50 protein-coding genes, 1 tRNA gene, 1 other RNA gene and 1 pseudogene (2 of these 53 cut by a window edge) are annotated in these 57,671 nt (G+C 40.7%); 29 read left to right on the plus strand and 24 right to left on the minus strand.

Going from position 1 to position 57,671, the window contains the following annotated elements; all coding sequences use genetic code 11:
* The 6 genes from DXA54_RS14725 to DXA54_RS14750 all read left to right on the plus strand — a co-directional run.
* Nucleotides 1–31 carry the 3' portion of an MATE family efflux transporter gene (locus tag DXA54_RS14725; protein ID WP_004300795.1) on the plus strand. It extends 1,292 nt beyond the left edge of the window, so 31 of the gene's 1,323 nt are visible here — the last part of the coding sequence; its start codon lies beyond the left edge, outside the window; the stop codon is at nt 29–31.
* A 104-nt stretch (nt 32–135) separates the two neighbouring features.
* Nucleotides 136–1,458 (plus strand): signal recognition particle protein, encoded by a 1,323-nt coding sequence (gene ffh / locus DXA54_RS14730; protein ID WP_120079863.1) that lies wholly within the window; start codon nt 136–138, stop codon nt 1,456–1,458.
* Nucleotides 1,459–1,615: 157 nt separating this feature from the next.
* A complete protein-coding gene (folD, locus tag DXA54_RS14735) occupies nt 1,616–2,497 on the plus strand; it encodes a bifunctional methylenetetrahydrofolate dehydrogenase/methenyltetrahydrofolate cyclohydrolase FolD (protein WP_004304330.1) in 882 nt (293 codons plus the stop codon).
* The gene (locus DXA54_RS14740) at nt 2,494–3,642 is read left to right on the plus strand and encodes a CapA family protein (protein WP_120079865.1); all 1,149 of its coding nucleotides are present in this window, start codon (nt 2,494–2,496) and stop codon (nt 3,640–3,642) included. Before folD ends, DXA54_RS14740 begins: the two co-directional genes overlap by 4 nt.
* Before the next feature lie 265 nt (nt 3,643–3,907).
* Nucleotides 3,908–5,131 (plus strand): site-specific integrase, encoded by a 1,224-nt coding sequence (locus tag DXA54_RS14745; protein WP_022459668.1) that lies wholly within the window; start codon nt 3,908–3,910, stop codon nt 5,129–5,131.
* Nucleotides 5,128–5,502: a hypothetical protein gene (locus DXA54_RS14750; protein WP_038606222.1), complete on the plus strand. Its 375-nt coding sequence runs from the start codon at nt 5,128–5,130 to the stop codon at nt 5,500–5,502. Before DXA54_RS14745 ends, DXA54_RS14750 begins: the two co-directional genes overlap by 4 nt.
* Nucleotides 5,503–6,590: 1,088 nt before the next feature.
* Here the strand turns inward: DXA54_RS14750 and DXA54_RS14755 are convergent.
* Nucleotides 6,591–6,785, minus strand: coding sequence for a PDDEXK nuclease domain-containing protein (locus tag DXA54_RS14755; protein ID WP_371682952.1), 195 nt, complete (start codon nt 6,783–6,785; stop codon nt 6,591–6,593).
* 284 nt (nt 6,786–7,069) lie between these two features.
* Here DXA54_RS14755 and DXA54_RS14760 point away from each other — a divergent pair, with 284 nt between their 5' ends.
* The 16 genes from DXA54_RS14760 to DXA54_RS14835 all read left to right on the plus strand — a co-directional run bounded on the left by DXA54_RS14760 (nt 7,070) and on the right by DXA54_RS14835 (nt 21,231).
* Nucleotides 7,070–7,582, plus strand: coding sequence for a hypothetical protein (locus tag DXA54_RS14760; protein WP_371682954.1), 513 nt, complete (start codon nt 7,070–7,072; stop codon nt 7,580–7,582).
* A gap of 562 nt (nt 7,583–8,144) precedes the next feature.
* Nucleotides 8,145–8,220 (plus strand) — tRNA-His (locus DXA54_RS14765).
* Nucleotides 8,221–8,363: 143 nt separating this feature from the next.
* The gene (locus DXA54_RS14770) at nt 8,364–9,659 is read left to right on the plus strand and encodes a phage integrase SAM-like domain-containing protein (RefSeq protein WP_120079869.1); all 1,296 of its coding nucleotides are present in this window, start codon (nt 8,364–8,366) and stop codon (nt 9,657–9,659) included.
* A gap of 100 nt (nt 9,660–9,759) precedes the next feature.
* Complete coding sequence (locus tag DXA54_RS14775; protein ID WP_022199237.1) at nt 9,760–12,027, plus strand: DEAD/DEAH box helicase; 2,268 nt, start codon at nt 9,760–9,762, stop codon at nt 12,025–12,027.
* Nucleotides 12,028–12,271: 244 nt separating this feature from the next.
* Nucleotides 12,272–12,940, plus strand: a complete 669-nt coding sequence (locus DXA54_RS14780) for a hypothetical protein (protein WP_032856307.1) — start codon at nt 12,272–12,274, stop codon at nt 12,938–12,940.
* A gap of 235 nt (nt 12,941–13,175) precedes the next feature.
* Complete coding sequence (locus tag DXA54_RS14785; RefSeq protein WP_049702625.1) at nt 13,176–13,445, plus strand: hypothetical protein; 270 nt, start codon at nt 13,176–13,178, stop codon at nt 13,443–13,445.
* Nucleotides 13,446–13,539: 94 nt separating this feature from the next.
* Nucleotides 13,540–14,427 (plus strand): AAA family ATPase, encoded by an 888-nt coding sequence (locus DXA54_RS14790; protein WP_120079871.1) that lies wholly within the window; start codon nt 13,540–13,542, stop codon nt 14,425–14,427.
* Nucleotides 14,393–15,478 carry a DUF3871 family protein gene (locus tag DXA54_RS14795; RefSeq protein ID WP_120079873.1) on the plus strand — a complete coding sequence of 362 codons (1,086 nt, stop codon included), beginning with the start codon at nt 14,393–14,395 and terminating at the stop codon, nt 15,476–15,478. The genes DXA54_RS14790 and DXA54_RS14795 overlap by 35 nt, the downstream gene beginning before the upstream one ends.
* A gap of 8 nt (nt 15,479–15,486) precedes the next feature.
* A complete protein-coding gene (locus DXA54_RS14800) occupies nt 15,487–15,942 on the plus strand; it encodes a JAB domain-containing protein (protein WP_117512105.1) in 456 nt (151 codons plus the stop codon).
* Nucleotides 15,943–16,883: 941 nt separating this feature from the next.
* Nucleotides 16,884–17,159, plus strand: a complete 276-nt coding sequence (locus DXA54_RS14805) for a hypothetical protein (protein WP_022199241.1) — start codon at nt 16,884–16,886, stop codon at nt 17,157–17,159.
* The gene (locus DXA54_RS14810; protein ID WP_022199242.1) at nt 17,146–18,390 is read left to right on the plus strand and encodes a WG repeat-containing protein; all 1,245 of its coding nucleotides are present in this window, start codon (nt 17,146–17,148) and stop codon (nt 18,388–18,390) included. The genes DXA54_RS14805 and DXA54_RS14810 overlap by 14 nt, the downstream gene beginning before the upstream one ends.
* A gap of 4 nt (nt 18,391–18,394) precedes the next feature.
* Nucleotides 18,395–18,796: an aspartyl protease family protein gene (locus DXA54_RS14815; protein WP_004312356.1), complete on the plus strand. Its 402-nt coding sequence runs from the start codon at nt 18,395–18,397 to the stop codon at nt 18,794–18,796.
* Entirely contained in the window at nt 18,789–19,175 is a 387-nt protein-coding gene (locus DXA54_RS14820; RefSeq protein WP_022199243.1) for a hypothetical protein, read from the plus strand. Before DXA54_RS14815 ends, DXA54_RS14820 begins: the two co-directional genes overlap by 8 nt.
* Nucleotides 19,176–19,363: 188 nt before the next feature.
* The gene (locus DXA54_RS14825; RefSeq protein WP_022199244.1) at nt 19,364–19,969 is read left to right on the plus strand and encodes a hypothetical protein; all 606 of its coding nucleotides are present in this window, start codon (nt 19,364–19,366) and stop codon (nt 19,967–19,969) included.
* Nucleotides 19,970–20,618: 649 nt separating this feature from the next.
* On the plus strand, nt 20,619–20,852 hold the full coding sequence (locus DXA54_RS14830) for a PspC domain-containing protein (RefSeq protein ID WP_004300799.1): 234 nt from the start codon (nt 20,619–20,621) through the stop codon (nt 20,850–20,852).
* A gap of 1 nt (nt 20,853) precedes the next feature.
* Nucleotides 20,854–21,231, plus strand: coding sequence for a VOC family protein (locus DXA54_RS14835; protein ID WP_004311379.1), 378 nt, complete (start codon nt 20,854–20,856; stop codon nt 21,229–21,231).
* On the opposite strand, the gene DXA54_RS14840 is transcribed toward DXA54_RS14835, so the two are convergent.
* A complete protein-coding gene (locus tag DXA54_RS14840) occupies nt 21,223–23,088 on the minus strand; it encodes a DNA polymerase III subunit gamma/tau (RefSeq protein WP_004311380.1) in 1,866 nt (621 codons plus the stop codon). The two genes, DXA54_RS14835 and DXA54_RS14840, sit on opposite strands and share 9 nt — an antisense overlap.
* A gap of 156 nt (nt 23,089–23,244) precedes the next feature.
* Between DXA54_RS14840 and DXA54_RS14845 the strand changes: the two genes are divergently transcribed.
* Complete coding sequence (locus DXA54_RS14845) at nt 23,245–23,541, plus strand: FtsB family cell division protein (protein ID WP_004300802.1); 297 nt, start codon at nt 23,245–23,247, stop codon at nt 23,539–23,541.
* A gap of 3 nt (nt 23,542–23,544) precedes the next feature.
* The gene (locus DXA54_RS14850) at nt 23,545–23,886 is read left to right on the plus strand and encodes a hypothetical protein (protein WP_008774759.1); all 342 of its coding nucleotides are present in this window, start codon (nt 23,545–23,547) and stop codon (nt 23,884–23,886) included.
* Between the two features lie 100 nt (nt 23,887–23,986).
* Here DXA54_RS14850 and DXA54_RS14855 read toward each other — a convergent pair whose 3' ends face one another.
* A complete protein-coding gene (locus DXA54_RS14855) occupies nt 23,987–24,589 on the minus strand; it encodes an OmpH family outer membrane protein (RefSeq protein WP_004300804.1) in 603 nt (200 codons plus the stop codon).
* Between the two features lie 27 nt (nt 24,590–24,616).
* Nucleotides 24,617–24,850, minus strand: a complete 234-nt coding sequence (locus DXA54_RS14860; RefSeq protein ID WP_004300805.1) for a hypothetical protein — start codon at nt 24,848–24,850, stop codon at nt 24,617–24,619.
* A gap of 133 nt (nt 24,851–24,983) precedes the next feature.
* Here DXA54_RS14860 and DXA54_RS14865 point away from each other — a divergent pair, with 133 nt between their 5' ends.
* Together DXA54_RS14865 and DXA54_RS14870 are read left to right on the plus strand one after the other, a co-directional pair.
* Nucleotides 24,984–26,444, plus strand: coding sequence for an aminoacyl-histidine dipeptidase (locus DXA54_RS14865; RefSeq protein ID WP_004300806.1), 1,461 nt, complete (start codon nt 24,984–24,986; stop codon nt 26,442–26,444).
* On the plus strand, nt 26,425–27,624 hold the full coding sequence (locus DXA54_RS14870; protein ID WP_004300807.1) for an endonuclease: 1,200 nt from the start codon (nt 26,425–26,427) through the stop codon (nt 27,622–27,624). Before DXA54_RS14865 ends, DXA54_RS14870 begins: the two co-directional genes overlap by 20 nt.
* Before the next feature lie 275 nt (nt 27,625–27,899).
* On the opposite strand, the gene DXA54_RS14875 is transcribed toward DXA54_RS14870, so the two are convergent.
* Nucleotides 27,900–28,307 (minus strand): lipocalin family protein, encoded by a 408-nt coding sequence (locus tag DXA54_RS14875; protein ID WP_120079875.1) that lies wholly within the window; start codon nt 28,305–28,307, stop codon nt 27,900–27,902.
* Nucleotides 28,308–28,722: 415 nt separating this feature from the next.
* Here DXA54_RS14875 and DXA54_RS14880 point away from each other — a divergent pair, with 415 nt between their 5' ends.
* Both DXA54_RS14880 and DXA54_RS14885 read left to right on the plus strand, forming a co-directional pair.
* Entirely contained in the window at nt 28,723–29,211 is a 489-nt protein-coding gene (locus DXA54_RS14880; protein ID WP_165863248.1) for a Panacea domain-containing protein, read from the plus strand.
* On the plus strand, nt 29,204–29,641 hold the full coding sequence (locus tag DXA54_RS14885; protein ID WP_120079879.1) for a hypothetical protein: 438 nt from the start codon (nt 29,204–29,206) through the stop codon (nt 29,639–29,641). The genes DXA54_RS14880 and DXA54_RS14885 overlap by 8 nt, the downstream gene beginning before the upstream one ends.
* A 28-nt stretch (nt 29,642–29,669) precedes the next feature.
* On the opposite strand, the gene DXA54_RS28220 is transcribed toward DXA54_RS14885, so the two are convergent.
* From DXA54_RS28220 to DXA54_RS14935, 11 genes and pseudogenes are all read right to left on the minus strand, one after another.
* Nucleotides 29,670–29,828, minus strand: a complete 159-nt coding sequence (locus DXA54_RS28220; protein ID WP_165863249.1) for a hypothetical protein — start codon at nt 29,826–29,828, stop codon at nt 29,670–29,672.
* Nucleotides 29,829–29,833: 5 nt separating this feature from the next.
* Nucleotides 29,834–30,748 carry an IS1595 family transposase gene (locus DXA54_RS14890; protein WP_120079881.1) on the minus strand — a complete coding sequence of 305 codons (915 nt, stop codon included), beginning with the start codon at nt 30,746–30,748 and terminating at the stop codon, nt 29,834–29,836.
* A 203-nt stretch (nt 30,749–30,951) separates the two neighbouring features.
* Entirely contained in the window at nt 30,952–31,251 is a 300-nt protein-coding gene (locus tag DXA54_RS28225) for a hypothetical protein (RefSeq protein ID WP_165863250.1), read from the minus strand.
* 218 nt (nt 31,252–31,469) lie between these two features.
* Entirely contained in the window at nt 31,470–32,645 is a 1,176-nt protein-coding gene (locus DXA54_RS14900) for a mechanosensitive ion channel family protein (protein WP_004311434.1), read from the minus strand.
* Nucleotides 32,646–32,786: 141 nt separating this feature from the next.
* On the minus strand, nt 32,787–34,604 hold the full coding sequence (locus DXA54_RS14905; RefSeq protein WP_120079885.1) for an alpha-L-fucosidase: 1,818 nt from the start codon (nt 34,602–34,604) through the stop codon (nt 32,787–32,789).
* Between the two features lie 144 nt (nt 34,605–34,748).
* The gene (locus tag DXA54_RS14910; RefSeq protein ID WP_207903503.1) at nt 34,749–37,835 is read right to left on the minus strand and encodes a glycoside hydrolase family 2 TIM barrel-domain containing protein; all 3,087 of its coding nucleotides are present in this window, start codon (nt 37,833–37,835) and stop codon (nt 34,749–34,751) included.
* 167 nt (nt 37,836–38,002) lie between these two features.
* On the minus strand, nt 38,003–40,327 hold the full coding sequence (locus tag DXA54_RS14915) for a glycoside hydrolase family 20 protein (RefSeq protein ID WP_042994254.1): 2,325 nt from the start codon (nt 40,325–40,327) through the stop codon (nt 38,003–38,005).
* A gap of 18 nt (nt 40,328–40,345) precedes the next feature.
* On the minus strand, nt 40,346–41,929 hold the full coding sequence (locus tag DXA54_RS14920) for a sulfatase (RefSeq protein WP_120079887.1): 1,584 nt from the start codon (nt 41,927–41,929) through the stop codon (nt 40,346–40,348).
* A 202-nt stretch (nt 41,930–42,131) separates the two neighbouring features.
* Complete coding sequence (locus DXA54_RS14925) at nt 42,132–43,976, minus strand: DUF5006 domain-containing protein (RefSeq protein ID WP_004304362.1); 1,845 nt, start codon at nt 43,974–43,976, stop codon at nt 42,132–42,134.
* 45 nt (nt 43,977–44,021) lie between these two features.
* Nucleotides 44,022–45,866, minus strand: coding sequence for a RagB/SusD family nutrient uptake outer membrane protein (locus DXA54_RS14930; RefSeq protein WP_008999845.1), 1,845 nt, complete (start codon nt 45,864–45,866; stop codon nt 44,022–44,024).
* 18 nt (nt 45,867–45,884) lie between these two features.
* Nucleotides 45,885–48,812, minus strand: a pseudogene (locus tag DXA54_RS14935) (SusC/RagA family TonB-linked outer membrane protein); the annotation flags it as partial.
* Between the two features lie 216 nt (nt 48,813–49,028).
* On the opposite strand from DXA54_RS14935, the gene ssrA reads away from it, so the two are divergent.
* Nucleotides 49,029–49,426, plus strand: a transfer-messenger RNA (tmRNA) gene (ssrA, locus tag DXA54_RS14940).
* A 104-nt stretch (nt 49,427–49,530) separates the two neighbouring features.
* On the opposite strand, the gene DXA54_RS14945 is transcribed toward ssrA, so the two are convergent.
* The 8 genes from DXA54_RS14945 to DXA54_RS14985 all read right to left on the minus strand — a co-directional run.
* Complete coding sequence (locus tag DXA54_RS14945; protein WP_118696427.1) at nt 49,531–51,423, minus strand: WG repeat-containing protein; 1,893 nt, start codon at nt 51,421–51,423, stop codon at nt 49,531–49,533.
* Between the two features lie 18 nt (nt 51,424–51,441).
* Complete coding sequence (locus DXA54_RS14950) at nt 51,442–52,056, minus strand: hypothetical protein (RefSeq protein WP_118696428.1); 615 nt, start codon at nt 52,054–52,056, stop codon at nt 51,442–51,444.
* A 37-nt stretch (nt 52,057–52,093) separates the two neighbouring features.
* Entirely contained in the window at nt 52,094–52,273 is a 180-nt protein-coding gene (locus tag DXA54_RS14955; RefSeq protein ID WP_061448087.1) for a hypothetical protein, read from the minus strand.
* A gap of 27 nt (nt 52,274–52,300) precedes the next feature.
* Nucleotides 52,301–53,425, minus strand: coding sequence for a GIY-YIG nuclease family protein (locus DXA54_RS14960; RefSeq protein ID WP_155162712.1), 1,125 nt, complete (start codon nt 53,423–53,425; stop codon nt 52,301–52,303).
* A gap of 338 nt (nt 53,426–53,763) precedes the next feature.
* The gene (gene mobV, locus DXA54_RS14970; RefSeq protein WP_118696430.1) at nt 53,764–55,110 is read right to left on the minus strand and encodes a MobV family relaxase; all 1,347 of its coding nucleotides are present in this window, start codon (nt 55,108–55,110) and stop codon (nt 53,764–53,766) included.
* A 184-nt stretch (nt 55,111–55,294) separates the two neighbouring features.
* Nucleotides 55,295–56,263 (minus strand): toprim domain-containing protein, encoded by a 969-nt coding sequence (locus DXA54_RS14975; RefSeq protein ID WP_120079890.1) that lies wholly within the window; start codon nt 56,261–56,263, stop codon nt 55,295–55,297.
* A 202-nt stretch (nt 56,264–56,465) separates the two neighbouring features.
* Nucleotides 56,466–57,536 (minus strand): AAA family ATPase, encoded by a 1,071-nt coding sequence (locus DXA54_RS14980; RefSeq protein ID WP_061448091.1) that lies wholly within the window; start codon nt 57,534–57,536, stop codon nt 56,466–56,468.
* An 11-nt stretch (nt 57,537–57,547) separates the two neighbouring features.
* Nucleotides 57,548–57,671 carry the final stretch of a DUF3853 family protein gene (locus tag DXA54_RS14985; RefSeq protein WP_081023409.1) on the minus strand. 185 nt of this gene lie beyond the right edge of the window, so 124 of the gene's 309 nt are visible here — the last part of the coding sequence; its start codon lies beyond the right edge, outside the window; the stop codon is at nt 57,548–57,550.

Consider the following 57,671-nt stretch of genomic DNA (forward strand, 5'->3'; position numbering starts at 1 on the left):
AAAAGCAAAATGGCAGAATAAAAAGATATAAATACAAGAGATTTTTGTACATTTGCAAGCTCAAATAAAGAGTAGACGGAAAAGTCCCTCTTTCGGCCAAGTAAATTGTAATTAGTAATTCGTAATTAAATAACTATGTTCGATAATTTAAGTGAAAGACTAGAACGGTCATTCAAGATTCTGAAAGGTGAAGGCAAAATCACCGAAATCAACGTGGCGGAGACGCTGAAAGACGTACGTAAAGCACTTCTCGACGCCGACGTAAACTACAAGGTGGCAAAGAATTTCACGGATACAGTGAAAGAAAAAGCGCTTGGCCAGAACGTTCTTACGGTTGTGAAGCCAAGCCAATTGATGGTGAAAATCGTGCATGATGAACTTACACAATTGATGGGTGGAGAGACAGCCGAGATCAACATCGACGCCCGTCCGGCAGTTATCCTGATGTCAGGTTTGCAGGGTTCGGGCAAGACCACCTTCTCCGGTAAACTGGCACGAATGCTGAAAACCAAGAAGAACCGTAAGCCATTATTGGTGGCTTGTGACGTTTACCGTCCGGCAGCTATCGAACAGTTACGTGTATTGGCAGAACAGATTGAAGTACCGATGTACTGCGAACTGGACAGCAAGAATCCGGTAGAAATCGCACAACACGCCATTCAGGAAGCCAAAGCCAAAGGATACGACCTCGTTATCGTCGATACAGCCGGACGTCTGGCAGTAGACGAGCAGATGATGAACGAGATCGCCGCTATCAAAAAAGCAATCAACCCGGACGAAATTCTGTTCGTGGTAGACTCCATGACCGGTCAGGACGCTGTAAACACAGCTAAAGAATTCAATGAACGTCTGGACTTCAACGGTGTGGTACTGACCAAACTCGATGGTGATACCCGCGGTGGTGCGGCTCTTTCTATCCGTTCGGTAGTGAACAAACCGATTAAATTCGTAGGTACAGGTGAAAAGCTGGAAGCAATCGATCAGTTCCACCCTGCCCGTATGGCCGACCGTATTCTCGGTATGGGTGACATCGTTTCATTGGTAGAACGCGCACAGGAACAATACGATGAAGAAGAAGCCAAACGCTTACAGAAGAAAATTGCCAAAAACCAATTCGACTTCAACGACTTCCTTAGCCAGATTGCACAAATCAAGAAAATGGGTAATCTGAAAGACCTCGCTTCCATGATTCCGGGAGTAGGAAAAGCAATCAAAGATATTGATATTGACGACAATGCTTTCAAGAGCATCGAAGCCATCATTTATTCCATGACTCCGGCAGAACGTTCCAATCCGGAAATACTGAACGGTTCACGCCGTACGCGTATCGCCAAAGGTAGCGGAACGACTATCCAAGAAGTGAATCGCCTATTGAAACAGTTCGACCAGACACGCAAAATGATGAAAATGGTGACTAGCAGCAAAATGGGTAAGATGATGCCTAAGATGAAAAAGTAATCATTCTGTAGATCCAAATCTAATGATAAGTAAAAAGAGGGAGTTTCGGCTCCCTCTTTTTTTTATCCCCCCCATCTCTTGACAAAAATTCCAATCCCTTTGGAGAGTTCAGTTATTTATTTTACTTTTGTCCATCACCAATAAATACTCTGAAAATATGACTCTGATAGACGGAAAAGCAATTTCCGAACAAGTAAAACAAGAGATTGCAGCCGAAGTAGCCGAAATGGTGGCTCATGGCGAAAAACGCCCGCACCTGGCCGCTATTCTTGTAGGACACGATGGTGGTAGCGAGACTTATGTAGCTGCCAAAGTAAAAGCCTGTGAAGTATGTGGATTCAAGTCTTCCCTCATCCGTTATGAAAGTGACGTGACCGAAGAAGAACTGCTTGCCAAAGTACGTGAACTAAACGAAGACAACGACGTGGACGGCTTTATCGTACAACTTCCCTTACCCAAGCATATCTCCGAACAGAAAGTAATCGAAACAATTGATTACCGTAAAGACGTAGACGGTTTCCATCCGATCAACGTAGGCCGTATGTCCATCGGGCTTCCGTGTTATGTATCCGCTACTCCCAACGGCATCCTCGAATTGTTGAAACGTTATAACATAGAAACTTCCGGAAAAAAGTGCGTCGTACTCGGACGCAGCAATATTGTCGGCAAACCGATGGCTGCCCTGATGATGCAGAAAGCCTATCCGGGCGATGCCACAGTAACCGTATGCCACAGCCGTAGCAGAGACCTGGTAAAAGAATGTCAGGAAGCTGATATTATTATCGCTGCTTTGGGACAACCGAACTTTGTAAAAGCCGAAATGGTGAAAGAAGGCGCGGTAGTTATTGACGTAGGTACTACCCGTGTGCCGGATGCAACCAAGAAATCAGGTTTTAAACTGACCGGCGACGTGAAGTTTGACGAAGTTGCACCGAAATGCTCATTCATCACTCCCGTACCGGGCGGTGTTGGACCAATGACGATTGTATCGTTAATGAAAAATACACTCTTAGCTGGTAAGAAAGCTATTTATCAATGAGACATACCCTGTTTCTGATGATTTTGCTTCTCTCTTTGTCCTGCACCTCCCGGTCGCAGGCAAAGAGAGATTCTATCATTGACACCCTGTCGGACAGCCTTTCCGACAGCATCTTCTCCACCGACACCCTACGCCTCCTTTTCGTAGGTGACCTCATGCAACATCAGGGACAAATCAACGCTGCACGAACATCAACCGGCTATGATTACTCCACATGCTTTGCGTATGTCAAAGAAGAAATAAAGAAAGCCGACCTCTCCATCGCCAACCTGGAAGTGACATTAGGAGGCAAACCTTACAAAGGTTATCCTGCTTTCAGCGCGCCGGACGAATTTCTGACCGCAATTCACGATGCAGGTTTCAATGTTTTAGTGACTGCCAACAACCACAGTCTCGATCGTGGTAAATCCGGACTGGAGAGAACCATTCAATTAATAGACTCTTTAAAGGTTCCACACGCAGGCACGTATATCAACGCTGATGAACGCGAAAAGAAATATCCTCTTTTATTAGAAAAGAACGGATTCCGCATCGCCCTGCTCAACTACACGTATGGAACAAACGGCATCCCCGTTACCCCTCCTAATATCGTGAACTATATCGATACAGCCATCATCGCCAAAGATATTGAAGAGAGTAAAGCAATGAAGCCGGATGCTATCATAGCTTGTATGCATTGGGGAATCGAATACCAGTCACTCCCGGACAAAGAGCAAAAATTCCTCGCCGACTGGCTGATTGAAAAAGGAGTAAACCATATCATCGGCTCCCATCCTCACGTAGTTCAGCCCATCGAAGTTCGCACAGACAGCCTGACGAATGACAAACATCTCGTAGTCTATTCGCTGGGAAATTATATTTCCAATATGTCCGCCCGCCGCACTGACGGAGGACTGATGGTAAGAATGGAATTAGTAAAAGACAGCACTGTCCGCCTCAATAATTGTGATTATAGTTTGGTATGGACAGCCCGTCCCATTCAATCAGGAAAAAAAAATCATCAATTGCTCCCAGTCAATTTGCCGATTGATTCAATTCCTTTACAAGCACGTAACTCTCTGAAAATCTTTGTAAATGATGCGCGAACCCTTTTCAGCAAGCACAATCGGGGAATAAAAGAATATACTTTTTCGGAAAAAGAATGACTAAAAAAGCAAAAAATAGCAGATTTGAGCTTTTGTTTTGAGTTTCAAGTGGTTGTGGCAGTCGTTGGCTTTTTGTGGCATTCGTGAGGAAATGCGAAAATGGCGGATTTGAGAAGTAGAAACGCTTTCAAGTCATTACCTCAAAGAAACGCTCTAATAAGCATTTTTAACGGCTTCGGTTTTTACTTCTCAATTCTGCACAGGTTGTGAATTTGCCATGCAACTCTCATGATTTAATTTTGCACAGAACAAAAAGCAAGGAATTATGAGAAGTACATTCAAGACAGTCTTCTATGTAAACGGAAGCAAGGAGAGAAACGGAATTGTCCCTATCATGGGACGTGTGACAATCAACGGAACTATCGCACAGTTCAGTTGCAAGCTGAGCGTGACCAAGGCGATATGGGATGCCAAGGGCAACAGAGCCAAAGGCAGAAGCAAGGAAGCCAATGAGGTGAACTTTGCGCTTGATAACATCAAGGCTCAAATCGCTAAGCATTACCAACGGCTTTCCGACCGTGAGGCGTTCGTTACCGCTGAAATGGTGAGAAACGCATATCAAGGCATAGGTACGGAGTATGAGACATTACTCAGAGCTTTTGACAAGGAGAACGCAGCCTTTGCCCAACGCGTGGGAAAAGACCGAGCTGTCCGAACCTACCGCAAGTATCTGACGGTAAGAAAGTACGTTGCCGAGTTCATCAAATTTCAGTACAAGCGCAGCGATATGTCCATGAATGAGCTTACCGAGGAGTTCATCCGTGATTTTTGTCTGTATTTGAAGAATGTCATTGGACTCACGCAATCTACCATTTGGATATACTCCATACCATTGAAGCATATCGTCACGGCAGCACACTACAACGGCAAGATACAGAGAAATCCGTTTGCCATGTACCACGTTGACCCAGACCACAAGGAGCGTGAGTTCTTGACAGAGGAAGAATTGGACATATTTGCAGGAATAGAGTTGGAAAATCCCAACTTTGCTTTTGCGAGAGACTTGTTTATGTTTGGTTGTTGGACAGGTATCTCTTTCGTTGACATCAAGAATCTTACAGAGGACAATGTTGCCATTATAAGTGGGTCTCCATGGATAGTTTCTCAGCGTCAAAAGACAGGCGTACCATTCAAAATTAAACTGATAGATGCAGCCATACAGATAATTGAACGTTACAAGCCATTGAGAAAAGATATGCACTTGTTTAATATTGGCTCACTTGACATGGTAAACAAGCGTATAAAGAAAGTGGCAAAAATGTGTGGCATCAAGAAGCGAATTTCATTTCATGTAAGCCGGCATTCGTTCGCAGTTTTGGCTTTAAACTACGGTATGCCGATAGAGAGTGTAAGCAAGATACTGGGACATACGGACATCGCCACAACACAAATTTACGCAAAGGTGACAAGTACTAAATTGGAGCATGACATATCAGCTTTTGAAAGTCGAATCAAGGGGCATATGCCGACAATGGGGGGAATGGCATGAAAAGGACTGTAATCACCGTGGACGGAAATGGAATGTTATCCATTCCGTCCAACTTGCAAGACTTGTGGATGAGTGAGGGTGAATTGGTTGATATGCTTCATGTCACCGCCATGAAACTCCATGCTGTGATAAGGTCAATATACAAGGATGGTTTATTGACGGTGTCGGAAGTCCAACAGAAACAGGAAACTTCCAATGGCATTTGGCAAACGTTGTATGGCTTTCCGATGATTGTTGCCCTTTGCTTCCGTATAAACTCATACGGGGCAGCTCGGTTTCGTGCCACCATCTTCAAGAGATTGTACGGGGCAAAAGAGAAAAGTAGTGTCATTATCCTACAACTCAATAGAAGAACAACCGCCTTTAGTTGAATGTCCTCTTGCTTGTTTGTTGGCTTGGCGCTGTCGTACTGTCGTGAATAAGTACTGAAGCATAAGCATGACATTCTTACTTGTAGGGGGATGAGTTCTGTTCATAAAAATGACGGACAAAACACCCCTTATTTTTGTTGAATTGTTGAATATGATGAAAGAAGTATTGAACATCAGGCATTTACGGCTCAACATATTCTCAACAAATCTCTCAACAAAAGAAAGATAATGTTGAAAAGAGAAAACCATGAACACCATTCCTTTCTTTCTTTTTTGCCCAGTAATTTGTTGTGTAGAGCTATTTGTTGAGAGTTTGTTGAGGGTATAAGTGGTTGGTTCTCATAAAGATAACACCTATCTTCAACAATTCAACGTTTTACATGCCCTCACTTGGTACGCTGTAAAATGTGCTTGTGGATTAATTGGCAACCGCTCTATTCTCCGAAATGGTTGCAGCAACGTTCCTTGGAGGCTTTGCGCCTCCAGCCACTTGGGCGAACCTCCGCAGTGTTTTAGCATGGCATTAGATTTATGCAGACTATACCGAGAACACACAGCACACATAACACACTCGGCATAGTTCACAAAGGAAATCAACAACACACAACTGAAACACTTGGCAAGTTTCACACTGAAAATATCACCTTTTCCTTTGCAAACTCCATGTACAAAGTAGCTTGTGTCTGTGACCTTGTTCTTTCAATGTGGCAGCTTTGATGTTTGGCGCAAATTGAGAGAATTAAGGTCTGCAACCTTGGGCATGGAAAGCCGAAAGGCAAATATCTCGTCTTTTGTTCTTAGAGGAGGGAGCGAGGTTATGTTTCGGGAACCCCAAAACTCCTCGCTCCACCATGAGGATGGAGAATTTTTGCTCCCGATGGTCGCAGAAAATGAGTATACCAACTGCAATTACTGCCATTATATGCTAAACTTTGTTATATATCTATATAATTGTGTTAATAATATTCTTTTTCTTTGGCAGTTAAAGAAAAGCATCCTATCTTTATAAGCAAAACAATTAGCTACAAAACCCGAATTGGTGTATTACTATAAAGGGATGCTCCATTCAAGGAACATCCCTAAACTTTTTAGTTTTTCAAAATCTCCTCACCGAACTTTTTAATCTCATTGGTGAGTACTTCCTCTAATTCTTTCTTTGGCACAATCAGTTTATAGTCAGCCACTCCTATTGGCTTGCCCATGTCTTCAAGGGCAAGCTCCACTTCCACACGGTCTTTCTCCGCACAGAGGATGATGCCGATAGAGCGAATACCCGATACCAAGCATCATCGACATCGTCAACAGCATACGTTTAGCCAAAGGCAACGTTTTTGATGAATGGAAATAGTCAGACACCGCAAAACTCTTCGAAGATTATGGATATAAAAATAAGAAGGAGAGTGGAGGGTATTTCTTATGATTTTTAAAAATTAACATAACTTAACTTGCGTAGATGTGATAGTGTGAAGGGTTTATTGTATTTTTGTAAATAAATATTTAAAATTATCATTTTATGAAAAAACTGATTCTATCTTTAATTGTAATTTTAACATCGGTTACTGGTCTGATGGCTCAGTCCATAACAGTAACAGAGCCAGAGTTTGCAGAAGAGACACTTCTTCTGACTTCTGATAGCCAAGGTGTTAAATTGTCTCGTGAGAATGGTACTATTAAAACAAAGGCAGGAGCAAGCCTTTATCTTACAGGTATTGGTAAGGTAAAATCAAGATTGACACTTAAGGGTATTAAGTCAACCAGTAAAGCTGTTGGTGGTTCAACAACTCGTCTTATAATAAAAGCAGCAGATAACAAGACAGATCCTAACTCTTTTATTTCTATTTTTAAGTTTGAAGTTAAAGGTAAAGAGCGTAGATACCAGTTGGCAGAGGCTGGTACTTTGTCAAAGACTGAGAGTAACAACCTTTCAAGTGTTGAATATAAAGCCAAGAAATATGGTGAGAGTTCTTACTATATAGTTTTGGAAGACCTTACTGCAGGTGAGTATGGTATAGTCATTGGCGATCCTAATCATGAAAACACAAAAAACGGAATGAAAGTAACAACATTCACCGTAGAATAAATAATCCGTATAAAGACCTTTGTCTTTTCCCCCATACAAATGCTTCCGTACTTTCGCAGTATGGAAGCATTTTTCTATATATCCCTCCCCACAGGTTGGCGGTTCATTCTCTGTAGGTCTCAGATGTTCTTGTTACTACTCAGCCCCTAAAAATGAATTTCAAGTACTCATTTGACATAATAGCCTATTTTGTAGCATAAATATAGCCAAAATCATCAATATTTTGCGGATTTGACACATCCAAGGGGTGTTGAGTAGTTACGTATATGGCAGCAACTGAAAATAAAATCTAAAAAATGGATATGATTTTCATCAATCCACATAAATGTTGTACCTTTGTCACCGAAAAGAGTTGTTTGACAAGTAATGCAAACTTATGTATAATACAGAAGTTAAAACTATTACCAAGTCATTACCTCTATTGAGGTGAAACACTTGTAAATCGCTCATTTTTAGCTATTCGGCATATTTTAGCAGAATTTTTTCGAAAAAAAATAGCAGAATCTTTTGGAGATTAGAAGATAATATCTATCTTTGCACCGCGTTAGAGAAACGCAAACATGGTGGATGTAGTTCAGTTGGTTAGAGCGTCAGATTGTGGTTCTGAATGTCGCCGGTTCGAGTCCGGTCTTCCACCCAGAGAGAAGTCCTTGTAAGTTAGATACTTATGAGGACTTTTTCTTTGGTAGTGGGGTATCATTCAGGTGCTAAATCTGGTATAAAATAACCTGTTAAAGTCCAATTGTTGGCTAATTGTTGGTGGAAAAACACAATACCTAACATGCTGACATTCAAGGCAGAAATCAGAAAGAATGAGATGAAAGTTGGTGGAACTTTCAATGTGAAGATTAGAGTAACCTATAACAGAGAGGTTAAGAGGTTGGCTACTCATATCTTTGTAAGAACAGAAGACTTGACTAAGGACTTCAAGTTAAAGAATCCAAAGTACATCAAGGAAGCTGACAGATTGGTCAGATACTATGAAGAGTTATGCATGGGGCTTCCATTGGAGGCTTCCAATTTAACCTTAAGTGATGTACTTGATTATATCCAGAAAGAGAAGGAAAAAAATACTCCTATTGACTTTATCCAGTTCTGCAAAGACTGGTTAACAACTACAGAGGTCAAAGGTAAGAGGAATTATCAAACTGCCCTCAATGCCTTCATTGCCTTCTTAGGAAAGGACCAATTAAATACTAACCAAGTTACCAAGTTGTTAATGATGGAGTTCATGGAATACCTTCACAAGAAAAGGGCTAAACAGGTGGCAGAACTTCAAAGAAAGGGTAAGAGAATACCTTCCAACAGAATGGTATCCCTGTATATGGGTAGCATCAGACATCTATTCAACGAAGCTAAGAAGAAGTATAATGATTATGACAGGAATCTCATTAGGATACCTAACTCACCTTTTGAGAACTTGGTGATACCAAAGCAGGAAGCAACTAGGAAGAGAGCATTATCAGCAGAGTTAATTAAGAAGATATGGGAATTACCCTATATCATTAATGCTAATGGCAGGGAAAGGTTATGCCCCTTTAACCTAGCTAAGGATTGCTTTATCCTTTCTTTCTGTCTTATAGGGATGAACTCTGCTGATTTGTATAACTGTAGTGAACTGGAAGATGGTTCAATTACCTATTACAGGACTAAGACTACAGACAGAAGACTTGATAAAGCTAAGATGAAAGTAGATGTTCTTCCTGTCTTACTACCTTTAATGAAGAAATATGAAGATTACACCCAGAAGAAGGTGTTCTGCTTCTATCATCTCTATTCTACTTTCAAGAACTTCAACAGAGCCATCAATCTTGGGTTAAAGCAAATTGGCAAAATACTGAAAGTGGATGATTTGGAATACTATGCTGCAAGGCACTCATGGGCTACATTAGCTGTTAATAAAGTAGGTATAGATAAGTATACAGTTCATGCTGCATTGAATCATATTGATGAGGCTATGAAAGTCACTGACATCTATATTGAAAGAGACTTCAAGGTAGAGAATGAAGCTAACAAGAAGGTGGTTGAGTATGTATTTGGTAGTTATAGTGAGCTGCCTAGTCCAGAAGTGAAGTAAGTTTAACACAAAAGAACCTCTGTAATTGATTGAATTATGGAGGCTCTTTAGTATATTTGTTCACTTACAATCTATATACTAATTACAAACTAAGTGAGACATGAGCATAGAAGATGAACTGGCAAAGGAAATAGCAGGACTTGATAGTAGTTTCATAGATGAGTTATACAATCTCCAGATTCCTGATGAGAAGACCAACCTGTCAGAAGTTATAACATTAGGCACTACTCCTGTATCAGAAGAGCACTCTAAAGAGGTTAAATCTTCCATAGTTGAAAACCAATTAGAAGAGACAGTACCTAATACTTATGGTGACTTACATGATGCACCTGTAGAGTACATTGAGATATTATCCTCTGGAAAAGTAGGAGAAACTAAAACCATACCTCAAGATACAGTAATAACTAGTTTGGATAACTTGCTATTTGGCAGAGCACCAGAAGTAATAAGAGAAGAAGTTGGTGACTCCTTCTGGAATCTGGCTGACTTCATAGATAAGATGCCTCATGGTATTATAGACAAGAAGATACCAGGTATTGGAGCTACTACCCTTGAGATAAACTCAAAGAGAAACTCAATCATAGTCTTTCCTACTAAGGCTCTGGCTTATGGTAAACACTCAAAGCATCCTAATACGTTATATGTAGGTAGTGAGATTAAAGGTGAAAAGGAAAAGGTAACTAATCAGCAGATTGAGGAATACCTAGCAAAAGATGGATACAAGAAACTTTTAGTAGTTGCAGACAGTCTAGGTAGGCTATTAAGTATCATAGGAAAAAACTATAAAGACTACTTCCTTATGATTGATGAGATTGATGTTCTCCAGACTGACAACAACTTTAGACCTCAATTGGAGAATGTGATTGACTACTACCTTATGTTCCCATTAAAGAACAGATGTATGGTAACAGCTACTATGAAGGAGTTCAGCAATCCACACTTAAAGACTGAATGTAGATTTCCTATAACATGGAAATACAATACCCATAGAAATATAGACTTACTACATACAGATAATGTCACACAGGCTGTCATAGAAAAGGTTATCTCCCATCCTACAGAGAAGGTGTTCATTGCCTATAACTCCATACTCCAGATAAGAAACATTATATCATCACTAGATGAAGAAACCAGAAAGGAATGTGCTATCCTATGTAGTGAGGCATCCATAAAGGAAGCAGGAGAATACTTTGCACCTAAATTGGGGGACAATAATACCTTACCTGCTAGGATTAACTTTGCCACCTGTTGCTACTTCACTGGTATAGATATAGAGGATAGTTACCATCTAATCACTGTATCAGATGTAAGAAGAAGCCACTCAATGTTAACCTTAGATAGAATGACACAAATACATGGTAGATGCAGAAAGGTCAATGGGATACTTAGTGAAACTATCATATATAACACCTTAGGATATGTATCAGTAATGGAAAGTATGGAAAAGTACACTGCCACTCTATTAAACAAAGCCCAAAAGGTACTCAAAGTACTTGAATCAGCAGATACCATCTCACAGGGGGATTATACCTTGACTGATCTATTTGCAATAATCAAAGAAGCCATAAGAGAGAAAGCACAGGAAAGAATTGCAGGGAATGAGTTAATTAACTTGACTAGAAAGGATGTACATGGAAAGGATGTACCTGCCTACCTCAATATAGACTACATCATTGAAAGGACAGAGTTATACTCCACATACTTTATGCCTGAAACACTGAAAGAAGTACTAAGGAAACAGGTTAAAATCATTAGCTACAACTCCCTGAACTATGATGTATCTCCAGAGCAAAACATCATAGAGAAAACCAATAAGGATGCACAGAATAAACTAACAGACAGCAATATCCAAGATGCCATAAAATACATCAAAACATTATCAACCACAGGACAGTTGAATGATAATACCTTGTACTCATATACTAGACATTGCAGAAGTAAAACTAAGATATTCTTAGAGAGATTCATCAAGCTATATAGGTATGTTGACCTTGATAGTCTGTTACATCAACTATGGGAAATTAGAACAAGTAACAGTGTAGTCTTCAAGAACCTTAATAATACAGTCATGTACTGGGCACTAGATGAAGAGCATCCTTTCAAAGTTGCTATAAGAAGATGCTTTACCCTTAATAGAAGTTATTCAGCAAATGAGATACAAGATAAGCTGACTCCCATAGTCCAGTATCATCTACACAAGGTACTGAAACCAAGAAAGTATGTAGTCTTATTGAAGGCAGTATATACCACTAGCAGAACATCTGGGAATAAGTATACCATCAGAAATGAGAATCCTAGAGGTTTTAAAGAACATACTGGCAGGATAGCTACCAAGGAGAATAATTTGTTAAGGCTATTCATGTTATAGAAGGTTAATATGCGACCAAATAAATGATAAGGATATTGGTGTTATAGACTTTATTTACTATATTTACAACTGATAATCAAATGGTTATAGAAGTGATACACTTCTAATATGGCATTGGCTATCAACAGAATCAACCTTAGGGTCAAATATCACCCTATACTAATTACTTTAGGATAAGCTCTTATCCTTTATTACTGTAGGTTATTAGTATGGGGTGGATTTTGACCCTATAAAATCAGAATTAATGACAACAGTTAAACAATTCACCATCATCCCCATTGAAGCTTGCAAATACTTCAAGCCCAAAGACCTTTATCTACTGGCAGGTCTGTATATTAATGCACCTTATAAGGAAAGAGAAGAATATCTGGTGACAAATACCACTTATGAACAGCTATCAGGCACTACAGGAGTCAGTCTTGATTATATCAAGGATGCCTTTATTCCCAGATTAAAAGAAACCAACTATGTTAAAATTGAGACCATACAGGAGAGCTATATGGTCAAGAGAAATATTTATCATCTACCTAATCCACCAAAGAATTTCAGGATTATATGGGCAGAGTTATTCAGTGACAGTTCTTTAAGTCCAGAAGAGAAAGGAGTTATGATAGGGTTATATTGCCTTTGTATTAACAATGAGTTCAGGATAGACCTATCAGATAAACTCATTTATAGTCACTTGGATATGGCAAAGAACACATATAAAAAGTATAGAGACTTACTTATTGAGAAAAAGGTTATCTGGTCTTCCTATGATGTTCCAATGAAACTAGTATGGGCTGAACACATGGAAACTCAAGTCCTTCTGTACCCTCACTTGGGTTACAATACTTGGATAGACAAAGTTACATCACATGCACCAGATGATGATGAAATCAAGCAATACCTTGATACTATTAATGATGAATGAATGATACATACCCCAATATCCCCTGTTTTCACACCAGAAGACAGGGGATTATTGTATATGTACATAACTAATATATAGCACTCCCTACTGCTCCTACCATACTGTAATTCAGATAATTTTTATTTTCAATTTCTGTAAACTTGATACCTACAAGTGCACTCTAAGTCACAAAGTCTCCCTCCCCTTACCTTAGGAGTGGGATATCCCCCTCTGCAACAATAATAAAAATACAATTATGGAAAAGTTAAAGTTCTTAGAGACAGTGACAGTGAATGAGTTCAAGGCTCAAAAGGGAGTAAGTAAGATTGAAGTAAAGCAGAATCCTCATACAGGGAAGTGCTTCTTTGTTTATGGCTGTGAAACCGGAGCAGTAAGTGACAAGTTCCTTAATGGGGAGGTTACCAATCCTGTTATCTCTCAAGTATGTTCACCTGATACAGGTGACATGTTTTATATGCTGCATCAGAGAGGTGAAGGTGGAGCTATGACACTGGCAACTCTATGATGGGTGTCAATGTTGACCTCAAGGAGGCAAGTTTATTAGGACTTGCTTCCTTTTTTCTTTATAGACTGTGTATAACAATTAACCCTATTCAGATATGTTGAACTTAAGAGTTTCATCCAAGAAGCAGGCTAAAATTAAGCTTGCTTTACAAGGTTGTGCAGGTAGTGGAAAGACCTATTCTGCATTACTTTTAGCTTATGGTTTATGCAATGACTGGACTAAGATAGCCATCATTGACAGTGAACATGGAAGTGCAGACCTTTATGCTCACTTAGGTGCTTATAATGTATTAAGTCTAAGTGATAATTTTACACCTGAAACATACATGGAAGCCATTGGTATATGTGAAGGTGCAGGCATGGAAGTTATCATCATTGACAGCATCTCACAGTGCTGGGATAACTTGCTTGAATACCATGCAGGTCTACAAGGTAACAGCTTCACTAATTGGCAGAAGGTGACACCTAGAATCAATGCTTTCATGCAGAAAGTATTGCAGTCTGGAAGCCATGTTATATGCACTATGAGATGCAAACAGGACTATGTTCTAAGTGAGAAGAATGGTAAGATGATACCAGAGAAAGTAGGACTTAAAGCAGTCATGAGGGATGGTATTGATTATGAGTTTACCATAGTCTTTGACATCAACATGAAGCACCAGACTATTGCATCTAAAGACAGGACAAACCTGTTCATAGGTAAGCCAGACTTTACCATTACACCTGCTACAGGACAGATCATATTAGATTGGTGTAATGATGGTGTCAATCTGGAGATGATAAGAAGTAAGATTAACAGCAGCAAGACCATTGAAGAACTGACTGCTATTTACCATCAATATCCTGAATGGTATCAACAGTTAACATCAGACTTCATGCAGAAGAAAGCAGCACTTCAGGTACAAAAGAATCAACCAACTATTAACTATACCCCTAATTACATTAGATATGGAAACAATGCAGTTGCAACCAGTCAGAGCTAATCTGATATACCCTAATAGAAATAAGGCGGATAACCCTTATATTCAAACAGTTGAGTCAATAGAAATCATTAGCACAGGCATTGTATCAACAAATCCTGTGAAAGCTGATTCCATAAGCACCAGAGAAGGCAATAAGTTACCTTTTATTGAAGCTAATACAAAGGAAGTCACTATGCAGTACCTCAAGGAAGAATGTATTACACCTGTGTTCTCTAAAGATAATGAGGTTACTATATCACACTCCAGTTTCATTGAAACTGTATGGGATGCAGCTAATAAGGTGTTCTCCAATGAGAGAATAGAAGAACCTGCCATCAGGGTAAGCCATGTAATCAAAGGCAGAATACCGGAAGCTATTCATAAACCAGTGAATCAACTACTGGAATCTGATAAAACCATCTACTTTGAGAGAATGATGTTCTGCTTTGAGATACCTACTATATATGAGGATATTGCAGGTAACAGACTGAATTTAACCATAGGTGGAGTTAGAGCTTATAACCATGAGAACCTCTACAGCAAGAAGGGTGTAGAGAAGTTCAAGGTATTCATTGGCTTCAAGAACTTAGTCTGCTGTAACATGTGTGTATCAACAGATGGTTACAGGTCAGAATTAAAGGTTATGAGTACAACTGAACTATTGAATGCAGTGATGAGGCTGTTCCAAGAGTACAATATAACCCAACACTTGTATTATATGTCAGCCTACAAGGATAGCTATATGAGAGAGTCCCAATTTGCCCAGTTCTTAGGTAGATGCAGATTATATCAGTACCTACCTGTAGACCAGAAGAAGAAGTTACCACAGATGCTGATGACTGATACCCAGATAGGATTAGTTACCAAAGCATATTATAATGATGATAACTTTAGTACCCTTTTGGACAGCAGGGAAATCAGCATGTGGAATGTGTACAACTTACTAACTGGAGCTAATAAAAGTAGCTACATTGATAACTTCTTGGACAGGTCACTTAATGCCACCCAATTGGCAGAAGGACTTAATAAGGCTTTATATGGTGAAAGTGAATATAGTTGGTTCATTAATTAGTGTATCTTATGGACAGTATAATGAATGTAGCAGAGGTTCAATTGAGCTATAAAAGTAATGTCAAATCATCAACTAGATACAAGATAAATAGTTCACAGGATACCTATGAACTATTGATAAAGTGCTTCCCTGATGACACTATAGAATACAAGGAAAGCTTTAAAGTGGTACTGCTTAATCAGTCTAACAAAGTACTGGGTATAGTACCTATTTCAGAAGGTGGAATATCTGCAACTTATGTAGATGTAAGGTTGATATTACAAGCTGCCTTACTGGCTAATGCAACACAGGTAATATTGGCACATAATCACCCTTCTGGAAGCATGAAACCCAGTACTTTGGATGATGTTTTGACTGAAAAGGTCAAGAAGGCAGCAGAACTCATGGAGATTCATATAGCAGACCATATAATCTTAAGTCCAGAGAAGGAGTACTATTCCTATCATGATGAAGGAAAACTATAAATACTTAACCTTCTAAGGTCTACATTACCCTACCTTCTATTAAATCCATCTCCCTCTGCTGTTATTATACCATTATGATGGGAAATTTTGAAAATCTCACTTTCTTACATGTTATATATACAAAGTAAGTGATGCAGAATGGCAAATCAGAGGACAGTTTAATAGAAGTTGACTGCCTCTTCTAATATAGGTTGATGGTATTTGATTACAGGATAGAGGGAAGTGCTGCTATAATAACTTAACCACTTGAGGTTCGGTGAAGTATGTAAACATGAATTGTAGCAATAGTTAGTAAGTTAGACTAAATTAAATGTTGATTGAATTATGTGTGAGATTATCTTGATTCTGGTAGGGTTTGTCCTCACCAGTATGATACTTAAGGATTAAGAGGTTATATGCCTCTTACTATGTGATTTTATTGTTGTTGATAGCCCTAGTTCTGTAATGGACTGGGGCTTTAACTAGTGTATATATGACAGCATTGGATATGATATTACAGTGGCTAATATTGATAGTTACTGGTGCTCTATTTATCAATTTAGCATATAGAAAGTAAATAATTAAGCTTACCTTTGTACAATAAGGATATAGCCTGCACCTATGGTACTAATATGCTTTGAAACCTATTAAATTATGGCAGTCAAATGATGAAGTATTACTGGAAAGTTCTATCTTTGCAACAGTATTAATTAAATGACAACTAATGAAATAGAAGTTTAACAAGACATATTAGAAAAGAAGTGTTTGCTTCTTACTTGTGACAGTCCTAAAATTACCACCTTGAAGACTAACAATCACAGCAGTAAGTAGTGGATACTCATACCATTAGGTGTGGGCTTCCCTTATATTGTGTGATTGTAGGTATGTGGTAATACCTTGGACTCCCAATAAGGTTAGGCTCACACTTTCTTTTTGTAGTATGCTACAAAAGGAAATTTATTATGGAAAGAATTTTGATTACAGAAGAGTTAACAGCCTTTCTTAACTCTATGCCAGTAGTGAATGTTGATAATATTCCAATAACACATTCACTAATTATTCGAGATTTGTCAGAACTATCACTTGCAAACGATGAAAGTAATCCAACTCATAATAGTTACATAGCTATTACTAAAACTGGCTATGGTTATCCTTTTACTTGCAATATCAATCAAATTAATCAAATGCTATCTTTTATTATAGATGACATAAATCAAAGAATAAATGAAAAATTATAGTTCCTATTTATTATTAATATGGTGTACTTTAGTACTATGTTCATGTAGTCAAGTCCCCACAAATTTATATCCTATATATAAAAATGGAAAATATGGATACATTGATAGCTTAGGTAATGAAGTTATAAAGCCACAATACTTATATGCCTCATATTTTAATGAAGGAATAGCATTAATTATTGTTGATACCACTTGTGTTATACTTTCCGATACTCTCACGAGTAAGAAGGCTTCATCATTTATTAATCTACTATCTGAACAAAAGAAGATTAGATACAAATATGGATATATCTCATTAGATAATAAATTAGCTATTGACACAACTCTAATTTATGAATTTGAAAATATTGAGAATGATTGGAATAGTATAAAAGAACTAATATCAAAAGGTAAACAACTAAATTTACAATGGTTAAGCTGTTCTGATGATAGGATTTTATACCAAGACAGCATAACGAAATTATTTGGTTATATGAATTCTAAAGGAGAAACTATTATCACTCCCCAATACAAGGATGGATATCAATTTACTGAAGGATTAGCCGCTGTTCAGGTTTTAAATAAAGGTCTAAGAGATTCACCTAAATGGGGATATATTGATATTAATGGTAATCTTGTTATTGAAAGTAAATACTCTTCTGCATCCACTTTTAGAGAAAGTAAGGCTATTGTTGAATTCAGAGAGATGAAAAGGAGAGATGATGGCAAATTTAGTTTTACTAAGTCTTCCATTATCATCAATAAATCAGGTAAAATTATAGGTACTCCCTTCAACATGACTACAACAATTTATCCCTATAATGATGGAATTGCTTGTACTTATAATCATCTTGGAAAACTAAATTTAGGTTATAATTTCATTGACGAGAATGGCAACTATCTAATAGATGGCACATTAATAGATATAACAAGATTTGGCAATGGTTATGCAGGAGTAAAAATAGATAGTACTAATTGGGTATTTGTTGATAAAAGAATGAATATTATATCAGAAGAATATGAAGAAGTAAAACCATTTAACGAGAACTATGCGGCTATTAAAAAAGACAATCTTTGGGGGTATATAGATACTACCTTTCAGGTAAAGATTCCATGTAAATATGACAATTGCTCTTCCTTCAAAAAAGGATTGGCTTCCTTCGAAATTAAAAGAGAAGCATTAATGATTGAAGGATATATCAATAAGAGAGGAGAAGTCGTTTGGCAGAAAGAATATTCCAACTGGGACTAACATTATGTACTCTATAATAAATGGTTTAAATAAAGTACAACTTCCTATTATCCATGTGAAAATAGAAAATAAATACCTTTGTTTCATCTTGGATACTGGAAGCACCTGTAGCCTGATAGACAGTACTGTAGTAGAATATTTCAAGGATATAGTAGAACCAGTTGGTGACTATTATATCAGTGGAATAGAAGGAACTAAGCATAAGGTAGATATGGTTGCTCTACCTTTCACTTTTGAAGGTCAGGTTTATAAGCCCAAGTTCTGTGTAAGACCCTTACTTGATACCTTTAAAGGCATTGAAGATGAAAGTGGCATACAGGTACATGGCTTGCTTGGAACTGACTTTCTACTGGAGAACAAGTGGGTGATTAATTTCAACAAACTAATAGTAAGCAATTATGAATAAAATAAGAAAAACAATACTCCTTATAATATTAGCAATAGGATTTGTAGTAACAGCAATTATACTATATAACCATCAGGGGTCATCAGATACTCAAAATTATATAGCTAAAATAGTACCTCTTGAAATAAAGTATATAGTAGATCTAAGTTCTGTTGAAAATAAAGGGTATAAACTCTCATATATGGATTATAAAAGTCCTGAACTTACAGCTAGAGTTATTATAGATAATGCCAGAGATTATATAATGCTATTTATGGAAAAGAATAACTATGATGAGGGTGACTTTCATCCAAAAGTATCACTATTTAATGAGTATTCTCCAGTGCTTATAATAACAAGAGACAACAAGGTGTATCTTAAAATGAAGAAAAAAGAATAATTATGAAAGCAATAAGACTTATGTTATGGTTATCCTTACCATTATAGCTACATCTCATCTATAGAGAAGGTGTTCTAAATAAATAGAAGTGTAATGTTGGATAAATCAGACTGATTTACTACATTTGCATCAACCACTTTAACAGATTAAAGTATGGAAAGAACCTATATTAATGAATTCCACAAGCAATGGATAGAGAGCACTCTCAAGTCAATAACCTCTTGGCAGAAGCAACCAATCTCATTAGAAGAGAAAAAGAAGCAACAGGAAATGTTGAACCAGCAGAAGGCTATAAGAGAAGGCAAATTGAAGAGCTAAAACTATTTGCTACTCAACATAACTTATGGATTAACATTAACTCTCTCCCTTTATCTTACCTTAGTAAAGGGGGAGAAAATGAAGTATTCACAGGGCATGAAGATGTTGTATTCAAATTAAACAACTTTGAGTATGCAGGTGAAGACCTTGAGAACTTCTTCATTAGGATAGAAGCTCATAACCTATTCTTTAGCAATGTCACTTATCAGATGATTGGCTTTGCTTATAACAGTCAATATGAGTTTTGTGCTGTGTTAGTTCAACCTTATGTCAGAGCTAAAAGAGAAGCTACAGAGGAAGAAATAGCAGAACACATGCAAGCATTAGGCTTTGAAATGGTCTATGAGGATGAATATCACAATGCAGAATATGAGGTTTTTGATGCAGTACCTAATAATGTGCTGTATGGTATTGATGATAAACTCTACTTCATTGATACACAAATCAGATTTAGACCTATTGAGATAACACTTTAAACTGATTTAGTTATGAAACAAAAGGAAGAAACTTAGCACACTCCAAGTGCTATTAGTAGTATGATACTAGCATAGTAGTAATGCAAGAAGAGTTCAACTACAACATAAAGTTAGAGATTGTTTGGAGAACCAAACATATTCACTATATTTGCATCAATCATTAAAATCAAAAGTAATGAAGAAAGCACCTTAGAGTTTAACAGTGATTAGCAGGTAAACCTGTTACACTGACACCATATAAAATGGTGGAGAAGCTAGCCAAATTAGTAGCAATACTATCATGTTGACTAATAGTTGACTAATGAGCTAGCAAGGAGATATTTAACTTGCTGACAGTTGAGACCACTATAAGGCTACTCGTTAAAGATTGTGGTTCTGAATGTCGCCGGTTCGAGTCCGGTCTTCCACCCAACAAAAACCCTTGTAAGTTAAATACTTATGAGGGTTTTCTGCTTTCAGGAAATAGGCATCTTAGAGAGCAAATCATGCTAAATCCTACCTAATATTCCTTGTTGTTGGTCTATTGTTGACCCCCAATTAAGTAAGTTAAAATGCTAACAAATAATACATAAATCTTTCCGTTTAACCCATAAACCAAATATATTCTCTATATTTGTGTAGCATTTGCATTAAAAGAACATAGTATATCATGGAAAATGAAAAGAAATTAACCCGCTCTTCCAATCGAATGATTGCAGGTGTATGTGCCGGAATAGCCGAATATTTCGGATGGGATGCTACTTTATTGAGAATAGTATATATATTGGCTACATTCTTCACTGCTTTCGCCGGAGTGATTATATATATTATCTTGTGGATTGTCATGCCGGGAAGAAAACCTTCAGACGGATATGAAGACCGCATGAATCAACGCCTACATTGATATGAAAATCAAGAATATCGACCATATCGTCATACCGGTGTCCGATATAGATAAAAGCCTACATTTCTACACAGAAGTCCTGGGAATGGAAGCCGATACAAGCAACCAACGCTTTGCCGTCAAGTTCGGTAATCAGAAAATCAATCTTCACGTAGGAAAAGCACAGTTCCTTCCTACTGCCAAGCATCCTGCTTTCGGAAGTGCGGACATCTGTTTACTTACAGAAGGAAACATAGAGGAAATAAAAGTCGAAGTAGAATCCAAAGGAATAGAAATAGAAGTCGGTATAGTCCAGCGTCAAGGTGCGCAGGGTGCCATCCGGAGTATTTATTTCAGAGATCCGGATGGTAATCTGATAGAAGTAAGTACATTAATATAATTCCAGCCCGAACTCATCTTTCAGTTGCATCAATGCCTGATTCTTTTGAGCCATCATCTGGAATTTCTCGACACGTCCCACAGGACGTACTGTTTCTGTTGCCTCACTTACCCGCACTGTCATCATCACTTTACTGTTCTTCAGTCTGCCGCGAAGATAATCCTGCAATTCGGGAATCAAAGCTGTAAAATCCTTTGCAGCAAACTCATTATCAACCACCACTTCAAAAGTAGTTGAGTTGTTAAGCAACGCCGGACGGAGCATCTGCATACGTTTTGCAAGAGCATCCTGTTCTTTCGGCAACTGGCCGGCATACTCCTGCCAATAATAATTCAAATCCCGGTCATTGAACATAAAATCCTCTTCCGGTTGTTGCACCTTAGGAACATAAGTTGTAGCCGCATTCTGCGATACTTGGTCACGCTGCGGATTCTTGATAGATACCCCCAAGCTGGACATCTTCATCACGGGAATTTTTCGTTCTTCCTTGGCAGTCTGAGCAACTCCCGCTCCTTGTGACGGAGCAGACGAAGCCGCACCAGGAGAAGCCGGTGCTCCCGGTTGCACAGCCGCAGAAGCCTGCGGATGCTGGGCAGTAGTGCCATTAGCAGCCTGTGTTGTAACTGAAGACGGAGACGAATGAACTGGAGCCTGCTGAACCTGAGTGCCAGAAGCTACCTGCGGCTGCTGTGCTGCGGCAGGCTGAGTGAATACGGGTTTTATAGTCTTCTTAGGGCCACGCCCACCACTCACGTCATCCCCCTCGGTGGTAAGCTGTGCAACCTGTATCAAGGTCAGTTCTACCAGCAAACGCTTATTTTTGCTGATGCGGTAATTCAAATCGCACTCATTACACAGCTTCATAGCCCGGTACAAGAAAGGTAACGGACATTTCTGCGCCTGTTCCTGATAACGTTGGCGTATGCTCGCTCCCACTTCCAGTAAAGGCAATGTCACCGGGTCTTTCCCGACCAACAAGTCACGGAAATGAGACGACAATCCGGTAATAAAGTGACTTCCGTCAAAACCTTTATTCAATATATCATTGAAAAGCAACAATGCGTCGCTCACCTTGTTTTCGAGGAAGCAATCCGTCAGACGGAAATAATATTCATAATCAAGTACGTTCAGATTATCAATCACACTCTTATAGGTGATATTTCCTCCGGTGAAACTAACCACCTGATCGAAGATAGACAATGCATCACGCATACCACCGTCCGCCTTCATGGCTATCACGTTCAGCGCTTCCGGCTCTGCCGTGATTCCTTCTTTCGAAGCAACATACGACAGATGATTCACCGTATCTTCCACGCTTATCCGGTTAAAGTCATAAATCTGACAACGTGAAAGAATGGTAGGAAGAATCTTATGCTTCTCCGTCGTAGCCAGAATAAAAATCGCATGACGGGGAGGTTCTTCCAGCGTTTTCAGGAACGCATTGAAAGCAGATGCCGAGAGCATGTGCACCTCGTCGATGATATATACCTTATACTTACCAATCTGTGGCGGGATACGCACTTGCTCCACCAACTGGCGAATGTCATCCACCGAGTTATTAGAAGCAGCATCGAGTTCGTGAATATTATATGACCGCTGTTCGTTGAAAGCTACACATGACTCACACTGATTGCAAGCCTCTCCGTCAGCGGTAGGCGTCATACAATTAATGGTTTTGGCAAAGATACGCGCGCAAGTCGTTTTTCCTACCCCGCGCGGTCCGCAAAACAAATAAGCATGAGCCAGTTTTTGGGTAGCAATTGCATTTTTCAGCGTAGTAGTCAACGCCCGCTGTCCCACCACCGATTCGAACGTGGACGGACGGTATTTACGGGCTGAAACAATATAGTTTTCCATATCCGGGATTCTCTCTGTTTTTGAAATTTCGCTTATTCTGCAAATGTACACAAAAAAAGTGATAAGTAATAAGGGATAAAGAGAGAAGTTTTGAAGCCGAAGCGATAAGTTTTTAAGTTATTAGTTTTATCTTTGCAGATATTAAAAGGAGAAATTATGGGTAAACTAATCAGTATCTGGAGTTTCATATGCAGACGCAAGTACCTCATTACGGTCGTTGCATTTGCTGTTATCATTGGCTTTCTGGACGAGAACAGCCTGGTTCGTCGTTTCGGATATGAACGGGAAATCAGCCAGTTGAAAGAAGAGATAGAAAAGTACCGGGCAGATTACGAAGAGAACACCAAACGTCTCAACGAAATAAGTACCAATCCGGACGCCATCGAACAGATCGCCCGTGAAAAGTATCTGATGAAGAAACCCAACGAAGATATTTACGTTTTTGAAGATTAAAGAATGAAACAATTAGTACCCGCCCTTTTCACCGCAGGCGCCATAATGGCTCTCACCGGAGCAGCTGTGTTTATTACCGGATGGATATACGCTCCTTACATATATACTGTTGGAGCCGGATGTATCGCATTGGCACAAGTGAACACACCCGTCAAAGGAAAGAGCAAAACATTGAAACGCCTGCGTATTCAGCAGATATTCGGCGCACTGGCACTTATCCTGACCGGAGCCTTTATGTTTACCACACGAGGCAATGAATGGATTGCCTGCCTCACAGTTGCTGCCATCCTCGAACTTTACACCGCTTTCCGTATTCCACAGGAAGAAGAAAAAGAAAGGTCATAAAAAAAGCCCGTTCATAGCTTTTCAGTCTTGAACAGGCATCACTTTTTTTAATTCGATACTGTTCCGTCCTTTTATAAAGAACGGAACAGTTTTATATCATTTATTTCTTCACAGGTGAATATCTTGCATTCAACCCGTCAACAATTTCTTTTGTAATATTGAAAGTGCTGTCAGCATAAAGCAGGTTATCGAAACCAGTGTTGCTGAAGATCAGGCTATATCCGTGAGTCTTATTATATTCTTTCAGGAAAGCGTTGATAGAATCGCGGAACTGCAAGCTATTCTTGTTGTTCTCTTCCATCAAACCATTCTGAAGTTTGTTGCTCAACTCTTGCAAATCTTGTTCCAACTTCACCAGACGGTTGTACTCTTGCTGCGCTCTATCTTGTGACAGGAAAGCATTGTTTTCAACTTTCTTCTGAAAATCTTGCTTTTCCTTGTTCAAAGAGGTAGCCTTCTGATTCAATGTCATACGAACGTTTTCGCTCTTCTTTACCATCGCCTCATTCAAGTCAATACAGAAATTGTATTTGGCAAGCAGCGTATCTATTTCAACATAGGCAATTTTCATTCCTGACAGTTCGGCATTAGCCTGAGCCGGAGCATTGGTAGTTTGATTGTCAGTTTTGCCAGCACATTGTGAAAATAAAACGATAAACGCAAGAGCAGCCAAACCGTTCATGAGGTAGTTCATTCTATTCATAATTAATAAGTATTGTTTTTAATAAATTTAATTCATACTATCGTTCAAGGCTTTTTCCAACTCGTTAATAGAAAAACGCGGCTTCTTTTGTGCTTCGCGATCTTGCGACTGTGCGCATCCGATTCCTTTCTGACGCAACGCTTTATTCCCACTCACGTGACCATTCGGGAACTTCCCACCCTTCGTAAAGAATACTTTCACCCCTAATAATACCAGGGAAATAGCAACTATTAACAAAGTTATCAGTATAGTCTCAACCATTTCTATTAATTTTGTGAGTGCAAAGATAGGCTTTAATGAGATATGAGTTCAGATAAGTCAATCAAATTAACCATATTTAGCAATAGAAGAAGCGAAAACAACCCTTCTATTCCTATTATAAAATAGAAACAGCATGGAAAAAAAAGACTTAAAGCCGGCTGGCGTATTCAAGTATTTCGAAGAAATCTGCCAAGTGCCACGCCCTTCGAAGAAGGAAGAGAAAATGATTGCCTACCTGAAGGCATTCGGAGCAAAACATAATCTGGAAACCAAGGTGGACGAAGCCGGCAATGTATTGATTAAAAAGCCCGCTACTCCGGGAAAAGAAAATCTTCAAACCGTCGTTCTGCAATCGCATATCGACATGGTGTGCGAAAAGAATAACGATGTTCAACACGACTTCCTCACCGATCCCATCGAAACGGAAATTGACGGTGAATGGCTGAAAGCCAAAGGCACAACCCTCGGAGCCGACAACGGTATCGGTGTAGCTACCGAGCTGGCTATCCTGGCTGACGACAGCATTGAGCACGGTCCGCTGGAATGCCTGTTTACCGTAGACGAAGAAACCGGACTGACCGGAGCTTTTGCCCTACAAGAAGGTTTTATGAGCGGTGACATCCTTCTGAACCTTGATTCGGAAGATGAAGGAGAAATCTTTATCGGATGTGCCGGAGGTATTGACTCCGTTGCAGAATTTACGTATAAAGAGGTAGAAGTTCCCGCCGGATATTTCTTCTTCAAGGTGGAAGTGAAAGGTTTGAAAGGCGGTCACTCCGGTGGTGACATTCATTTGGGACGGGGCAATGCCAACAAAATACTGAACCGTTTTCTTTCACGCATGGCTGGCAGACATGATCTGTACCTTTGTGAAATCAACGGAGGTAATCTGCGTAACGCTATTCCCCGCGAGGCTTATGCAATTTGTGCAGTTCCCGAAGATGCCAAGCATGATGTCCGCACCGAACTGAATATTTTCACCAGCGAAATGGAAGACGAATTATCTGTTGTAGAACCTGACTTAAAGTTGGTACTCGAATCGGAAGCTCCCCGTAAGATAGCTATCGACCAGGATACCACTACCCGCTTATTAAAAGCTCTGTATGCAGCTCCTCACGGTGTATATGCTATGAGCCAGGATATTCCCGGACTGGTGGAAACGTCTACCAATCTGGCATCTGTCAAGATGAAACCGAATCATATCATCCGTATTGAAACCAGTCAGCGAAGCTCGATACTATCCGCACGCAACGATATGGCGAACACGGTTAGGGCCGTATTCCAACTGGCAGGAGCTAATGTTACGTTCGGTGAAGGTTATCCGGGATGGAAACCGAATCCGCACTCGGCTATCCTCGAAGTGGCAGTCGAATCTTACAAGCGTCTATTTGGTGTAGATGCGAAAGTTAAAGCCATCCATGCAGGATTGGAATGTGGTCTGTTCCTTGATAAATATCCAACGCTGGATATGATCTCTTTCGGACCGACACTGACAGGTGTTCATTCTCCTGACGAACGAATGCTTATTCCTACTGTAGAAAAGTTCTGGAAACACCTGTTGGACATCCTGGCACATGTACCTGCCAAGAAGTAGCGGGCAAATAAGTCAACATAAAGAAGAGTATGGTAACAGTCAAAAAAGAATAGCTGTTATCGTACTCTTTTTTACTATGATTTTATCAGGTGTAAGTTTCCTCGCTCCTTCCAATATCATTGCACAAGAGGTTCACGGCAGACAAGCCTCCTCTCAACAAGAAAGAATCTCTTTCCGTGTTGTAAGTTGGAACATAGAAAACCTGTTCGACACACACCACGACAGTCTGAAGAACGATCATGAATATCTTCCCGATGCGATACGTCATTGGAATTATAGCAGATATAAGAAAAAACTGGCTGATGTTGCCCGTGTAATTACTGCTATTGGCGAATGGAATCCTCCCGCATTAGTTGGATTATGTGAAGTAGAAAATGATACAGTGCTTCGTGACCTTACCCGTCGTTCTCCTTTAAAAGAGCTCAGCTATCGTTATGTAATGACCAACTCCCCTGATTTAAGAGGAATTGACGTAGCCTTGCTTTATCAACGGGATCTATTCAAACTATTATCTTCCCGTTCCATCTCCATTCCTCCGTTTAAGCAGCACCGTCCGACAAGAGATTTGCTACACGTCAGCGGGCTTCTACTGGCGGGAGATACACTCGACGTATTTGTCTGCCACTTCCCCAGCCGTTCGGGTGGAGCCAAAGAATCGGAACCTTATCGTTTATATGTAGCTCACATACTGCGTACGGAAGTCGATAGCATTATGAATATTCGTTCTCATCCGCAAGCCATTATCATGGGGGATTTCAACGATTACCCGACGAATCAGTCCATTCTGAAAATACTGAAAGCCGAAGCGCCTCCTGTTAAAACCAATGACCTAGCTTCAACAACCGACTCCGCCAACGCCTCAACAGTTACCCCCTCCTCACTAAAACTATATCATCTACTTGCCCGAAAAGCAAAATCAAAAAACTTCGGTTCTTACAAATTTCGTGGTGAATGGGGATTACTCGACCACTTGATTGTATCAGGCACGCTATTAAATCAATCAAATCACTTTTTCACTAGCGAAGAAAAAGCAAATGTATGCCTTCTCCCTTTTTTACTGAAAGACGACGAAAAATATGGTGACAAAGAACCTTTCCGCACTTATAAGGGAATGAAATATCAAGGAGGCATCAGTGACCATCTTCCTATCTACACAGACTTTGAATTGATTGTATATTAATTATGGCAAACGATAGTAGCCAATATTATCAGGTTATTACAAATAAAGATAGTCAACCATTATCAGAGGGCAGTAATCACTAAAGTTACACTGCATTGTTTATTATAACTAAAAGTTATACCGGAGGATTTTCCTCCGATATTAATTGGTTGCTAAGATAGCAAATTATTTGCACATATACAACTATTATTTCTTGGTTAAGCCGCGAAATAATGTTACTCCACCCCAAATTATTAGACAAATAATTAATGGTATTGACATTCTTTGCTCTTTTCTTATTTTTTCATGGCTTTTACTTCTAAAGTTTCCCCTGAACCATCCACAGTCATAGATAGTTCTGCAATATTATTTGATAATGATTTAACTTCATACCGTAGATACTCTTTCCCATTTACATAGGTAATAATTGTTTTTCCTTTTGCAGTGTAAGTTCCAGACCCATTTCCAAAATATCCTCTACCAGAATAAGTTCCGTCTGAATTAAACTTAATAGAAAAAGCAAATTTTGTATATGGATATTCAGTTATATTTACCCAACCTCCATTAACATTGATGCTAATACCTTCCCATGAACCATAAAGAGTGTCCATTGGATAATCAAAATCATCATCATCGCTTGAACACGCAGAGAACGTTAAAAACATAGCTGTAAGCAACAGCGTCATACTTAAAAACTTTTTCATAACTTTTTCTTTTTATAGTTAAACATAAAGTGAATAAATCCCTATCCAATTCAGCAATAACCATACGCAAAGTCACAAAAAAAAAGACGTAGTGCTACTGCCATACGTCATCAAGGCTCACCACAAGCCCACTTACTCAATGGCAGCGCACCACGTCAGTATATGACGAAGTACACTTTACCCAACGAGTAAGTTCTCTGATAGCCTTAGTTCTGTTATCCGAGGTGGTGATTCTGATGACGATTAGGCTACACTATTTCTTCCAAAAAATTGGATTTCTCCCCAATTTTTCGTATCTTTAGTGCAAAGATAAGGATTTATTGGTAATTATGTAGTTGGCGATCGCCAATTTTTATTAATGAACGATACATCTTTCGATTTAATTGTTTTAATTTGCAGAAAAAAAGGAGGAAATATGAGAGTTACTTCCAGTTTACAAAAAATAGATTCCGTAATGTTATCAAATTATATATTGAAACATTATGGTCCTATGTCGCATTTGAAATTACAAAAACTATTATTTTATTGCGACGCATATCATCTTTCTTATTTCGATAAAGAACTTATTAGTGATAAATTTGAAGCATGGGTACATGGTCCTGTTAGTCGTAAGGTTTTTGATTCACTTAAAGATAAATCATTATTATATAGTGATATTGAATATATTAATAATGGCGAAGATGTAGACAAAGAATTTACATCATTGTCATCTCTTCAACAAGAACTTTTAAAGGATATTTTGTCTAATCTATCAACGTGGACCGGAACAGAATTAGAAGCATCTACTCATAGTGAAAAACCGTGGCTTGAAGCTAGAATTGGTTATGGAGAAGCTGACCGATGCCATGTACTAATATCAAAAGATACAACTCGTGTTTTCTATAAGAAAGATTTACATGGTTAATTTTCGCAAGGATAAAAAAACATTATTAAATAAGGAAAAGATTAGCGTACAAGACACAACTAAAACGCAAAATTTTAAAATCTCTTTTCAATATTTAGATACTTCACAAAAGTATGCTTCATCATTTAAGGACTGGCAAAAAGCAGGGCTTTTAAGTTCTGCATTAAAGACCTTGCAAGGCTATTGTTGTTCACCTTTATTGGAACAAGTTGATGGGCAAAAATTTGCGATATACGGTTCTTTCCCTAAAAAAGAAAGAACTAAATTTGAATATCCCCAAGGCGTTCCAGAAGATGCTAAGTGGGCTAGGATTCATATACTTAATCGGACTGTAATAATTGGACATGTTGTCGGAGACACCTTTTATGTTGTATTTTTAGATAAAACGCACAAATTTTATCTAACAGGACGAGATGTTAATAAGAAATAATTTTGTTAGGGTATAAAATATGTCCTTTTTACTCTTTTTCAGGATTTTTCTTGCTCATTTCTAACAGCATCTCGTTTAGCGTTTCTTCGGGTATAGTGAGGACGAAGCCTTGTATCTCGTAGATAGGCTTCCTCTTTTTCTTCTCCTTCTTAGGTTTATCTTTCTTTATGTCTTTATTATTTGCCATAATATCTAAGCTGCTGCATATTGCAAAAGTAATTCAATTCTCTCATATTTGCTAATTTTTCGGGTGTTAAATCTGAAAACAAATTCGTCAACGTATCTTTGTAGATACTTCTTGCTGATATGGATATATGTTCCTTTTATAGTTCGTTTAAATACCGACCAAGCGTTTTCTATTCTGTTAGTTGTGATTTCGATTATCTCTCCATCATCAGTAACTAGGATCATTCCGTAGAAATGTTTGCCGTGGTCTACAGACATTTGCGTGTATTTCTTCTCTAGTCCTTTGTAGCTCCAACCATCGGTATAAACTGAACTTCCTACATCAACATTCTTTTTCACAATCGGGACGAGCGTCTTTGCTTGGGTGTTAGGAACAACCTTAGCAAAAAGATTCCCACCTCTTTCAAGTATTCCGAATACAGGAACTTTATCCTTGTAGCTACGTCCTTGACATTTCTCTACTTTCTTATCTTTATGGCGATTAATATTCTTTCCACCTACAAATGTTTCGTCTATTTCGACTTCACCAGATAACTTCTGATTGTTTTCTTTAGCCATTGCAGTTCTTATTCTGTGAAGCATATACCACGCTGTTTTCTGTGGAATATCCAAATCATCTGCTAATTGGTATGAAGATATAGCGTTCTTACGGTTGGCAATCATAATAATAGCGTATAACCAATCTCTCATTCCTAACTTAGAGTTAGCGAAAAACGTACCAGTCCTATAAGTGAAGTACTTCCCGGTATTCTTGCACTTATATTTACCGTTCTTGCATTTGTACACTTTAGATGTTTCATCGAATGGCGAAACCACTCCATTTGCCCATCTTACACTCTCGTAGTATCTGATTGCGCTTTCTTCGTCCGGGAAAGAAGCTCTGAAATCTACGATGCTTTTTCTTTTCCTTCTCTTTTTCATAACGCTTATCTTTTATGTTGCTACAATATAGTAAAATAAACGAGATATGCAAATAAAAATATCATTTTTTGGACATCCTAAATATAACAAGTATATTTGTACAATCTTTAATTCTAAGTTTATGGGAAAGAATGAAAAAACATCGCCCAAAGTGGCTAGTATTGCATCTGAACTTTTAAGGAATCCTAAGACTCCTAAAAAGGTTAAGACGGTGGCGGCTTCTGCTCTGACTCAAACTGCTGACAAGAAAAAGAGCAAGAAGTAACATTTACAATGCAAGCTTTGGGTATTACCATAATTCCATTAGCTTGCATTGGTGTATTATCAGTTTCATCTGCGAAATTATGAGCTAATGAGATTATTTTGTCATTTTCATAAATTACTTTACCGACACTTTTAATAGTAAGAACAGAAGCAGAATAATTAGATATATCTCTCCATCCTGATTCTACTCCATAACTATCTTCCCATTCTATCATTAATATTTCTCCTATCCTATCCATGATTAGTATAACTAAAAGTTATGATAAATCAGCGTGGTGTAACTTTAGTGTTCACTGCCTATCAGAGAAGTACAAACGCCGCTACAGCATACTCTGACAAGAGACTATTCTCACTACGATGAGAAATATAACGCCTCATCATAGCTTCATAAATTAAATTATCAAACAAGAGTTCCGAACTTCTATTTCTCCATGTCCTCTATGATGCAAATGATGAATTAGTCCGAATACTGATAAACCTTCAAATCGAACTTCGGAACCATTGCCAGCAAATGGTCGAAGATATCCGACTGAATACGCTCGTATTCTTTCCAGACCTTATTGCGGGAGAAGAAATAAACCTGAATAGGTACTCCGTACATCGTAGCTTCTTTCTGACTGATAATCAAATCCAACTCCTGATTGACCACAGGCAGACTACACAAATAGCGTTCAATATATACCCTGTACACTTGAGAATTGGTAGGAACGACTCCTTCTTCCGGCTGATAATCCGCCATTAATGGAATTTCTTTCCGGTAACGGTCCAACATTTCCGGAGTACAGAATTGAAGTGTAGTCAAATCCAAAGTTATACTCTTCATCACCCGTCGTCCTCCCGACTGTGTCATTCCCCGCCAATTCTGAAAAGGACTGCTCACTAATGTATAAGGAGGAATAGTGGAAATGGTATTATCAAAATTCTGGATCTTGACTGTATTCAGCGTTATTTCCTGTACAATGCCATTTGCGTCACCGGAAGGAAGCGTCACCCAGTCCCCCGGACGAACCATATCGTTGGCAGAAAGCTGGATACCCGCCACAAAACCTAATATGGAATCTTTGAATACTAACATTAAAATAGCCGCTGAAGCGCCCAAGCCCGCAAACAAAGTAGCCGGAGACTTATTCACGATAATAGCAATGATTACAATCCCGCCAACAAAGAAAAGAAGCACCTGCAACACTTGGATAAAACCTTTCATCGGGCGGTCTTTCATCGACTCTCTTCCGTCATAGATATCCATTATCATCAACAGAATCCCATTTATAGCCAATAGTAAAGAGAAAATAATATAAATGACGCACGCCTTCTGGGAAATCAGCAACAGCTCTTTTCCACGGATAAAAGCCATCGGCAACAACGAATAAACCAGAAAAGCCGGGATGGTATGAATCAAATTATGAAATACCCTACGCTTCATCAACAATGTATTCCATTGATGAGGTTTACGTCTCGTATACTGTTTCATACCTCCAATAAGAATTGCCTGGCAAAGATAATTCAAAACGATAGCAACCACTATCATCAGTAAAGCCATAATAGTCTCATCAAAACGATCGGCAACTGCCGGATCTATTCCCCAATTAATGAGGGTTTTATTCATCCATTTTCCTAAATCTACTACTAACATAACTTCTGTCTTTTTTTATAAATAACAGTAAAATATTCATTTGGTTTAGAAAAAAAGAGACTAGTATCCGATTTATCAAGAATCAAGACACCGGTCTCCACTGCTACTCTCTAAGCATATCATTTTTCGATGAGGGCTCCATCAGGGAATCACCATCACCCCTATTTCATTCATATTTACTTTAGCAACGGTAGCATCAGGTGTAGTGGCCTCCAGTTTAATGAAACGTGCCTGTACTTTCTGACTGAAAGCAACCGTCTGTGGCAACGGATTATGCATAATATTGCTGAACTCTCCACTGGCAGGCACTTCTTTCCAGCTCTTACCATCCATGCTTACAAAGAATTGATAACGGAATGCCATCGTCGGCTTTGCCTCCGCTTTTGAAGGCGCGTACGTGAAACTGCTCAATGTTACCGTCTTCCCCAAATCAATCGTTAATGGAGAAGCAGCAACCTGTTTCCATCCGGAACGCGGCAAATTATTCCAGTCTTCTTTCGTTGTTTCTTCCTGCAAAGGTTCTGCATAATAAGCGGCAACCTGACTAACGTAAGCAGTCAACCGGCACTCGTCTATTCTCACCCGGAGCTTATTGGCATTAACTGCCGGAAAGCGCAACATACGTTTATATCCTATCGTCGTACCTTTTCCTACTTCTTTCCAGCCATTATCCATCAAGGCTTCCACAGTAAAAGCCTCTACCCTCTGCCCTTTCGTTATATCTTCCTGCAACATGACCAGATTGATTTCCGATTTGGACTTCAATGCATAGACAGCCTCACCGCCCGAAGTAGTGCTCCAGTATTTTCTTCCGTTTTTCACCCGGTTGTCAGCAAACGTTTGTTGCCGATAATCAGCAAACTCTTTCAACCGCTTGATATCAGCTTCATGAATCAGTCCCCTCCGGTCAGGTGGAATATTCAACAGGAGCACTGAATTATATCCTACCGACTGGAAATAAATATCTGATAAATGCTTCAAAGATTTCACTTTACCATCTTCCTCCGCATGATAGAACCATCCCGGACGGATAGATACGTCGACTTCCGAAGGATACCAGAATAATTCCGTAGCTTTCTCCAATATCTTACGACTTCCCAAATCCTCTGCTTTACTGAAAACACCCAAACGTTTGTTGTTCTCTTGTGAACGGGCATATATACCGGGAGTCAACACAGTTGCGTTCCATTCCGTTTCACGGCCTACTCCTTTCTCGTTTCCGACCCAGCGGACATCATCCCCCATAATTGCCATCACAGCTTTGGGTTGGAGGCGTTGGATGGTTTGGTAAAAAGCGTCCCAGTCATACACTTGCTTCTTTCCGTTCGGACCTTCTCCATTCGCCCCGTCGAACCAGACTTCATGTACTTCACCATAATTGGTGAGCAATTCCGTCAATTGCCGAATAAAAAAATCATTGTAACGGGGAGAGTCTCCATAACATTTCGCATTCCGGTCCCAGGGAGAAAGATATACTCCAAACTTCATATCATATTTGTCACAGGCAGCACGAAGTTCTTTCACTACATCGCCTTGTCCGTTTTTCCAGGGAGAAGAGGCCACGGAATGTTTGGTAGTAGCCGTTGGCCAAAGGCAGAAACCGTCGTGATGTTTTGCAGTCAGAAGCACCATTTTAAAGCCGGCTTCCTTGAGGGTACGTACCCATTGTTCAGCATCCAGTTCCGAAGGATTAAAGAGCGCGGGATCTTCTTTCCCGTCCCCCCATTCACGTCCGGTAAAGGTGTTGATACCAAAATGAAGGAAAGCTGTTAATTCCATTTGTTGCCAAGCGTATTGCTGTGGAGTAGGTACCAGACGCGCTGCCATATCAACTTTCTGTTCGATAGTTGCACTTTGAGGAAATTCAACATGCTTCACATAGTAATTTTCTTTTTTCTGCGCCTGCGCTCCACTCATGAGAGTAACAGACAATAAAAGAGAGGTTAGTAGTTTATTCATGGTCTATTAATTATTGCAATCGTACAAAGATAAAATAAAGGTGCAGATTTCACGATCCTCATGGAATATTTTCTTACGACATTCCATCCAATCAGTGTAACCCCCACCTTTATATATAATCTAAATAACCTATTGATTTAGTATCTATTTCACCGGATAAAGGGTAAATTCAAAACTCTGTTTCTTTAATGGAACCAAGTATTGCGGTAATACTCCGGGACCACAAGTAGCCGTTCCCACACCTGCCTGTTCAGCATCCAGATGCACTGTCAGCAATCCATCGCGTTCCAGTTCATTGATATGGCGGGCCTTCTCTAATAATACATCCGAAAAAGGAATGATACTAAACTGGAAAGCACGATCCGACTCAACAAAGATACCTTCGCCGGAAGTATCTCCCAACTTCACCCAACGTACATCGGTGCGGTTGCCTGTAGATTGCGGAGCAACATAATAGTGGAACATCCGTTCCGGTGTGGTCTGATATACACCGATTTTACCGGACTGATTGCGGTCAATATAGGTTTCATTATCTCCACGTCCCAAGTAAGAAACCTGATCGTAGGCGTTCGACACACGGAACGTCAATCCTAGGCGTGCCATTGATTTCACAATGGTCGTGTCGGGTTGGAAAGTTGTATGTACTTTCAGTGCACCGTTTCTATCCAGTGAATAAACAAAGTCAGCAATTCCTACCCTTTGCGTTTTTACATTTAGGATTTCTACACGGGCAGTGGTCGAAGTCTTACTTTCCTTCAATGACACTACTTTCTGGGTCAGACAATCCAATCCCGCATCACGCCACAAGCGTGCGCCGTTCTTATCCCGGTTGTCATTATCCGTTGCCGGGCGGTAAAGGCTCAATGTCAGCGGAGTAGCCAATAATTCTTTGCCGTTCAGGTTCAATGAAGTCAGTGCGCCAGTTTGCTTATCAACGGTGAAAGTCGTTTCACCTGCTTTGTGCAGACGGTAGCCTGTGTAGTTCTTATTACCGGCAAATACAAACTGGTCGTATGCCACCTCCCAATCCTTATCTATCATTGAAGAAGCTTCACGACGGGTCCAGCTGATATTCAAATAAGCCTCACGGACTGTATTCGGAAGTTTTACAGCACCCAAAGTAACATCAACAGTAGCGTGCGGTGCACAATCAACCGTTTTTGTACCTTCCGCCAAAATCTTGCCATTATCTGCCGTCACATTCCAGTTCAGTACATACTCATTCAAGTTAGAGAAATCATACCAGTTCTTGACACGGATAGTCAGATTCTTCTGATTCGCCAGCGTTACTTTTATGTTCTGATATACTTTCTTTACTTCGAGCAAATGCGGGTGCGGTTCACGGTTGGCGCCCACCAAACCGTTACAGCAGAAGTTTCCGAAACTTGGAATTCCTTCCGGTCCGTAATCACCGCCATACGTCCAGTACCATTTACCGTTCTTGTCTATTTCGCGGAATGACTGATCCACCCAGTCCCAAACGCAGCCACCTTGTGCCATCGGATTGTTTTCAAATACGTCCCAGTATTCTTTCAGTCCGCCGCAACTGTTGCCCATCGCATGAAGATATTCACAAAGAATGAAAGGGCGGTAGATGTCTTTCTCTTTTACGTATGCTTTGATATCGTCTACACTGCGGTACATACGACAGTAAATATCCGTATTATAGTTCAATTCGGCACGTTCATACTGTACAGGGCGAGTTTTCTCTACCGATTTCAGCCAGTCATAAGTACGTTCGAAGTTAATTCCGTTTCCTGCTTCATTTCCCAATGACCAGATAACGATAGCCGGGTGATTCTTAGAACGTTCATACATCCGGTGAGTACGATCCATGTGTGCAGTCAGCCAGGTACTATCCTTGGCTAGGGAAGCAGGACCATATCCCATTCCGTGAGATTCGATGTTTGCCTCATCAATCATGTACAAACCGTAACGGTCGCAAAGTTGATACCAGCAAGGATGCGTAGGATAATGCGAGTTACGCACCATGTTGATGTTGTGCTGCTTCATCAGTTTGATGTCCAGTTCCATCAGCTCCTTGCTCACGGTACGTCCCAGTTGAGAATGCTCGTGTCGGTTGGTTCCCTTCACCAATACCGGAACGCCGTTGATGCAGAAACGTCCGTCTTTGATTTCCGAGGTACGGAAACCGACTTCACAACCAGTCAGTTCGGTTACCTTGCCTTGTTCATCCTTCAGTTCGAGTATTAATGTGTAAAGATGAGGATGCTCTGCACTCCAAGCCTTTACATCGGGAATATTCTTTTCATCAAACGTGATAAAATTGCTCAATCCGCGGGATTTTATCCGGATAGCATCCTGCAGGACAGCTTTACCATTGGCGTCTTTCAGGGTATAAGCAATAGAAGTAGCTCCAGATATAGCAGAATGTCCCTCTACGGTCACTTCAAGTCCGAAAATACCATCTTTGTATTTCTCTTTTTCTAAAGAAGCATTCAGTTTATAATCCGCAATGTACTGTTTGGGAGTACTGTAAAGATACACGTCACGTTCGATACCACTCAAACGCCACATATCCTGACATTCCAGATAAGCACCCGAACTCCAGCGATACACTTCCAAAGCAACCACATTTTCGCCTTCATTGAGGACATCTGTAATATCCCATTCGGCAGCCGTCTTTGATCCCTGATTATATCCAAGTAATTTTCCATTCACCCATACATAATAGAAAGAAATGACTCCTTCACAACACAGTACTACCCTGCGTCCTTTCCAGTCGGCAGGCACTTTGAAGGTACGTCGGTAGGAGCCGACTTCATTCTCCGCATAAGGCACCAGCGGCGGATTCTTCTTGAAGTTGAACATTTTATCATCAAACTCATACGTTTCGTTGACATAGATAGCCGTGCCATACCCCTGGCGTTCCCAGTTACCGGGCACATTGATATCCGCCCATCCTCCTGTATAATAAGAAGGTTGGTAAAAGTCCTTCGGACGATTATCAGGATTCTTCACCCAATGGAATTTCCACTTTCCATTGAGACTCATATAAAAAGGAGACTGTTCATACCCTCCCGGCTTTTCAATGTCGGAAGCGTTGGCATAAGGCCATACGTATGTGTGAGGAGCGAGCTTGTTCAGTCCCACCGCATACTGGCTTTGCCATTCGGGCAACGGTTGTTGCTGCGCTAAAGTGAAAGTAGCAGTCAGTCCTGACAATAGAACTAAAAGAGTTCGTTTCTTTAAGCTAATATTCATAAGCATGTCATCATAATTGGTTTATATAATAAATTAGGCACAGATTAAGCTGATTGACGCTATTATTTTATATACTCATCATTCTAAAAACCGTGAAATTCGTGTAATCTGTCTCTAATAATATAAGATTATTCTGCAAGAGCACTTAATTGCTGTTTTTAACTATTTGATTACTATTCTATAATCACTTCATCAAAATAGACTCTCGCTTCCTGACCGGGACGGACATGCTCGTCGGGACATATCCCCGCACCTTCCGCCGTCACTCGGACATAACGGGCAGATACTCCGCCCATATCTATCGAATAGTCATTTCTAAAAGTTCCTTCCAGATAGATTTCTTCCGGAGAGAAGTTCAATTCTCCCATAGTATGGTAGGTTCGATTGTCATCGGAAACTTCTACGCGAATCATCTTCGGTTTATGTGCTCCCATTCCATAATTCGTAATGCAACCGATGGCAAATTTATTCAAAATCTCCCGCCCCTGCAAATCTATCGTGAAAGATATAGAATCATTTTGATTCCAGTTACACCATTCAAAATCAGTATATTTCAGGCTTCCCCGCAATCCGTTGACTAATAACATTTCGTTCTTCTTATTGCCAAGCAAAGGTTTTGCCGTAGCTTTGTTCCATGTGAGTTGCAACTCTAAAGTTTCTCCCATTTGCTTGCCGTTCATAAAGGTAGCGGCTTTCACCATTTGTGTCTTCGTCACACGGATAGGTCCGTCGTAACGATGAGAAGACATTGCCGGATTACTTCCGTTCAGTGTATAATGAATCTCTACATCCGGGCGGATACATTCCAAATTCACTTCCAAATGTCCGTCCACTGATGTCACCGTCTGTTGTATGTTATACATTGAACGGGCATAGACAATTCCTTTTTCCGCAATATGCGCGTTGTATGCGTCCATCCGCTTCAAGAATCCAGACCAGTCCTTCGTTCCTGCGGGCGTCCATGCCACTTCTGCTAAAGCGGCCAGGCGGGGAAACAAAAGATAATCCACATCTTCGGGTTTATTACAGAACTCTGTCCACATACAAGCCTGTACTCCCATTAACAAAGACTCATATTCCGGTTTCCAATCCTTCTGTACAGGTTCGTAATCGAAAACATCTTTCAGGGTATTGTTGCCAAAATAGGTTACCGGTTCAAACCATTGCGGTCCCTGATAACGAATCAAGTATAAGACACGCGCCGGAGTCATGATAAAACGATGTCCCTTTTCGGCAGCTTTCAGAGCAGCCGTACCCATTCCCTGCCAGCCTAGGATAATAGATTCTTCAGGAAGAAAAGAGCTGTTTGTCAACTCATCCCAGCCAATCACTTCACGACCTTTCTTACGCAGATAATCACTGATACGTTTCATGAAGTAACCCTGCAAATCTTCTTCATTGGCCAAACGCTGTTTTTTCATCCGTTTTTGGCAAAGCGGGCATTTCTCCCAGTTTGTCTTTCGCGCCTCATCTCCACCAACATGAATATAGCGAGAAGGGAAAAGCTCTAGAATTTCGTCAAAAACATCTTGCAAGAATGTAAATACGCTATCATTTCCCGCACAGTAGATAATCTCGGAATTTCGTCCTCCCAGTCCGGGAAGTACACCGACAAAGTCTTTCACAACCGGACAGGCAAGCTGGGGATAAGCAGCTAGAGCAGAGTTACTGTGCGCCGGTACATCTATTTCGGGAATGACTTCTATCTGTCTGTCGGCTGCATAAGCTACAATTTCCCGGATGTCCTCCTGCGTGTAGAAACCGCCTATCGGAGTAGGTTCTCCCCGTTCCGGGTTGCGACGTGAGTGGAAAGGCACATCTGTACGGTCTACTCTCCACGCTCCTATTTCCGTCAAACGGGGGTATTTCTTTATTTCAATCCGCCAGCCGTTATCGTCTGTCAGATGAAAATGAAGTTTGTTTATTTTCAGCATCGCCATACAGTCAATGATTCGCAGTACATTCTTTTTAGGGATAAAACAACGTACCGGATCCAACAGTAATCCGCGGAAACCGAAACGGGGTTCATCCTGAACCGTCATTGCCGGAACTCTCCAATCGACATTCCGGACCGGTTGTTCCGATTCTATGGCAGCCGGCAGAAGTTGGCGGATAGATTGCAGGGCATAGAAAAAGCCTTTTGTATCCGAAGCTTTAATGAGTATCTGTTCCGGCGTAATCTCCAGTAAGTAGGCTTCACTTTTTAAAGAAGAATCCGTCACAAAACGGACTTGTCCCTCTTCACGCCCGACATTCAAAGCAGGAGTTATTCCGGCAGCACGAGTAAACAAGTCAATAAAATTGCGAGCAATCACGGCTTGTTCCTGACTTTCTACCGCAAACACCGTTTGGGCTGAAAAGGTGAAGTTACCACGGCCCGGCACAATCTGTGTCGGGCGTGGTACTATTGAAATTAAAGGGGATGTTAAGTTATCAGCCTGCAAAAACGCTGTCAGTGGCGAAAGCAGTATGAGAATGATTAAGATGTATTTTTTCATGGCGTATGTACATTGGTATTATTCCTTGTCTCTCTCCGGTGAGAAGCGGACAGGATCATTGTATTGCTCCTGAAGTTTCAGCATTTCTTCTTTTAGTTCTTTCACTACCGGTTCATATTCAGATTGTCCGTAGAGGTTGTGCATTTCCGACGGGTCTGCCTGCAGGTCGTAGAGTTCCCACCAGTTAATGTCATTATAGAAATGAACCAGTTTATAGCGTTCCGTACGTACACCATAATGACGTTTCACCATGTGTTCAGCGGGATATTCGTAGAAATGATAGTAGAGAGCCTTCCGCCAATCTTTCGGATGTTCGCCTTTCAGCAAGGGGACGAGGGATACACCTTGTATGTCTGAAGGAATCTCTGCTCCTGCCAATTCGAGGAAGGTAGGTGCATAATCGATGTTCTGAACCATTTCGGTGATGTCGCCCCTACGGTCGAATCCTTTCGGCAGACGCATGATGAGTGGTGTACGCATGGATTCTTCGTACATGAAACGTTTGTCGAACCAACCGTGTTCGCCCATGTAGAATCCTTGGTCGGAAGTATAGACAACAAGTGTGTTATCCAGTAATCCCTTCTCTTTCAGGTAGTCGAGTACACGACCAACATTGTCGTCCAGCGACTTCACCGTCTTCATATAATCGCGCATATAACGCTGGAATTTCCAGTTGGCTAGTTCCTTGCCTTGCAGGTTCTGTTTATAGAAATCGTCTATTATTGGGGTGTAGAATTTGTCCCATGCAGCACGTTGTGCTTCATCCATACGACCAATATATTTCTCATATAAGGATTTCAGACGGGTATTTTTGTCGGGACGAAGCATTTTGAGGTCATAAATCATGTCCATGTCTTTCATAATACTCATCTCTTGTGCGGCAGCGGCAGGGCGTCCTTCGTAATTGTCAAAGAAATTGTCCGGTAGCGGGAAGGTTTTATCTTCGTACAAAGCCAGGTTGCAAGTATCTGCCAACCAATTACGGTGAATAGCCTTATGGTGAATCAAAAGACAGAAAGGTTTCTCCGGATTGCGTTTGTTTTCTATCCAGTCAATGGCATCGTCAGTGATAAGGTTCGTGATATATCCATGTTTTTGGATAGTGTCATTGTTCTGTGTGATGAAATCCGGATTGTAGTAGTCGCCTTGTCCGGGGACAATCTGCCAGTAATCAAAACCGGAAGGCAAACTTTCAAGATGCCATTTACCTACCAGTGCTGTCTGATAACCGATTTTCTGCAACAGCTTCGGAAAAGTCTGTTGCGAACTGTCGAATACGCAAGTGGTATTATCATAGAATTTATTAGCACAACTATGTTTACCCGTTATCATGCAGGCACGACTGGGACCGCTTAATGAATTGGCTACAAAACTTTGAGTAAAGCGTACACCATCGGCAGCAATACGATCGAGATTGGGTGTTTCCATGTAGCGTGTGTCATAACAGCTCATCATCTGAGCTGTGTGATCGTCTGTCATGATATAGACGATATTCAAAGGCTTCTGTTCCGCAGGTTTCTGTTTGCTTGAACAGGAAGCAAGAGAAGCTACGGCAGCTACTCCTACCAAAGGAAAGAATAAGTTTGGTTGCAGTTTTTCCATAAATACTAATTTGTATAAGATTGTGTCAGCAAAGATAGAGGACAGCCATCTATTTAACTTCCACAAATTACCATTTAATTTCCAATAATCTCCATTTCTGCATAATTGACTAATAAATAGCCGGAAGCATATCGCCTTCTAACGATAGCTTCCGGCATAAAATTCATTTCACACTATTGAAAGCTAATTGAAAGAGATAGCATTAATAAAATAACTGATTAGCCCAGACTTTTTCAGCATCAGTCTGTACATAATTCTTATTTGTATAGATACGAATCCAATCAATTTCCATTCGAGGCGTATTATCATCCGTTTCACAATTGGCAATACTTTTCAGTACATTATCCCAACCTTCAGGCGCTTTACCAGCAGCCCGTTCCGAGCTTTCAGCCAATCTCATAAAGAAGTAGAGACCGGCACTGCCACCAGCAGCAGTAGCAGGATCAGGATTAGCAGTAGCAGGAGTTCCAGCCTTGTCGAATGGCCACCTGTCAGGAGATTGTGTACGATTCACAGTCAGATTGGTTGCTCCATTAATTCCTAAATTGATTATATTTTCATCCACAAGTTCCACCCAATATATATTCCATTCATTCGCTTGAGGTATTGCTACACTCTTTGAACCTATCTCATTATCAACAGTTACAGCCTGAGTAATTACAGAACCTTGAGTGTTCTTGAGAATATCGATCTCATCTTTCGTGTTCGGAAGGGAATTTTTCTGATTTTTAAGTCCGATTGTCGGAACAAAACCAGTCCGTATTCCTCTCAAACGCGCCTTCACTTCAATTCTCATACCAGGAAAGAACCGAGTATGTTGTGGGGCAAAAATACCACCAAATTTAGAACATTGCAATGCGGCGACACCGTAATCCTTGGTAGCAGTCATGGCACCAGTCCCCTGAACATTTTTATCCACCCACATATTTAAAATACCTTCATTGGTTATATTTGTACATTTTGCATTATTCACAGCTTGTATTTTCTGTGACGGTGCATCATTAATATCAGAAAAGGCCCAAGAAATACGATGTCCGAAAGCATTAGGGGTATTATTTCCGCCACTAAAACTATTATTAATATAATGGAACTCTATCGCATTGCATAATACCCAATCTTTATCTTTCAAAGCTGAAGTGGGATGAGCGCTATTCTTATTCATAGCTATTTTATCTCCCGTAAACCAACTTTCAATTGCAGTTTTATTTTTATCAGACATAAACGGCCTATCCGGGAATTCATACACCTTCGTTATATCAAACAGATTAGGATCTCCCATAGATTCCAAATCAGTCATAGTTATAGTCAGAGTAGAATTTATCATCGGATTCGCTGGAGAATCACTCTCCAGATTCAATACCAGTTGCAAATCCCCTGTCATTTCAAAATCCTGTTTAATAGTCACAGCATCACTTTTTGCCGAAGTTCTTCCTGCAGGAATTGTTAATGTAGAAGGTAAATTTTCATACCTATCTCCTTCCCCTTCTTTCGGAGTAATTTTCATATTAAGAGGTACGGAACTTGGTTTTTCAATCTTTGCAACTAATACAAACTTACCACCTTCCATTACTACATTCTCCGCATTGTTCTCCAATGATGCCATTATCCGATAATAATCGGAAACCTTAATTACCTGACTGGAGCCTTCCATCTTATAACCACGGGCAAAAGCCGTAAAGTTTATAGCAGTACTACCCGTCAGTCCGGATGCCTTTATCGGAAAATCCACCTGAATCTGTTTCTCCCCCTTCGGAAAAGTAACGATTCCATTGAACTGTTCGAATACATTCGAAGCATCCTCCGTTCCGGCTTTCGCCGTAAAGTAAATATCAAAATCTTCATTTGCTACAACCTCCTTGCCATCAGCATCCGGTTCCACATTAATATTCACTTTCAAGTGTTCTCCCATCGCAAATGCGTTGTCATTGATGCTCATCGTTAATGGCACGATTTCCGGCAGAGGGCGGTATTTCGTTTCTTCCTCACACCCAGTCAACCCCATGGTCAACAAGCATATCGGAAATATTTTATATAATATGTTCTTCATATCTTTATCTATCTAATTATCATAAATGAATTTTATTCAGTTCCCTTACTTAGTCGGCCATCCCGGATTCTGATTCAGCTCATGGTCCATCTGGATTTCATCCGGTGGTATGGGTAACAAGTAATCACGATCTTCATTAAACTTGTAGCCTTCAGGCAAGTACTCTTTCAACGGATCCATCCATCCTTCATTATCTGTCAGTACATGATTCAGTCCTTCTTTCCGCAATGTAGGCGAAAAGCTCAGATAAAGTACACCGTCTTTGCCCAGATAAGCTCCACGTCCGCGTCCTTCCACACCTTTCAACGTTCCGGCTACCCTCCAACGCATCAGGTCATCCAAACGAAAACCTTGCAGAGATAGCTCTGAGCGTCTTTCCCGACGTACCTCCTGCACTGCCGGCGGCAGGCCTTGGAAAGGGAAGTGAGGATCAGCCGCCGGAGTAACATAGGCCACACCGGCTCTTTGACGCAATGGCTTTAATGTTTTCTCTGCCACGCCATCGTTATACAGCCCCAATTCGGCGGCAGCTTCAGCATAACAAAGCAATCCTTCGGCATAGCGGAACATGACATGAGCCGTTTCACAATTGCCGGTTACATAGGTCGTATCAATGCCAAGGCGAGTATGGAACCCGGTCACGTTCTTGTAAATACCATCCCCATTCAAGCGCGGAGATGAAATATCTTTATTCTTTTCCTTTTGTTCTTCTTCGGTACCTGTCTCGTCATACGCTCTCACATTCATCAAGCTATTAGATTTGAACTTACAACCGGTATGCATCACCATGGCCAAAAGTCTTCCGTCACGATCTTTAAATACCTCATTAAAGTCCTTATACTTTTCATCGGTTGGGTCAACCGGCGTACCATCCACATTCAGAAAGTTATCCACCAAAGACTTGGATAGTCCCGAAGGCTTCACATTATCTGTTACTCCACCGCTAAGCTGTTGAGTAACGGTATTGAACACGCCATCAGCTATTGAATATTTTTTCCAAAAAGTCACTTCGCTAATGTTGGAAAGATCGTTTGAATTGAATAGCTCCGAAAAAGCGTCATCTATATTGGTAGCTTTCGGATTGGTTGCTGTCATATGCAAAGTCAGTCCGACCGGGAACAAATATTGATCTCCCCAGTTCATCACTTCCTTAAAAAACTCTTCAGAGTTATCTTCCGTTGCAAAATCAGTTCCTTTGTGATACTTCTCCCACGAACCTTCGTACAAAGCAACTCGCATAGCCAGAATCATGGCCGTTTCTCTGTTGACACGCAATCCACTGTATTTACTGCGGGAATGTAAATTAGCACGAGCCTCCGGTATCAACCCAATAGCCGCTTTCAAATCGTTCAGGATGAAACGGGCTGCATCCGCACGTTTTGTCGCCGGAATTTGCAAACCGCCCAACGTAGCATTGCCATCCCAGAAGTCATCCATAATGGGAATATTACCAAAACGTGTGAGCAGATAGAAGTGCCAATAAGCACGGAAGAAATACGCTTCCCCTCTCAATGAAAGCACTTCGTCCGTCTCGTCCACTTCGGAAACTGCGTAATAATGAAAAAAGTAATTCACCATACGCAAGTTTTTATAGCCTTTATTCCAATCGTCAGAGCCACTGAATTGATTATTCTCTCCATTCAGGCGCATATCATACTTTTCCGAAAGGATATTGTCACTGTTCACCTCTTCTCCTCTGACACCAATACCATATTGAGCCGGAGCCGGTAGAGAAGTATACAAATTATTTATATAGCTTTCTACATTCTCTCTAGTTTTCAAGAAATCTTCATTGTTAGGCTGCGTATAGGGTTTACGGTCCAAATAGTCGGAACACGCCGACAACAGTAAGCCTGCAAAAACAGTCAGGATAATTATTTTATTTTTCATGATAGCGTTCCTCTTTAATTAAAATGTAAAATCAAGTCCAAACACGAAATTACGGTTCATCGGATACACCTTTCCGTTACCATTCTGATTTTGAGCCGAGGTAAGTCCCGGAGCAGCCGCATTACTTCCGCCTGCCCACGCGTTCACCTGATTAAGGGTTTCCGGATCAAACTGATTCGGCAGTTTACTGATGGTAAACAGGTTATCGCATGTAAAGTATACTTTCAGGTTACTTAGTCCAATATTCTTCAACAATTGAGGCTTAAAAGTATAGGATACTGTCAAGTTCTTCATACGCATATATGCCGCATTCAGCATATAGCGGGTAGTATTGTATCCCGTATTGGCATTCGTTGTCTGGGCATCGGTCGTCAGTCGAGGTAGATATCCATTGGGATTCTCGGGACTGAAATAATCGAGATGCTCCTTGAACCATTCTTTACCACCGAATAGGTAAGTACTGGCGGCCATCGGGAAATCTCTCTTGGCAACTCCTTGCAGCAAAGTGGATATTTCAAATCCCTTATATCCTACGTTTAGATTGATACCGAAACTGTATTTGGGAGTAGCATTACCGATAATTTTCAAATCACCATGGTCGGCCAATGTACCCTTACCCGGATCCACTTTACCGTCACCGTCGGAATCAATGTATTTCAAGTCGCCTCGTTGCCACTTGTCACCGGACTTAAAGAAACTAAGATCTACTTGTCTGAGGTATGCATCCACTTCACGATTGGACAAAAAGAGATCATTCGCTTCATATCCCCAAATCTCACCAACGTCCATTCCTTCATAATATCCTTTATTAGTTGCCAAACCGGTATGATTGTTGTATATCAACCCCTCCGGATTATTATATTTGGTGACAACAGCTTTGTAATTGAATACATTGAATCCTATGCCATAGCTAAAACCACATTTCAACTGGTCCTGCCAGTTTACAGACAATTCCCAACCACGATTGCGTAAAGTAGCGTTATTGACCTTCGCACGGTCATCCGTACTAATACCTCCGAGATTCGGAATAGCTTCAGCAGGTCCAATCATGTCGCGCGTGGTACGCTGATAAATATCGGCAGTAATAGACAGTCGGTTATCCAACAACATCAAGTCGATACCTAAGTTGGCATTATCCACCTTCTCCCACGTAATATACGAACTGATCATCTTAGGCGTAGTGGCTAAAGTTCCTTTTTGAGGAGTAGCTTGCACACCGGGCAACAGCCAAGCATTGGGTGAATCGGAGGTCAAACTCTGAATCCCAAGGTAATCGTAGAGTCCCGCTCCGTTCTGATTACCCAAGCGACCGTAAGAAACACGTACTTTCAATTGAGAAACCGGCAGATTCAAAGCTTTGAAATAGTCGGTACGAGAAATGTCATAACCGGCTGAGAAAGAAGGGAACAATCCCCAGCGATTTCCCGGAGCAAAACGGGAAGAACCGTCATAACGTCCACTGAATTCCAGAAAATAAATCTCCTTGTAATTCCAATTCAGTTTAGCGTACATACCCATTGTAGCCCAATGCGTCCGGTCTTCACCTGCCAATACTTGCCCGTTAGCATTCACAAAAGAGAATATATCACTAGTCAGCAATCCGTCTTTATAAGTATAACCATTCGAATTTTCTTGCAGTTCCATCTGGAAACCCGCCATCGCCTTAAAGAAGTGGTCGCCCCAAGCATGTGTGTAGGATGACGATACGTTTGGAGACAGGTAGTAGTTGAAAGTATTACCGCGTGTATAAGAGCCCCAATTAGAGTTTTTCCAGTTCATGCCCGGATATTGATACCCCTGCTTGGTTCCCTTACTTATATCCAACGTTCCGTCAGGCTTTTCAGCAGTGGGATATCCGCGTTTGAAGTCATTGTTTTCCACATCGAAGCGTACTTTCATTTCACCTACAATATCCCAACCTTCCAGCGGAGTAATCGTAGTGGCAAACGACATCGCATCAGAAATTCTGTTCTGCACATAATGCGATTGTTTCAGATAACGGTATTCGGAATTGTCATTATATTCCGACTTTACAGGAAGATGGGTAGGAGAATTCGGAAAGCTGCTTCCGATAGTTCCATAAAAAATGGTCTGGTTAGCCATCGGACGCTTCAGTATATTCAGCGAAAGGTTATTATTGAAATTAAACTTCAACCATTTATTGGCTCGGATCTGAAACTTCGAGTTTACATTGTACTTACTCAAGTTATCGTCTACTTGATCCAGTAATCCTTCCTGGTAAATATATCCCAAACCTACGTAATAATTAAATTTATCAGAACCTCCCGTTACGCTCAGATTATGAGAATGACGGATGGAAGCTTTTTTAAAGTAGTAATCATACCAGTCGGTATTGGCATACACAGCATCTTTAGAACCTGCCCAACCGGTACCGTCCGCATTAGGTCCTATGCCCGGGAACTTTTCCGAATAAGGATTCTCCATAAAGCCCTGCATCTTTTCGATGAGCGCATCAGGAATCGAGTGTTTTACTCCATCGTTATCATCTCGTTCGTTCAGATAATTGGCAAATTCAATAGAATTCATCATTTGGGGCATATTAATAGGAGAACTGAATCCTACAGTACCACTGTATGATATACGTGTTTTTTCCTTTTTACCACTTTTGGTAGTGACGATAACCACACCATAGGCGGCACGTGCACCATAAACGGCAGCAGCAGAAGCATCTTTCAAAACACTGATGGTTTCAATGTCGGCAGGATTCACATTCTGCAAACTTTGCTCCACTCCGTCTACCAATACATAAGGTTCGCCTCCATTGATAGAACCGATACCACGAATATTGAATTTAATTTCGGCACCGGTCTCACCGCCTACCCCATTAGCAACCGCATCAGAAGAGAAGTTTAAACCGGCTACATTACCCTGAAGGGCACTCGTGAGGTCAGTAACCGGACGGTTGACAATAGCATCGGAACCTACAGCTCCACAATAGATGTTGATTATTAGGTAGTTATGAATAATACACCCTAATTTACACCCGGTTTAATGTGGCAGATGTTTATTTATCATTCTTTATATTGAATGATAGTCTATTTCTTAAATAAATTAACAGTATGATATTTTCTAATATACAAAGATACTAATCTATGGATTTGTTTAAGTAATAAAGAAACGTTATCTTTGCAAAATCATTTTGGGCTTGACTGGAATTGACAGCGAGTTGGAATGGTATGTAAGCATGCAGTGCGTGGTTGATTGGCGCTATAATCCCAGTTTTCAAAAATTTATCTGGCAACGAAAATTATGCTCTCGCTGCTTAATCGAAGTATAGTAGATTAGCTTTATTTCCGCCAAAGTGGTAGAAACGAGATGTCACTCAAAAGCTCTTGTTCCGAAGCGTTTGATAAAGTGGCACAGTAAAATCGGGAATAGTTTGAGTTTTTCCTCGTAACTCTTACGAAACTTTAGAGGATAAGGCATAAGTTGGTGGCTTTGGTCTTGCTTATGTTCGAAAATTTTAGGCAAAGATAAGCATGTAGAAAGCATATGGTTTCCTCGTTTGGACGGGAGTTCGATTCTCCCCAGGTCCACAATACTTAGATAATTATTTTTTATGTATAAAAGTATCCCCGTACAGAATTTGATGTTCTGTACGGGAATATTTTTAAGTGTTCGATTATACATGAATGTTTCTTAACTATTTCTCTGTTATCGCTTTAGACATTAGAAAGAACGAATTCTCTCCTTCATAATAAACAATATCATAACAAGCATCTTCAGAACGATAAAGGTTTTCATCTTCCCTTTTTAATCCCAAAGTTTCTGTAAGATATTGTGGTATAGCATCAAATAATCTTTGAGGATTATCACCTATCGGTGAAGCACTCGCATTAATCTCTACTTTAATCACAATTGCACATTTACATTTATAAAGAATGCCAACGGAATATGTTGCAAAAACCTGATTTATGCCCCAATCTCTGTTATGCAAGTCAACCATCCCATTTGCTGGCATTTGTTTTATATTGTATAAATCCATGATTCTTGAAATAGTTTGACCCATTTTTAAACTATCAATGCCATCGGATGTTAATTTATCAAATATTGACGCCAATGTTTTCTTTTCATCTATATAATTGGTTACAACTCCCCAAGCATCATAATCAGACATGGAATGAGGTGCTATTAAAGAAGACCAAAAGGGTGAATAACTGGGAGCATCTGTAAATGGGGGAACTGAAATTTTGTAATAAGAGTTGTTGTCTATCGGATTCCCTTTTTTGTCAGCAAAGTAATATTTCTCATTTTCTGCCATTATGGCATATTGGGATAATGGGTAAAAACATGAAACGTTTTCTATTTTATTTTTAATTTCACCTTTAGAGTTTATTGCATATACATTCATATATTGATTGTCCCATTCATCTCTTAAATTGGCAATTGTATCAGCAACATATATCCAATCGTCTATAATACCTAAAGCTCGCGAATATTTAGGCTCTCCGATACTTTCTCCTTCTATGTTAAGTTGTCCCCATAATCCAGTTTTACTGTCTTGAAATAAGGCAACATTGTCAATGAAAGGTGAAATACTGTAAATGTTAGAGGGGAATCTCTGTGCTTTTTCGCCTTTTTCATTGAGTAAGAAGTTTTCTATTAAACAATATCCGTTTTCAAAAAAGGTGTATGAATATTGTTGGTACCCATTGGAACTGGCTTCAAATAATTCTTTTCCATTGGGGTCGATAACTAACCATTTGTCAGCTTCTTTGTTATATACAATAGCTTTTCCTTCATGGAAAGGGAAAGCGTTATCATAAATAGGTTCTATCACAACATTGCCTTGTGGATCTATATATCCGCATTTACGATTTTCTAACCGAAACCAAGCACGTTGCTCCGTAAAGAACGGAGATACACATAAGAATTCTTTCCCCTGATACGGAAGCAAATAAAAAGCAGTTTCTCCCGTTTCTGTTAGATAGTGAATACGTTCATCCGCAGAAACAACAGGAATTATTCCTTCGCTACATATGCCTCCTTGCTTATAACCTTTTGGAGTTCCTATCAATTTAGGAGTTGGAGTTGCGGAATAGTAAAGATATTGATTTGTATCATAATCCTGAATTCTAAACACTCCATTTACTGCATAAGACGGTCTTTTATCAAATTTGTTTTCAAACAAGATGTTTCCATTAACTCCAACCATGCCCCATTTCCCATGTTTTTCTTTTTGGAAAGCTACATGGGTCACTTCAGGGAAATCGGTATTTGACTTAAAAGAACAACTCGAAAGCATACCCATAAATATCACAAGCGATAAAAGCAAAGGACGAAAATACCAATTGATTGTTTTAGGTTTCCTTTCAGTATGAACATAGGGAATTTTGTCCAATGAATTTTCAGTATCCAAATCTCGCAGAACTTTTCGAATGGGTAACCCCTCCCTATTATCTTTATTGAAAATGCCATTCTTTATAAAAAGAGGCATAAACTCTTTTGCAAGGATCATTCCGCCGCTTTGAGGATGTTTCGCAAAATAATCTCGCAACACACTGTTGATACTTGAAATACGTTCATTTTTCTTCATAATACGTCATATTATAAGTTATTCGGAATATGTCTTTCCATTAATTGTCACATTTGTTATGCCACTTGTATCTTTGCCTGCCATAGCTGCACCTTTCTTTACCGACTGAATGAGAAGAGGTCCCAGTTGTTCCAAAGCTTTGTGGAATCTTTCTTCTGTTTGTTTCCTCTTTTGAGAAGGGCTGAGGTAATCGTTGCAATCTAATACTTTACCGTTTTTATCGAGGGTAAAAGTTTTTTCTAAGAATGAACTAGTTCCATTCTTTTCATCTATTGTATATGCAACAGCGAAGGCTACAAATGCGCTATCACCATTTCCTATAAATTCGAGTTCATCAAAAATACCTCGTGTATCTAATAGCTTGACGCATCCTGGTATTGAATCTTTTTTATATGTATTATCCATTTGCCATACCTCAACAGGAATACTTGTCTTTTTTTCTGCCAAAATCCATTCCATTATTTTGTAACTTTCTCCTTCTTTCAAACTATCCTCAATGGAATGGATTACGTATTGTTTACCCCATTCTATGATTTGTTCATCGGAAGCGTTTGCAAATAGTACATCCTTCTGTGATGGTGAACAACCAAGATAAAACATCAAAATGAAAATAGAAGTAATAATTTTTTTCATAATGCTATATTATTTAAGTTAGAATTAAATTTTTTGATTAATCCATAAAAGGAGAAACGATTAGACCTATTAAAATTACTATACAAAGTAGAATGATAATGATGATTGGGATCATCAGGCAACCGCCACATCCTTGTAGAAACTCCGCTTTACCTTTTGCAAACTCTATTTGGGCTTTCTCATATTCAGAAAGTCTTTCAGCATTTTGCTTCTTCATAATTTCATTGTTTGTTCATTGTTTATATCAATAACCATTAATGACTTCATTCATGTCATCTATAACTTTTATAACATTCCCGTCAGAATCCAATACAAAAAGTTTCTCTTCCACCACGTAACCGCCATAACTGTTTTTAGCCCTATATTTATGAAGAGCAAAATAAGTATTATTGTCTTTATTATATATACCAAAGGCTTCCCAACTTATTCCTTCATAACTGTCAGGGTCTTTAAGATAATGCCGTTTAAGATAGACCCTTACTCCTGCCATAGCTTTTGTTTGAGATGGTCCTTTGTTGCTCCCGTAGTTTTCGATTCTATTGTTACCCTTTGAAGAAGTGCTGTATTCTCTACTTGAAATATTGAAAATTATAACCACAACAAGAAAAATCAATACCGCTATCCATTGTCGGCGTTCTTTATTTTTTTTATTTTGTATGTAGATGGGATTTTGAATAATACAACCACAAGAAAGGCATTTAATGTACTCCTCATTTTTTAACCCTTCATCAATTGTTAGATTTATACCACAATTGCTGCATTGCATTTGTTGTGGATAAGCATTTAGTTTTAATTGGTTATTTGGTATTGGGGCCTGTTTCGCTGAAGTGCATGAACGAAGCGCAGAAAGCTCCTTGCGGAAATCAAGATTAGTTTTATTGAAATTTCCTTGCAAGTTAAGAGGGGGATTATATGTGCGAATCAATTCTTTTTCAACATTTGCATAATCATTATTTGCATAATAAAAAAGTAGCAGGTTGTCTTTCATCCATTCGGTCAGTGTACGCTCGTCAAATTCATCAAATGTAGTTTTTCCGTTTTGGGGAGAGTTAATGTCTCTTGGAATTAGTTTGAATCCCAATAAACATCCTAATGATTTACGGATTGTGGAATTTCCGGCAGTGCCAGTGAAATGTTGTTTATAGTCACGAATACGCAGACTTTTACTGCTTTTGCCTACATACACGACATTGTATTTTTCTTTTTTGTGCTGAAAAGAGGTTAGTATGGGAGTAGTGGAAATTTGCACTTTTATGGGCAATGAGGACGTACTACGTAATACTATGATATAGTTACCGGGCTTATCAGGTAAGACTGAAGCTCTCGTTTTTTGAGGGTCAAATAAAGAAAATTCATCTTGTGAAATCATGTTGTTGGTTTCATATATAGCCGCCTGAGACCCCACTAAGCAGAGTTATATAAAAAGAAGCGTGGGTCTGCATGCCACGTCTTAGATGAAGGTCGTAGGAAAATACCTTGAGTACAGATATGGATATAGCAGCCCACGCCTATAGCGTGAGAACCACTATGCTATCCTTGTACTCTTTGAAAATTTCCTACGTTTTCATCTACAAGATAAGCATAACGCTTCTAAAAATTCTAATATGTCTTGGAAAGAGCATACTCAATCCAATGCAAAAATATGAAAAACAGCCGAATAAATGAAACCAAAGCTTCTTATTTTTTTATTTTATTACATATTACGTTTTACAATCTCAATCCTCTTTTCGGCTTATTCTCTTCTTTTGAGGTGTTGCTTACACTCAGTTTTTCTTTGAGTTCCTGAAACTTCATTCTGAACCATTCAAGTATTGGCATTCCGTCAATGCACAGCTGGAACTTTCCTTTCTCCTGTGGATTTCTCTCTACGCTTGCCGTTGAGTGCTCCGTCCTGAACTTTTCCTTGTGCTCCTTTGAATAGAGCCTGCCCTTGAACCCTACGGGCTGCAGGCTGACGATTTGCCTTGTCAGTTCCTCGGTGAACCCCACTTCCCTGCATTGTTCAGCTATGGGCAGCAGTTCCGTTACGATAGGGAAATAGGTGTCTATCTGTTTCAGCCTATTGTCGTATTCCTTGATTTTTTGCTGGTAGCTCTGATCTATCCTGATTATCTCACTGTTGTGGCGGTGCTCCATGTTCTTCTGTTCCCTCTGTTCGGCTTGTACTTGTCTTTGCAGATTGGCTGTGTCCCGCTTCAAATTTTCGTTCTCCGCCTCCAGCCTTTTGACCTTGCTGCCGCCCAAAAGAGAACTCACCCCGTCCGCTATGGCTGTGGTGGCGTTTACCGCTGCGTTCTTCATTTTTTGCGTGTTGATTTCCCCCTTGACCTTTTTCAGTTTCTTCTGTGCTTCCTCTTCCAGCCCCAGCAGGGTTTCTATGTTCTCCTGCAGGCTGTCCTGTCGTTCCACCAGTTCCTTGTAATATTGCGAGGTCGGTATATGTTTTGCCAACGAACCGTCCACGCCTCTCTGCAAGCCGTACTTGTTCATGGCTTGGGCATAGGTGTCCTGATAGTGTTTCAGTTTGTGCCTTGCCATGACGTCATCAGCGCACAGCCGTACATCCTGCGGGCTCTTCTTTCTGTACTTTTTCTTCCCGTTCTGCTCATCTTGTTTGGCTTTCCTGCGTTCTCCCGTCACTATCGGTACGATAGTGGCGTGTATGTGCGGTGTCTTCTCGTCCATATGCAGGACTGCCGATACGAGGTTCCGCTCCCCGTATGTTTCCCGGAGCCATTTCAGGTTGTCGTTGCACCAGCCGTCCAGCCTCCCGTCCGCTTCCATTTGCTTCATGTCCTTGTTGCTTCCGGTGAGCAGTACCCGGATTGCCCTTACTTGGTTGGTGCCCACCTTGCGTCTGATGCCTGCCGTCTCTATCCGGTGTGCTATCGCCTGCGTACGATTCTTCACTCCTTCGGGGAACTGCACCAGTTCCCGGTTCAGGTGCGTGCGCATTCTGTCCGCGTTCTTCGGGTGGACGGTGCGCTCTATGTGTGTGGACATTGCGCCGTCCGCACCCTTTGCCTTTTCCAAATGCAAAACTGCATATCCCATAACTGTAACACATTTTTTCGGTTAATACTTCCCCCTGCCTTGTTTCCATGCCGCATGGCTTCGGGGTTTCAAAAGGGGCGGCGTCCCTTTTGCTCATTGGGGCTTTTTTAGCAATGCGTGCATTGCGTGAAGAAAAAGCCCTAATGAGCTATGGCTTTTTCAAAGCCTTCCGGTGGCTGTACGGTTACATCCTGATACCTTTGTTTTTCTTTTTCGGTTGCTCTGCCTGCCGTTGTCCTTTCTCCGGCTCCGGTTTCTGCTGCTGATGTTCGGATTGTCCGTTTTGCTTACCCCGCAGGAAGTCGTTTAGGTCGTTGTAGCCTCCGTATATGTGCGATGCGTCCCGGATGCGCAGCCCGTATTCCTCCCGCAGTTCTTGAACGGCTTCCATTCCCGTCTTGTCGTTGTCAAGGAAGCAATGGATGCACCCATAATCGCCCAAAGGTCGGATTGCTTTGGAAAGGTTGGAAGTCGAGTTCAGCACGATGTAGTCCTGACCGTCAAGTTCGGGACGGTCAGGACACCTTTCCAGCCGCAAGGTGAGGAAGGAAAGGTAGTCCATGAAGCCCTCGAAGAGGTAGCAGGATTCCTTCGGCTGTTCCTGCTGTATGTGGGTGATGTCCTTCGGTGCTATGCAGCCTTTGAAGAGCTTGTTACGTATCTCGTAGCCTCCCGAACGGTTGGGGAAGCCGACGGCAAAGTAGGGTTTGCCGTCGGTCAGATAGCGCACCTCCCTGCATTCTCTTTTTGCTAGTTCCGTATTTATTCCCCTCTGCCGCAGATAGGACAATAGGGCGGGGGAAGAAAGCGGCACCACCTCCAACTGCCGGAAACTCGGTTTAGAGAGTGGTTGCCCGCCAAAAGAGAAGGAGACCGGGCGCACGCTGGGTGTCTGCTCCGCTATCCGTTCCAAGAGGTAGGGTAGGCTGTCGGACGCGTAGAGCTCCCGCGCCAGTGCGATGATATTGCCACCCTTACCCGCGCCAAAATCATACCATAGGTTGCGTTCGGTGTTCACCTTGAAGGACGGTTCTTGTTCGTCCCTGAACGGTGACTTGTACCATAGGCTGTTTCCCTGCCGTCTTACCGGGTTGTAGCCCAAACTGTGCAGATATTCCTCTATGCGTATCCGCTTCGCTTCATTCGTATTCATGTGGGTTTCTGTTTAAGTGGATATTGTTTTTTCTTTTCGCCCGTACATGTCTGCGGTACGGTCTGTATATATCCGCTTCACTTCACCATATATATATATCCCGGTTGAAGTGAAGCGGTTTTACCGCATTCCGAAACGCTTCACTTCACTTTGCTGTATATATATACTGCGGTTGAAGCGAAGCGGTTTCCGGTCTGCGCTGCTAATAGTGGAAGTCCGGCTTGAAGGTGTATTTCCTGCCATTCTCCTGCACTATCATACGCTTGTTTTTCAATACGGTGATGAGGTCACGCAGTCTGTGGTCGCTGAGTCTGACACCCACAGAGGCGTAGGCTTCCCGCAAAGCCCCTTCGAGTTCCTTGTAGCCGTATTCGTCTTTCAGGGTGTACGCCGCTTCCAGCGCGATGCGGTGCTGCCGTTCGGTGATGTCCCTATACGGGTCGAACTTTCCCCTGTTTCCTTTTTCAGTGTCTTTGTCATTGAACTGATAGCCGTCCAGTAGTTCGGGCAGTGCCTCCTCATTGATACGGAATGCGAACGGTTCGAAATCCACCGCCCTGATATGTGCGGTTTTGACCGTACTTATATCGGGATTCTTGCTGTCCTTCTCCACTTGCAGCACCGTTTCCGCCTTGTTGCTGAGTTCGGTTCCGATGTGTCCCCTTGCGTTCTCGTCCCCCTTGTTCTGGTGCAGGATAGTATGGATGTGGATATTCCTTTCACCCGTCCATGTCATCAGCAGGGAGATAACTCTTGTGGACTCGCCGGAACTGTTGATGTCGTACACCATGTCACGTATTCCGTCAATGATTACCAGCCCGACATTTTCGGTTCGGTAGATTGCCTCCCTCACGATTGCTATGCGCTCTTCGGGCGTGTATTTCCTTAGGACGAGGAATTCAAGGTCTTCATGGTTTCTGTCTGTGGGCAGTCCCGCCATGCGCAATATCCGCTTTGCCACTTTTGCGCAGTGGTAGGTACTCTGCTCGGTGTCCACATAGAGTATTTTCCGCTTGTTCTCGGGCAGTTCCGCCGTATAGTTCAGTACCGTCCCGTTTTTCAGCGCAGCCGCCACGATTGCGGAGACGTTGAACGTCTTCTTGCTCTTGGCTTTTCCGATTGACGCGCTGAAGTTTCCCAGCGTGCCGATGACGGAGCCCCGCACTTTCAGGATTTCGGGTGCCTGCTCGTAGTCTTCCGAAAGGTCAAGCCGCGAGACGTGCCATAGGATTACCGCCTCTTCGGGTGTGATGTTCCTTTCCTTGTTTTCCATGCCGCACCTCCCTATCCGCGTCCCCCGCTTTTGCGTCCTGCCAGTTCCAGCGCCATGTCCGCATCGACGATGATTTTACGCCCTATCTGCGTAATGGCTCTGTTTATCCTTCCGCTTTTCTTGATGCGGTTTGCT

The organism is Bacteroides sp. OF03-11BH (genome assembly GCF_003604005.1).
Classification (GTDB): domain Bacteria; phylum Bacteroidota; class Bacteroidia; order Bacteroidales; family Bacteroidaceae; genus Bacteroides; species Bacteroides ovatus.

What these genes read in the sequence shown, in the direction of transcription:
- ffh (WP_120079863.1), top strand. Translation starts at nt 136, where the DNA reads ATGTTCGATAATTTAAGTGAAAGACTAGAACGGTCATTCAAGATTCTG.
- folD (WP_004304330.1), top strand. Translation starts at nt 1,616, where the DNA reads ATGACTCTGATAGACGGAAAAGCAATTTCCGAACAAGTAAAACAAGAG.
- DXA54_RS14740 (WP_120079865.1), top strand. Translation starts at nt 2,494, where the DNA reads ATGAGACATACCCTGTTTCTGATGATTTTGCTTCTCTCTTTGTCCTGC.
- DXA54_RS14745 (WP_022459668.1), top strand. Translation starts at nt 3,908, where the DNA reads ATGAGAAGTACATTCAAGACAGTCTTCTATGTAAACGGAAGCAAGGAG.
- DXA54_RS14750 (WP_038606222.1), top strand. Translation starts at nt 5,128, where the DNA reads ATGAAAAGGACTGTAATCACCGTGGACGGAAATGGAATGTTATCCATT.
- DXA54_RS14760 (WP_371682954.1), top strand. Translation starts at nt 7,070, where the DNA reads ATGGCTCAGTCCATAACAGTAACAGAGCCAGAGTTTGCAGAAGAGACA.
- DXA54_RS14770 (WP_120079869.1), top strand. Translation starts at nt 8,364, where the DNA reads ATGCTGACATTCAAGGCAGAAATCAGAAAGAATGAGATGAAAGTTGGT.
- DXA54_RS14775 (WP_022199237.1), top strand. Translation starts at nt 9,760, where the DNA reads ATGAGCATAGAAGATGAACTGGCAAAGGAAATAGCAGGACTTGATAGT.
- DXA54_RS14780 (WP_032856307.1), top strand. Translation starts at nt 12,272, where the DNA reads ATGACAACAGTTAAACAATTCACCATCATCCCCATTGAAGCTTGCAAA.
- DXA54_RS14785 (WP_049702625.1), top strand. Translation starts at nt 13,176, where the DNA reads ATGGAAAAGTTAAAGTTCTTAGAGACAGTGACAGTGAATGAGTTCAAG.
- DXA54_RS14790 (WP_120079871.1), top strand. Translation starts at nt 13,540, where the DNA reads ATGTTGAACTTAAGAGTTTCATCCAAGAAGCAGGCTAAAATTAAGCTT.
- DXA54_RS14795 (WP_120079873.1), top strand. Translation starts at nt 14,393, where the DNA reads ATGGAAACAATGCAGTTGCAACCAGTCAGAGCTAATCTGATATACCCT.
- DXA54_RS14800 (WP_117512105.1), top strand. Translation starts at nt 15,487, where the DNA reads ATGGACAGTATAATGAATGTAGCAGAGGTTCAATTGAGCTATAAAAGT.
- DXA54_RS14805 (WP_022199241.1), top strand. Translation starts at nt 16,884, where the DNA reads ATGGAAAGAATTTTGATTACAGAAGAGTTAACAGCCTTTCTTAACTCT.
- DXA54_RS14810 (WP_022199242.1), top strand. Translation starts at nt 17,146, where the DNA reads ATGAAAAATTATAGTTCCTATTTATTATTAATATGGTGTACTTTAGTA.
- DXA54_RS14815 (WP_004312356.1), top strand. Translation starts at nt 18,395, where the DNA reads ATGTACTCTATAATAAATGGTTTAAATAAAGTACAACTTCCTATTATC.
- DXA54_RS14820 (WP_022199243.1), top strand. Translation starts at nt 18,789, where the DNA reads ATGAATAAAATAAGAAAAACAATACTCCTTATAATATTAGCAATAGGA.
- DXA54_RS14825 (WP_022199244.1), top strand. Translation starts at nt 19,364, where the DNA reads ATGGATAGAGAGCACTCTCAAGTCAATAACCTCTTGGCAGAAGCAACC.
- DXA54_RS14830 (WP_004300799.1), top strand. Translation starts at nt 20,619, where the DNA reads ATGGAAAATGAAAAGAAATTAACCCGCTCTTCCAATCGAATGATTGCA.
- DXA54_RS14835 (WP_004311379.1), top strand. Translation starts at nt 20,854, where the DNA reads ATGAAAATCAAGAATATCGACCATATCGTCATACCGGTGTCCGATATA.
- DXA54_RS14840 (WP_004311380.1), bottom strand. Translation starts at nt 23,088, where the DNA reads ATGGAAAACTATATTGTTTCAGCCCGTAAATACCGTCCGTCCACGTTC.
- DXA54_RS14845 (WP_004300802.1), top strand. Translation starts at nt 23,245, where the DNA reads ATGGGTAAACTAATCAGTATCTGGAGTTTCATATGCAGACGCAAGTAC.
- DXA54_RS14850 (WP_008774759.1), top strand. Translation starts at nt 23,545, where the DNA reads ATGAAACAATTAGTACCCGCCCTTTTCACCGCAGGCGCCATAATGGCT.
- DXA54_RS14855 (WP_004300804.1), bottom strand. Translation starts at nt 24,589, where the DNA reads ATGAATAGAATGAACTACCTCATGAACGGTTTGGCTGCTCTTGCGTTT.
- DXA54_RS14860 (WP_004300805.1), bottom strand. Translation starts at nt 24,850, where the DNA reads ATGGTTGAGACTATACTGATAACTTTGTTAATAGTTGCTATTTCCCTG.
- DXA54_RS14865 (WP_004300806.1), top strand. Translation starts at nt 24,984, where the DNA reads ATGGAAAAAAAAGACTTAAAGCCGGCTGGCGTATTCAAGTATTTCGAA.
- DXA54_RS14870 (WP_004300807.1), top strand. Translation starts at nt 26,425, where the DNA reads ATGTACCTGCCAAGAAGTAGCGGGCAAATAAGTCAACATAAAGAAGAG.
- DXA54_RS14875 (WP_120079875.1), bottom strand. Translation starts at nt 28,307, where the DNA reads ATGAAAAAGTTTTTAAGTATGACGCTGTTGCTTACAGCTATGTTTTTA.
- DXA54_RS14880 (WP_165863248.1), top strand. Translation starts at nt 28,723, where the DNA reads ATGAGAGTTACTTCCAGTTTACAAAAAATAGATTCCGTAATGTTATCA.
- DXA54_RS14885 (WP_120079879.1), top strand. Translation starts at nt 29,204, where the DNA reads ATGGTTAATTTTCGCAAGGATAAAAAAACATTATTAAATAAGGAAAAG.
- DXA54_RS28220 (WP_165863249.1), bottom strand. Translation starts at nt 29,828, where the DNA reads ATGGCAAATAATAAAGACATAAAGAAAGATAAACCTAAGAAGGAGAAG.
- DXA54_RS14890 (WP_120079881.1), bottom strand. Translation starts at nt 30,748, where the DNA reads ATGAAAAAGAGAAGGAAAAGAAAAAGCATCGTAGATTTCAGAGCTTCT.
- DXA54_RS28225 (WP_165863250.1), bottom strand. Translation starts at nt 31,251, where the DNA reads ATGGATAGGATAGGAGAAATATTAATGATAGAATGGGAAGATAGTTAT.
- DXA54_RS14900 (WP_004311434.1), bottom strand. Translation starts at nt 32,645, where the DNA reads ATGTTAGTAGTAGATTTAGGAAAATGGATGAATAAAACCCTCATTAAT.
- DXA54_RS14905 (WP_120079885.1), bottom strand. Translation starts at nt 34,604, where the DNA reads ATGAATAAACTACTAACCTCTCTTTTATTGTCTGTTACTCTCATGAGT.
- DXA54_RS14910 (WP_207903503.1), bottom strand. Translation starts at nt 37,835, where the DNA reads ATGCTTATGAATATTAGCTTAAAGAAACGAACTCTTTTAGTTCTATTG.
- DXA54_RS14915 (WP_042994254.1), bottom strand. Translation starts at nt 40,327, where the DNA reads ATGAAAAAATACATCTTAATCATTCTCATACTGCTTTCGCCACTGACA.
- DXA54_RS14920 (WP_120079887.1), bottom strand. Translation starts at nt 41,929, where the DNA reads ATGGAAAAACTGCAACCAAACTTATTCTTTCCTTTGGTAGGAGTAGCT.
- DXA54_RS14925 (WP_004304362.1), bottom strand. Translation starts at nt 43,976, where the DNA reads ATGAAGAACATATTATATAAAATATTTCCGATATGCTTGTTGACCATG.
- DXA54_RS14930 (WP_008999845.1), bottom strand. Translation starts at nt 45,866, where the DNA reads ATGAAAAATAAAATAATTATCCTGACTGTTTTTGCAGGCTTACTGTTG.
- DXA54_RS14945 (WP_118696427.1), bottom strand. Translation starts at nt 51,423, where the DNA reads ATGAAGAAAAATGAACGTATTTCAAGTATCAACAGTGTGTTGCGAGAT.
- DXA54_RS14950 (WP_118696428.1), bottom strand. Translation starts at nt 52,056, where the DNA reads ATGAAAAAAATTATTACTTCTATTTTCATTTTGATGTTTTATCTTGGT.
- DXA54_RS14955 (WP_061448087.1), bottom strand. Translation starts at nt 52,273, where the DNA reads ATGAAGAAGCAAAATGCTGAAAGACTTTCTGAATATGAGAAAGCCCAA.
- DXA54_RS14960 (WP_155162712.1), bottom strand. Translation starts at nt 53,425, where the DNA reads ATGATTTCACAAGATGAATTTTCTTTATTTGACCCTCAAAAAACGAGA.
- mobV (WP_118696430.1), bottom strand. Translation starts at nt 55,110, where the DNA reads ATGGGATATGCAGTTTTGCATTTGGAAAAGGCAAAGGGTGCGGACGGC.
- DXA54_RS14975 (WP_120079890.1), bottom strand. Translation starts at nt 56,263, where the DNA reads ATGAATACGAATGAAGCGAAGCGGATACGCATAGAGGAATATCTGCAC.
- DXA54_RS14980 (WP_061448091.1), bottom strand. Translation starts at nt 57,536, where the DNA reads ATGGAAAACAAGGAAAGGAACATCACACCCGAAGAGGCGGTAATCCTA.